Source organism: Sporosarcina sp. P19 (genome assembly GCF_002743165.1).
In the GTDB taxonomy this organism is placed as follows: domain Bacteria; phylum Bacillota; class Bacilli; order Bacillales_A; family Planococcaceae; genus Sporosarcina; species Sporosarcina ureae.
In genome coordinates, this window is record NZ_PDYR01000006.1 from 115344 (window position 1) to 173014 (window position 57671).

Here is a 57671-nt window from a genome sequence, read left to right on the forward strand (position 1 = left end):
TGTTCTGATCATTACGACGCATGAAATATGTCCCTCCCTCTTAATTAAAATTCCAGACCATTTTCGCGTGCAGCGTCAGCTAATGCTTTTACACGGCCGTGGAAAAGATATCCGCCGCGGTCGAATACAACCGCTTTAACGTCTTTTTCAACAGCTTTCTTTGCAATAAGCTCGCCGACTTTAGCTGCAGATTCAGTGTTACCTGTAGATCCAGCCTCAACATCGTTATCTCTTGTAGAAGCGCTAACGATTGTTACGCCATTCAAATCATCAATCAATTGTGCATAGATGTGTTTGTTTGAACGGTAAACGTTTAGACGTGGACGCTCTGCAGTTCCGCTGATTTTCGTACGCACACGTGCGTGACGCTTTTTACGGACAGCGTTTTTATCTTGTTTCGTGATCATCGGAGTCACTCCTTCCAAATACCTCAAGCGGTATTATTTACCTGTTTTACCTTCTTTACGACGAACGATTTCGCCTTCATAACGAATACCTTTGCCTTTATACGGCTCTGGCGGACGTACTTGACGGATGTTAGAAGCAAGAGCACCTACGTGTTCTTTGTTGTATCCGCGAACGATTATTTTCGTGTTCGCTGGAACTTCAACTTCTACACCTTCTTCTGGTGTGAACTCTACTGGGTGTGAGTAACCTACGTTCAATACAAGTTTCTTCCCTTGCATAGAAGCACGATATCCAACCCCAACCAATTCAAGTGTGCGTTCAAATCCTGTAGATACTCCCACTACCATGTTGTTAAGAACAGAGCGTGTAGTACCGTGAATTGAACGGTGAGCTTTTGATTCAGAAGGACGAGTAAATGTAATTACATTGCCTTCTTGAGTGATCGTAATTTCTTTATCTAATTGTCTCGAAAGTTCACCTTTCGGACCTTTAACAGTAGCGAAGTTTGCATCTGAAATTGTTACAGTAACACTTTCAGGAACTTCGATCTGACGATTACCAATACGGGACATTCTATTGCACCTCCATTCAATTGTAGCTAATTACCAAACGTAAGCGACGACTTCTCCGCCGACTTGTTTAGCGCGGGCTTCTTTGTCTGTTAATACACCGTTTGATGTAGAAACTAGTGCAACACCTAAGCCGTTAAGTACTTTAGGTACTTCGTTTGATTTAGCATATACACGAAGTCCTGGTTTAGAAATACGTTTTAAGCCATTGATAACGCGTTCGTTATCCTGACCGTATTTTAGGAAAATGCGGATGATGCCTTGTTTGTTATCTTCCACGTATTCCACATCACGAACGAAACCTTCTCGTTTTAAGATCTCGGCGATTTCTTTCTTTACGTTTGAAGCAGGTACCTCAAGCTTCTCGTGGCGAACCATGTTCGCATTACGGATGCGTGTAAGCATATCTGCAATCGGATCACTCATTGTCATTTGAATTAACCTCCTTCCCTAATTAGGGGTTTACCAGCTGGCTTTTTTAACGCCAGGAAGTTGTCCCTTGTATGCAAGTTCGCGGAAACAAATACGGCAAAGTTTAAATTTGCGATATACTGAATGTGGACGACCACAACGTTCGCAGCGTGTATATTCTTGTACTTTGTACTTTGGCGTACGTTTCTGTTTAGCGATCATAGATTTCTTAGCCACGTTTTCGCCTCCCTATTATTTTACTTTTGGAATGGCATGCCACACTGTGCAAGCAACTCACGTGCTTCTTCATCAGTGTTAGCTGTCGTCACGATGACGATATCCATCCCTCGTACTTTTGATACTTTATCGAAGTCAATTTCAGGGAAAATAAGTTGCTCTTTCACACCAAGAGTATAGTTACCGCGACCGTCAAACGCTTTTTTAGAAACGCCACGGAAGTCACGTACACGTGGTAATGAGATTGAAACTAATTTATCGAGAAACTCATACATGCGCTCACCGCGAAGCGTTACTTTTGCTCCGATCGGCATACCTTCACGTAAACGGAATCCTGCGATAGATTTTTTCGCTTTAGTAATGACTGGTTTTTGACCTGAAATAGTTGCAAGATCCTCTACAGCTGCATCAAGTGCTTTTGTATTTTGGACAGCATCACCAACACCCATGTTGATAACGATTTTGTCTACTTTAGGAACCTGCATAACAGATGTATATTCAAACTTGCTCATTAGAGCAGGTGTGATTTCTTTAGAAAACTTCTCTTTCAAACGACTCATCAGTCGGACCTCCCTTCATGCAATACTTACTTATCCAGTGATTCACCGGATTTTTTTGCAATACGTACTTTTTTACCGTCTTCCATTTTATAACCTACACGAGTCGGCTCGCCTGTTTTAGGATCGATTACCATCACGTTTGAGACATGAATTGTAGACTCTTGGCTTACAATTCCGCCCTGTGGATTTTCTTGGTTCGGCTTTGTGTGTTTTTTGACGATATTAATACCTTCAACAAGCACACGGTCTTTTTTCGGATAAGCAGTTAGGATCACACCTGTTTTACCTTTATCTTTCCCAGAGATCACCATTACTTTGTCGCCTTTTTTAACGTGCATTTATCGCACCTCCTTGACTGGCTCTGTCATTAGAATTAAAGAACTTCTGGAGCAAGTGAAATAATTTTCATGAAGTTACTGTCGCGTAGTTCGCGAGCAACTGGTCCGAAAATACGTGTTCCACGTGGCCCTTTATCATCACGAATAATAACGCAAGCATTCTCATCGAATGTAATGTATGAACCGTCTTTACGACGAACACCACTTTTCGTACGAACAATGACGGCTTTAACGACGTCACCCTTCTTAACAACGCCACCTGGTGTTGCCTTCTTAACCGTAACAACAACTACGTCACCGATGTTAGCTACTTTACGACCTGATCCGCCTAGTACTTTAATTGTTAGTACTTCGCGTGCACCAGAGTTGTCAGCAACTTTCATTCTACTTTCCTGTTGAATCATCGAGGTTACCTCCTTCCGAAATCTGGGTTAAAAACCTATTAGATGATGATCGCTTTTTCAACGACTTCTAGAAGACGGAAACGCTTAGTTGCCGATAATGGACGAGTTTCCATAATACGAACAACATCGCCGATTTTCGCTTCGTTTAGCTCATCATGAACTTTAAGTTTCTTAGAGTACTTTACACGCTTACCGTATAAAGAATGTTTTTTGTATGTTTCTACCATTACCGTTACGGTTTTATCCATTTTATCGGAAACCACACGGCCTGTGTATACTTTGCGCTGGTTACGCTCAGTCATGGCTGCAACCTCCTTCATCAGTTATTTGCACTGATTTCTCTTTGTCGTATTACAGTTTTCATGCGCGCAATCGATTTGCGTACTTCACGGATGCGTGCAGTGTTTTCTAATTGACCTGTCGCTAACTGGAAGCGAAGGTTGAAAAGCTCTTCTTTAAGTGATTTCACTTTTTGCTCGATCTCTGCAGTTGTTAAGTCACGAATTTCATTAGCTTTCATTAGACTCACCACCAATTTCTTGTCGTTTTACAAACTTGCTTGTTACAGGAAGTTTGTGCGATGCAAGTCTAAGTGCCTCACGAGCAACCTCTTCTGAAACACCTGCAATTTCGAACATTACTCTACCAGGTTTCACAACTGCAACCCAGCCTTCTACAGCACCTTTACCGGAACCCATCCGGACTTCTAGAGGCTTTTTAGTATATGGTTTGTGCGGGAAAATATTGATCCATACTTTACCGCCACGTTTCATGTAACGAGTCATAGCAATACGAGCAGATTCAATCTGACGGTTTGTGATCCAACTTGCTTCTAGAGCTTGAAGACCATACTCACCAAATTGAACTGTAGCGCCACCTTTTGTTTCACCACGCATTTTCCCACGGAATACACGACGATGTTTTACACGTTTAGGCATTAACATATTATTTGCCTCCTTCCCCAGAGTTCTTCTTAACTTTTACTGGAAGGACTTCACCACGATAAATCCATACCTTTACGCCAAGCTTACCATAAGTAGTATCAGCTTCAGCATGTGCATAATCTATATCTGCACGTAATGTATGAAGAGGGACAGTTCCTTCACTGTAGTGTTCTGCACGAGCGATATCAGCACCGCCGAGACGACCAGACACTTGTGTTTTAATTCCTTTTGCGCCAGAACGAATAGTACGTTGAATTGCTTGTTTCTGTGCACGACGGAATGATACACGACTTTCTAATTGACGAGCGATTGATTCTGCGACTAATCTCGCATCCAAATCAGCGCGTTTGATTTCTACGATGTTGATGTGTACACGCTTGCCTGTGATTTCGTTAAGTTGCTTACGAAGTGTTTCTACTTCGGAACCACCTTTACCGATAACCATACCTGGCTTTGCAGTGTGGATTGTAATATTAACACGCTTAGCAGCACGCTCAATTTCAACTTTTGAAACTGAAGCTTCGATAAGACGCTTTTCGATGTATTCACGAATCTTTAAGTCTTCATGTAGTAAGGACGCATAGTCTTTTTCCGCGTACCATTTTGAGTCCCAGTCACGGATGACGCCTACACGGAGTCCATTAGGATGTACTTTTTGGCCCACTAATTACCCCTCCTTCTTTTCAGATACCACTAATGTGATGTGGCTTGTACGTTTGTTAATCGCACTTGCACGACCTTGTGCGCGCGGACGGAAACGTTTCATTGTTGGTCCTTCATCTACGAATACTTCACTGACGATTAAGTTCTCAGTATCCATTTCGTAGTTATGTTCAGCGTTTGCAATTGCTGATTTCAATAATTTTTCCACGACTGGAGATGCCGCTTTAGGCGTAAGTCGTAGAATAGCCATAGCTTCACCTATATTCTTGCCGCGAATAAGATCAACGACCAAACGAACTTTGCGAGAAGCAATACGGACTGTGCGTACAGATGCTTTAGCTTGTTGCATCAGGATAACCTCCTCTCAAATTAGCGTTTTGTTTTCTTATCGTCGGCACCATGGCCTCTGTATGTGCGTGTAGGTATGAATTCACCTAGTTTGTGACCTACCATATCTTCTGTTACATAAACAGGAACGTGTTTACGCCCATCATATACTGCAATCGTTAATCCGATGAAAGTCGGGAAGATTGTTGAACGGCGTGACCATGTTTTAATAACCTGTTTCTTTTCTGAGTTTTTTTGTGCGTCAACCTTTTTTAGTAAATGGTCATCTGCAAAAGGTCCTTTTTTCAAGCTGCGGCCCATTCTGGAACCTCCTTCCGAGTATGTACTACGGTCCATCTACTGAACCGCAGTGCAATAACATTATTTTTTACGACGGCGAACGATAAGTTTATCTGATTTATTGTTCTTCGTGCGTGTCTTGAATCCAAGAGTTGGTTTACCCCAAGGAGTAACAGGACTTGGACGACCGATTGGTGTACGTCCTTCACCACCACCGTGTGGGTGATCGTTAGGGTTCATTACAGATCCACGAACAGTTGGACGTTTGCCTAACCAACGTGAACGACCTGCTTTACCAATGTTGATCAATTCGTGTTGCTCGTTACCAACTTGACCGATTGTAGCACGGCAAGTAGCAAGAATCATACGAACTTCTCCTGATTGTAGACGAATGATGACGTATTTGCCTTCGCGTCCTAGTAACTGAGCTGAAGTTCCTGCTGAACGAACTAATTGTCCGCCTTTGCCTGGCTTCATTTCAATATTGTGAATCGTAGACCCCATAGGGATGTTCTCTAATGGTAGAGCATTTCCTACACGGATGTCCGCTTCAGGTCCTGAGATGATTGTGGAACCTACTGTCAATCCTTTAGGAGCAAGGATGTATTTCTTTTCACCATCTGCATAGTTGATTAATGCGATGTTTGCTGAACGGTTTGGATCATATTCGATCGTAGCAACGCGTCCTGGAATGCCATCTTTCCGACGTTGGAAATCGATGACACGGTATTGGCGCTTATGTCCTCCACCTTGGTGACGAACTGTCATTCTACCTTGGTTGTTACGTCCGCCTTTACGCTTGACTGGTGCAAGCAATGATTTTTCTGGTTTGCTAGCTGTAATCTCAGCAAAATCAGAAGAAGTCATGTTACGACGTCCGTTGGAGGTAGCTTTGTACTTCTTAATCGCCATTTTGTGTTCCCTCCTTCATTTAGTATGAGTTAATTACACTTCAAAAAGTTCGATATCTTTGGAATCAGTAGTTAATGTAACAATTGCCTTACGGCGTTTGTTTGTATAACCAGCATGTTTCCCCATACGCTTGAACTTACCTTTGTAGTTCATAACGTTAACTTTTTCAACTTTAACACCGAAGATTTCTTCAATAGCTTGTTTCACATGCGTTTTGTTCGCGCGTGTATCAACTTCGAATGTATATTTTCTTAAGTCTTCCATTTGTTCAGAAGAACGCTCGGTAATGACCGGACGTTTCAGAATATCACGTGCTTCCATTAACCAAGCACCTCCTCGACTTTTTCTATTGCTGCTTTTGTCATAACTAGCTGGTCATGTCCGACTAGGTCAAGAACATTAATACCATTCGCTGAAATGACGCTGATTCCTGGAATATTACGGGCAGACAATGCTACCGATTCTTCTAGATCAGCTGTAACAAATAATGCTTTCTTAGTGATTGAAAGGTCTTCAAGCACTTTAACAAAGCCTTTTGTTTTTGGTGCATCAAATGCTAAGTTTTCTAGAACGATTAGTTCTTCAGCTGCTACTTTCGTAGAAAGAGCGGATAGAAGTGCTAAACGGCGAACTTTCTTAGGCATTTTATAGCTGTAACTACGCGGTGATGGACCGAATACGATACCGCCTCCACGCCATTGTGGTGATCTGATTGAACCTTGACGAGCACGACCTGTACCCTTTTGACGCCACGGTTTACGACCGCCGCCTGCTACTTCCGCGCGAGTTTTAACCTTGTGGTTACCTTGGCGTAAAGAGGCTTGTTGTTGAACAATTGCTTCGAATAATACTGCTTCATTCGGCTCGATTCCAAAAATCGCATCGTTTAGTTCGATGTCGCCGACAGCAGAACCTGTTTGACTTACTACAGATACTTTAGGCATTCCTGTTTCCTCCTTTCTGTTTTACTCAGTTTCCTTTGATAGCACTTTTCACTTGTACAAGTGATTTACGAGCTCCAGGAACGTTACCTTTTACTAATAACAAGTTGCGCTCAGCGTCAACTCGAACTATTTCAACGTTTTGGATCGTTACTGTTTTGCCACCAGTACGTCCAGGTAGTTTTTTTCCTTTGAATACGCGTTGTGCATCGACTGCTCCAAGTGAACCTGGCGCGCGATGGAAACGTGATCCGTGAGTCATTGGTCCACGTGAGTAACCGTGGCGCTTAATAACACCTTGGAATCCTTTACCTTTTGAAACTCCTGTAATGTCTACTACTTCGCCTTCTGCGAATGTATCGACTTTGACTTCCTGACCAACTTCGTATGCACTAACGTCAGCTCCGCGAACTTCGCGAATGAAGCGCTTAGGTGCAGTGTTAGCTTTTGCTACGTGGCCTTGTTCAGGCTTGTTTGAAAGCTTTTCACGTTTATCATCAAATCCTAGTTGGATTGACTCGTAGCCGTCTGTTTCTATTGTCTTCTTTTGAAGAACAACGTTTGGAGCAGCTTCAATCACTGTTACTGGGATTAGATCGCCGTTTTCAGCAAATACTTGCGTCATTCCGACTTTTCTTCCTAAGATTCCTTTGGTCATTAGTCACACCTCCTGTAATATTGTTTAATTTTATGTTTTATAGTTTAATTTCGATGTCGACGCCTGACGGTAGATCAAGCTTCATAAGTGCATCCACCGTTTGTGGCGTTGGATTCACGATATCAATTAAACGTTTGTGTGTACGCATTTCAAATTGCTCACGTGAATCTTTATATACGTGAACAGAACGCAATACCGTGTAAACTGATCTTTCAGTTGGCAACGGAATTGGACCTGAAACACTAGCTCCAGAACGTTTAGCCGTTTCAACAATCTTTTCAGCTGACTGATCGATCATTCTGTGATCGTAAGCTTTTAATCTAATACGAATCTTTTGTTTTGCCATTACTTTCCCTCCCTTTCGCCTATTTTCTAGACAATTCTCCACGAAAATTTTCCTTACACGCGCCATGGCAAAGCGGCCGGGTGTATCGGTAACCTCTCGCTTCATCGCAGTCAAAGACCAACATTCAACATTATACATAATATAAAAGGATTGTGCAACCCTTTTGAAGAAATTAGTTTAACTTTTAATCCGTTTACTATCCTACCATCTTTCCTCGCGATTTGCACGTGATTTGAAATCCACTTATAAAACTTTGTTCACAATTCCCTATAAAACGTTTTGAAACACTTTTCGATATATGTCGTTAACTTTAGTCTAACGAGAATCAAAAAATCCCGCCTCAAGGGCGGGATCCAAACAAATTATTTTGTGATTGTTGCTACAACGCCAGCTCCAACTGTACGTCCACCTTCACGGATTGAGAATTTAGTACCTTCTTCAATCGCGATAGGAGAAATAAGTTCAACTGTCATTTCAACGTTATCCCCAGGCATAACCATTTCTACGCCTTCAGGAAGTTGAATGATACCTGTTACGTCAGTTGTACGGAAGTAGAACTGAGGACGGTAGTTTGAGAAGAATGGAGTGTGACGTCCACCTTCTTCTTTTGATAGAACATAAACTTCAGATTTGAACTGAGTGTGTGGAGTGATTGTACCTGGCTTAGCAAGAACTTGTCCACGCTCAATATCTTCACGAGCTACACCACGAAGAAGAGCTCCGATGTTATCGCCAGCTTCTGCATAGTCAAGAAGCTTACGGAACATTTCTACACCTGTTACAGTTGTAGATTTTGGTTCTTCAGCAAGACCGATGATGTCAACAACATCTCCGACTTTAACTACTCCACGCTCAACACGTCCTGTTGCTACTGTACCACGGCCTGTGATTGAGAATACGTCCTCAACTGGCATCATGAATGGCTTTTCAGTGTCGCGTGTTGGAGTTGGGATATAGTCATCTACAGCTTGCATAAGTTCGATGATTTTTTCTTCCCACTCAGGCTCTCCTTCAAGAGCTTTAAGAGCTGAACCTTTGATTACTGGAATGTCATCACCAGGGAAGTCATACTCAGAAAGAAGTTCGCGAATTTCCATCTCTACTAATTCAAGTAGTTCTTCGTCATCTACCATGTCACATTTGTTCATGAAGACAACTAGGTAAGGAACACCTACTTGACGAGAAAGAAGGATGTGCTCACGTGTTTGTGGCATCGGGCCGTCAGCAGCAGATACTACTAGGATTCCGCCGTCCATTTGTGCAGCACCAGTGATCATGTTTTTAACATAGTCAGCGTGACCCGGGCAGTCAACGTGTGCGTAGTGACGCTTGTCAGTTTCGTATTCTACGTGTGAAGTACTGATTGTAATTCCACGCTCTTTTTCTTCAGGTGCGTTATCAACGTCAGCGTATGACTTTGCTTCTCCACCTTGTGCTTTAGAAAGAACTGTTGCGATTGCAGCAGTCAAAGTTGTTTTACCATGGTCAACGTGACCAATTGTTCCTACGTTTGCGTGCTCCTTGGAGCGGTCGAATTTTTCTTTAGCCATTTTAGAGGTCCTCCCTTAATTTGAACAAGTTTAGTTTTTTAGCATGGAAGCCGAAAGCGTCCCCTCGACTATCCATATCTTACAAGTATTACTTATAGGAAACAAGGATGAACTTGATTATTCACCTTTGTTTTTCTTGATTACTTCTTCAGCAATAGATTTTGGAAGCTCTTCATAGTGATCAAACACCATTGAGAATACTCCTCGTCCTTGCGTGTTTGAACGTAGAGATGTTGCATAACCGAACATTTCAGCAAGTGGAACCATGGCACGAACTACTTGTGCGTTACCACGAGCTTCCATACCTTCTACACGGCCACGGCGTGATGTAATGTCACCCATGATATCGCCCATGTACTCTTCCGGAATGATAACTTCTACTCTCATTGTCGGTTCAAGAATTACAGGATTACATTTCGATGCAGCATTTTTCAAAGCCATTGACGCAGCGATCTTAAATGCCATCTCGTTGGAGTCAACGTCATGGTAAGATCCGTCAAACAGGCGTGCTTTGACATCAATTAAAGGATATCCAGCTAAAATACCGTTATCTAATGAATCACGAACTCCTGCTTCAACTGCTGGGATGTATTCACGAGGAACAGATCCACCAACAACATTATTCACGAATTCGAAACCTTTACCTTCTTCGTTTGGACCAAATTCGATCCATACGTGACCAAACTGTCCACGTCCACCTGATTGACGAACGAATTTACCTTCGACTTCAGCTGACTGACGGAATGTTTCGCGGTAAGAAACTTGTGGTGCACCCACGTTTGCTTCCACTTTAAATTCACGACGTAGACGGTCGACGATAATATCCAAGTGAAGCTCACCCATACCTGCGATGATTACTTCTCCTGTTTCTTGATCTGTGTGCGCACGGAATGTTGGATCTTCTTCTTGTAACTTACCAAGAGCTTGACCCATTTTATCTTGGTCTGCTTTTGTTTTTGGTTCGATTGCTACAGAGATAACTGGCTCAGGGAATTCCATTGATTCAAGAATGATCAATTGTTTCTCGTCACATAATGTGTCTCCAGTAGTTGTATCTTTCAAACCAACAGCAGCAGCAATTTCACCCGCGTGAACTTCAGAAATCTCTTCACGGCTGTTTGCGTGCATTTGTAGGATACGTCCTACGCGCTCACGCTTGCCTTTTGTAGAGTTTGTTACATAAGAACCCGCTTGAAGAATTCCTGAGTAGATACGGAAGAATGTAAGCTTCCCTACGTAAGGATCAGTCATAACTTTAAATGCCAAAGCGGAGAATGGTGCTTCATCAGTTGACTCACGCACTTCATCTTGTTCAGTTTCTGGGTTAAAGCCCATCATAGGTGGTACATCAAGTGGTGATGGTAAGTAGTCTACTACCGCATCTAGTACTAGTTGTACACCTTTGTTTTTGAAAGCAGTACCACAAACAACAGGGTAGAATTCTACAGCCAACGTAGCTTTACGAATAGCTGTTGTAATTTCTTCTGTTGTAAGCTCTTCGCCGCCAAGATATTTTTCCATAAGATCTTCATCGAAATCTACAATAGCTTCAATTAGGCTCTCACGGTATTTTTTAGCTAGTTCAAGATGTTCAGCAGGAATTTCTTCCACTGTAATATCTGTTCCTAGATCGTTTGGATACATAGTTGCCTTCATTTCGATTAAGTCGATAATTCCTGAGAAGTTATCTTCCGCACCGATCGGCAATTGAATAGGGTGTGCATTCGCTTGTAGGCGTTCACGTAGTGTTCCTACTGAATAAAGGAAATCAGCACCTGTCTTATCCATTTTGTTTACGAATACGAGACGTGGTACTTTGTAGTTTGTCGCCTGGCGCCAAACTGTCTCTGTTTGCGGTTCAACCCCTGATTGTGCATCAAGTACCGCTACAGCACCATCCAATACACGAAGTGAACGTTCAACTTCAACTGTGAAGTCTACGTGTCCAGGTGTATCAATGATGTTTACGCGGTGACCTTTCCATGCTGCTGTTGTAGCAGCAGAAGTAATCGTAATTCCGCGTTCTTGCTCTTGCTCCATCCAGTCCATTTGTGATGCACCTTCGTGCGTTTCACCAATCTTGTGGATTTTACCTGTGTAAAAAAGGATCCGCTCTGTTGTCGTTGTCTTACCAGCGTCAATGTGAGCCATGATACCAATGTTACGAGTATTCTCTAGTGAGAACTCTCTAGCCATTTTGTAATCTCCTTCCGTTTCGGATTACTGCTATTGTTTATCCGACCTTACCAGCGATAGTGAGCGAATGCTCTGTTGGCTTCAGCCATTTTATGCATTTCTTCACGGCGTTTAACAGAAGCACCTGTGTTGTTTGATGCATCAAGAATTTCGTTCGCTAGACGTTCCTCCATTGTTTTCTCTCCACGTGTACGTGAATAGTTTACAAGGTAACGAAGGCCTAGAGTAGAACGACGTTCAGGGCGTACTTCAACCGGTACTTGATAGTTAGCTCCACCTACACGGCGAGCGCGCACTTCAAGAACTGGCATTACATTATTTAAAGCTGCTTCGAATACTTCAATTGGCTCTTGTCCAGAACGTTCTTTAACAATTTCGAACGCTCCATAAAGAATCTTTTGAGAAGTACCTTTCTTACCGTCTACCATCATTTTGTTGATAAGGCGGCTTACAAGCTTGGAATTATAAATCGGATCAGGTAGTACATCACGTTTTGTTACAGGACCTTTACGAGGCATAATTAGTTCCTCCTTTCAATATTGTTAGTTTTGTATTACTTCTTAACTTTAGGCTTTTTAGCTCCATACATCGAACGGCTTTGCATACGGCCAGTAACTCCAGCTGTATCAAGTGCTCCACGTACGATATGGTAACGAACACCCGGTAAGTCTTTTACGCGTCCTCCGCGGATTAGTACCACACTGTGTTCTTGCAAGTTGTGGCCTTCACCTGGAATATATGCGTTTACTTCCAATGTATTAGTTAAACGAACACGAGCATACTTACGTAGTGCCGAGTTCGGCTTCTTAGGAGTCATAGTACCAACACGTGTACAAACACCTCTTTTTTGTGGTGAGTTCACGTTTGTCATAGACTTTTTAAAGCTGTTATAGCTTTTTCCTAGAGCCGGTGACTTAGAGTTTTCCGACTTCGATTTACGAGGTTTACGGACTAATTGATTAATTGTAGGCATCAGGTTGTTCCTCCTTCCGAGTTTTTTATAATACCACACACCCAGGTGGTTCATTTTTAAGTAAAAACAAAGTTCTTGTGCGTGCACACACAAAAACGGGTGACAGTAACTCCAGAGATCTCTGCTTACTGTAATTTTATAATGATGATTGCTTATCGCCTTGCACTTATTCAAAAGAACGTTTTTTCTTTTTGAAAAGTTAACGGTCAACAACTATCAACCTTTTGTATATTATCATCTCAACAGTGACTTGTCAACAAATTTAAGAAATAAACGGGAACGATGTCCCGTTTATTTTTATTCTGCTGTAATAGTCTCTTCTACTTCATCACGTTGCATTGTAATTTGGCGGTATCTCTGCATTCCAGTACCTGCAGGGACCAATTTACCAATAATGACGTTTTCTTTCAGTCCTAGCAACTCATCTGTTTTACCTTTAATCGCTGCATCAGTAAGAACTCTAGTTGTTTCTTGGAACGATGCGGCCGACAAGAATGATTCAGTTTCAAGTGAAGCTTTCGTAATTCCGAGAATTACCGGACGTGAAGTAGCCGGGACTTTACCTGCTAACAACACTTTTGCGTTCGCTTCAGAGAATTGGTGGATATCCAGTAATGAACCTGGAAGAAGATCAGTATCTCCCGCTTCAATCACCCGGACTTTACGAAGCATTTGGCGTACCATTACTTCAACGTGCTTATCACCAATTTCTACACCTTGCATTCGATAAACTTTTTGAACTTCTTTCAACAGATACTCTTGTACAGTGGAAACGTCTTTTATTACGATTAATTGTTTAGGGTCAATAGAACCTTCTGTAATCGTTTGTCCACGCTCAACCATATCGCCTACTTCTACGCTTAAACGCGCATTGTACAACGTAGGGTATTTACGTGTTTCGACTTCACCTTCAATAGTAATCTCTTTCATGCCTTCACGGATTTCATCAATTTCAATAACAGTACCTGCAATTTCAGAAATAACCGCTACACCTTTCGGATTCCGGGATTCGAAAATCTCCTGAATACGTGGAAGACCTTGTGTAATATCATCTCCGGCTACTCCACCTGTGTGGAATGTACGCATCGTTAACTGTGTTCCTGGTTCTCCGATAGATTGTGCTGCAATGATTCCCACTGCTTCTCCAACTTCTACCGTTTCTCCAGTAGCTAAGTTGATGCCGTAACATTTTTTACATACGCCGTGTTTCGTATTACATGTAAACGCAGAGCGAATCGTCACTTCTTCGATACCGGCTTGAATTACTACGTTCGCTATGTCCGCAGTAATTAAACCGTTTTTCGCCAGAATGACTTCACCTGTTTCAGGATGCTTAATCGTCTTCTTCGTATGACGACCTTCAATCCGCTCAAACAATGTTTCGATCATTTCATTTCCTTCGGTTAATGCAGTGATGGCTAGACCGCGGTCTGTTCCGCAATCTTCTTCACGAACAATAACGTCTTGCGCTACGTCTACGAGACGACGAGTCAAGTAACCTGAGTCAGCTGTCTTCAGTGCTGTATCGGCAAGACCTTTACGCGCACCGTGTGTCGAGATAAAGTACTCGAGTACCGTCAGTCCTTCACGGAAAGAAGACTTAATTGGAAGCTCGATAATCCGTCCAGCCGGGTTGGCCATTAGTCCACGCATACCAGCAAGTTGTGTAAAGTTTGATGCGTTACCACGTGCTCCAGAGTCACTCATCATGAAGATTGGGTTTTCAATATCCAATGAATCCATTAGCTTATTCTGGATGACGTCTTTCGCATGGCTCCAATAAGAGATGACACGATCATATCGCTCTTCTTCGGTAATCAAACCGCGTCGGAACTGTTGCGTGACTTTATCAACTTTCCCTTGCGCTTCATGAAGAATCTCTTCTTTATTCGGCAAGACCACAATATCGGAAATACCGATCGTGATTCCAGCGCGAGTAGAATATTTAAATCCTAGGTTTTTCATTCTATCCAACATTCTAGAAGTTTCTGTAATGTGGAAGCGACGGAAGATTTCCGCGATAATTTCCCCAAGGATTGCTTTTTTGAATGGAGTGATTAATTCCGCTTCTTGCAAGTGTTCCTTAACATTAACTGTACCGTCTATGAAATACTTCCCAGGCGTTTCCACTTGTAAATTTTCATTCGTCGGTTCGTTAATGTACGGGAACGTTTCCGGTAAAATCTCGTTGAAAATGATTTTACCTACCGTCGTTAACAACAGCTGACTATTTTGCTTATCCGTAAACGTTGGATTGTTAATACTGCCAGCCTGAACCGCGATGCGGGAATGCAAGTGAACGTGCCCTGTTTGATAGGCGATTAACGCTTCATTCGGATCACTGAACACAGAGCCTTCTCCAGCTGCGTTTTTACGCTCGACTGTTAAGTAATAGTTTCCAAGTACCATATCCTGTGAAGGAGTAACAACCGGTTTCCCGTCTTTCGGGTTCAAAATATTTTGAGCAGCTAGCATCAATAGACGCGCTTCAGCTTGTGCTTCAGCAGATAGCGGTACGTGAACAGCCATTTGGTCACCATCGAAGTCAGCGTTATATGCTGTACATACGAGCGGGTGCAACGTAATAGCGCGTCCTTCAACCAGTATCGGTTCGAACGCCTGGATTCCCAGACGGTGAAGTGTCGGTGCCCGGTTAAGAAGTACTGGGTGTTCTTTGATGACGTCTTCTAGTACATCCCATACTTCAGAATGAAGACGTTCAATCTTACGTTTCGCACTCTTAATGTTATGTGCCAAGTTGCGTTCTACTAATTCTTTCATAACGAACGGCTTAAATAGCTCGATCGCCATTTCCTTAGGCAGACCACATTGGTACATTTTCAAGTTAGGGCCTACTACGATAACCGAACGACCAGAATAGTCTACACGTTTACCAAGTAAGTTCTGACGGAAACGCCCTTGCTTACCTTTTAGCATATGAGAAAGGGATTTCAATGGACGGTTACCCGGACCCGTTACAGGTCTTCCACGACGGCCATTGTCTACAAGTGCATCGACTGCCTCTTGAAGCATACGCTTCTCGTTCTGAACGATGATGCCAGGCGCTCCCAGATCCAATAGTCGCTTTAGGCGGTTGTTCCGGTTAATAACCCTACGATAAAGATCATTCAAATCAGATGTTGCAAAACGTCCACCATCTAGCTGTACCATTGGACGCAATTCAGGAGGAATGACAGGAAGTACTTCCAATACCATCCATTCCGGACGGTTTCCGGAGTTACGGAACGATTCCACAACTTCCAGACGTCGGATTGCGCGTGTACGACGCTGACCTTGTACTGTTTTCAACTCTTCTTTTAATGAATCTGTTTCTTTATCCAAGTCGATTGCGCGAAGTAGTTGCTCGATTGCTTCCGCTCCCATTGCAGCTTGGAATTTAGAGCCGTACTTTTCACGGTATAGGCGGTATTCTTTTTCAGAAAGCAATTGCTTGCGCTCAAGTGGCGTATCTGCCGGTTCGACAACTACGTAAGACGCGAAGTAGATAATCTCTTCCAACGCACGTGGTGTCATGTCCAGAATCAAGCCCATACGGCTAGGAATTCCTTTGAAGTACCAAATATGCGTTACAGGTGCTGCAAGCTCGATGTGACCCATTCGTTCACGACGTACTTTTTGACGCGTTACTTCTACTCCACAACGATCACAGACGACGCCCTTATAACGAACTCGCTTATATTTACCACAGTGACATTCCCAGTCTTTCGTTGGACCGAATATTCTCTCGCAGAACAATCCGTCTTTCTCCGGTTTTAGTGTACGGTAATTAATAGTTTCAGGTTTTTTCACTTCTCCATACGACCAAGAACGAATCTTGTCAGGTGAAGCAAGGCCAATTTTCATATACTCAAAATTATTAACATCTATCAAGGAGCCAACCTCCCTTTAGTCTAATCGCCATAACGGCTTATCAGTCAACTTAACTTGTAGTAGTGCATTCACGTAAGACGTTCGTCTTACTGAATAGAATAGAAGAGGGTGCTCGAAGCCCTCTTCTATTCATTTTTGTTTGTTTTTTTATATTTCAGATCAGCGCTTTTCGCTTTAGGTGACATCTAGCTACAAGCGCCAGCCTCTCGGGTCGTTTCAGGATACCTTCGAAAGGAAAGTGCCCCTTTCGCTGCTATCCTTCCAACGCCTGTCGAGGCTAAGCGGCGCTTTTCGCCTTAGGTCACATCTAGCTACAAGCGCCAGCCTCTCGGGTCGTTTCAGGATACCTTCGAAAGGAAAGTGCCCCTTTCGTTGCTATCCTTCCAACGCCTGTCTAGGCTAATCGGCGCTTTTCGCTTTTATTTTAGGCGATCGGTTGATCTTCTTTCATCAAGTTCAATGCGTCAGTTGGTTGCAAGTCTTCTTCATCGTCTAGATCACGAAGCTCAATTTCCTCAAAGTCTTCCGTCAACATTTTCACGTCTAATCCTAAACTCTGAAGTTCTTTGATTAGTACTTTGAATGATTCCGGCACCCCTGGTTGAGGTACGCTATCGCCTTTGACAATCGCTTCATATGTTTTCACACGACCTACGACGTCATCAGATTTGACTGTTAAGATTTCTTGCAATGTATAAGCGGCACCATAAGCTTCTAGTGCCCATACTTCCATTTCCCCGAAACGCTGTCCACCGAACTGTGCTTTACCGCCAAGTGGCTGCTGTGTAACGAGTGAGTATGGTCCAGTAGAACGCGCGTGCAATTTATCATCTACCATGTGGGCAAGTTTGATCAAGTACATAACTCCGACTGATACGCGGTTATCAAATGGTTCACCTGAACGGCCATCGTATAGCATAGTTTTACCGTCACGGTTCATACCAGCTTCTTCCATTGTAGCCCAAACATCTTCCTCGTTCGCACCGTCAAATACAGGAGAAGCAGTGTGAATACCTAGACTACGTGCAGCCATGCCAAGGTGCATTTCAAGGACCTGTCCGATATTCATACGTGATGGAACACCAAGTGGATTCAACATGACGTCGATCGGTGTACCGTCTGGAAGGAACGGCATTTCTGACTCAGGTAAGATACGGGAAATAACACCCTTGTTACCGTGGCGTCCTGCCATCTTATCTCCGACAGAGATTTTACGCTTCTGTACGATATATACCCGTACCAACTGGTTAACTCCTGGTGATAACTCATCGCCATCTTCACGGTTAAAGACTTTAACATCCAGAACGATTCCGCCTGCCCCGTGAGGTACACGTAATGATGTATCGCGAACTTCGCGTGCTTTTTCCCCAAAGATTGCGTGTAGAAGACGTTCTTCAGCAGTCAATTCTGTAACTCCCTTAGGCGTTACTTTACCGACCAAGATATCGCCATCGCGAACTTCTGCACCGATACGGATAATTCCTCTGTCGTCCAAGTTGCGCAATGCATCTTCTCCGACGTTTGGAATATCACGCGTGATTTCTTCTGGCCCAAGCTTTGTATCACGTGCTTCCGACTCATATTCTTCAATATGAACAGATGTGAATACATCATCTTTTACCAGACGCTCACTCATGATAATCGCATCTTCATAGTTATAGCCATCCCATGTCATGAATGCAGTTAGAACGTTACGGCCAAGCGCAAGTTCTCCCTGTTCCATCGACGGTCCGTCCGCAAGAATATCAAGCGGTTTTACACGATCGCCAACTTTGACAATCGGACGTTGGTTATAGCAAGTTCCCTGGTTCGAACGAATGAATTTGGACAAACGACAAACGACAAGGTCACCTTTGACTTCTTTTCCGCCCACTTCTTCAATACGGCGAATACGAATTTCCTTCGCTTCTACGTGTTCTACGATACCGTGGTATTTAGAAACAACAGCCGCTCCTGAATCACGTGCAGAAATATGTTCCATACCTGTACCAACAAGTGGTGCTTCAGGATTTAATAAAGGAACTGCTTGACGTTGCATGTTCGCACCCATCAACGCACGGTTAGAGTCATCATTTTCTAAGAATGGAATACATGCAGTAGCTGCTGACACAACTTGCTTAGGTGAGACGTCCATATAGTCCATTTGTTCGCGGCGGAATACAGTGTTATCCCCTTGGAAACGTCCTACCACGCCTTCATTAGTAAATGATCCGTCTTCTTCAAGCAGTGCGTTTGCTTGTGCCACTACATAGTTATCTTCAATATCTGCTGTTAGATAATCAATTTGCGAGGTAACGCGACCCGTTTCAGGATCTACTTTACGATATGGTGTTTCAATGAAACCAAATTTATTCACTTTTGCAAATGTAGACAACGAGTTAATCAGTCCAATGTTCGGCCCCTCTGGCGTTTCAATTGGACACATACGACCATAGTGAGAGTAGTGAACGTCACGAACTTCCATTCCTGCTCGTTCACGAGTCAAACCACCAGGTCCCAGTGCAGATAGACGACGCTTATGCGTCAATTCAGCCAGTGGATTTGTTTGGTCCATGAACTGAGAAAGCTGTGAACTTCCAAAAAACTCTTTAATTGATGCAATAACAGGACGGATATTGATCAATTGTTGAGGTACTATAGATTGCGTGTCATTGATGGACATTCTCTCTTTAACCACACGTTCCATACGGGAAAGACCGATACGGAATTGGTTTTGAAGTAATTCACCAACAGAACGCAAACGACGATTACCAAGATGGTCAATATCATCCGTGTTTCCTACACCATGCAAGAGGTTAAAGAAATAGCTGATAGATGCAACGATATCTGAAGGGGTAATATGCTTAATAGACTCGTCTACTTCAGCGTTGGAAATAACATTAATCACTTGTTTCTCTTCACTTTTCGGTGCGTAAATCTTTAGCGTCTGGATCACCATTGGTTCTTCCAATATAGACCCTACATGTTCGATCGACTCAGTATTGATACCTTGAGATAAAAACGGTAGTAATTTATCCAATGTACGTCGGTCGATTAGCTGATCTTTTTCCACTAAAATCTCGCCTGTTTCAGGGTCGACAAGTGTTTCAGCAGCTGTTTGATTGAACAGTCGATTTTGCAAGTGAAGCTTTTTATTCATTTTATAACGACCGACATTCGCTAGATCATAGCGCTTCGGATCGAAGAATCGTGAATACAAAAGACTTCTTGCGCTGTCTAGTGTTGGTGGCTCACCTGGACGAAGTCGCTCATAGATTTCAAGCATCGCTTTTTCTGAAGTCTCGGTATTATCTTTTTCTAATGAATTCCGTAAATATTCATTGTCACCGATTAAATCGATAATTTCTTGATCAGTAGAGAAGCCTAATGCACGTAATAAAACAGTGATTGGCAACTTACGAGTACGGTCGATACGGACATGTACTACGTCTTTTGCATCTGTTTCATACTCCAGCCACGCTCCACGGTTCGGAATAACAGTAGCGCCAAATCCACGCTTACCGTTTTTGTCCGTCTTATCATTATAGTAAACACTTGGCGAACGAACGAGCTGCGAAACGATAACACGCTCCGCTCCGTTAATAATGAACGTTCCGTTTTCAGTCATAAGCGGGAAGTCTCCCATGAAAACGTCCTGTTCCTTCACATCGCCGGTTTCTTGATTATGAAGACGTACTTTTACACGAAGTGGTGCGGCATATGTCACATCGCGCTCTTTTGATTCGTCTACTGGATATTTTGGTTCACCCAGTTTGTAATCGATAAATTCCAAAGATAAGTTACCTGTGAAATCCTGGATAGGCGAAATATCCCGGAACATTTCACGTAACCCTTCTTCTAAGAACCACTCGTAAGACGCCGTTTGAATTTCAATCAAATTCGGCAGATCGAGTACTTCTTTGATTCGCGCGAAACTTCTACGCTGACGATGTTGACCATACTGAACTAAATGACCTGTCAACTCATTCACCCCTCATTAAGACAATATTAGTTTTTTGCAAAATCAGAAATTCCGCTGTGACTTCGAAAAAACAAAAAGAAAACGAGTTCCGACAAGAGCTCATTTTCGATTTCACAATCTTTATCCAAACATCAATATGCCTTTTTCTCTAACACATCACACAAAAGGGCATACAGCTGCAATATAAATATTTATGCATTTAATAATGCTACTACACGATGTAGTTCCTGTCAATCTTTTTTAGCTACCAAAATAAAGTAGCCTTTTTTCTTGGCAACCGTATCCACATTACCAAACAACTTCTTCAAGTGACCTACCGTAGACGGAGCTCCTTGCTTCTTTTGAATGACAACCCATAATTCCCCTCCTGAAGCCAATTTCGCATAAGCGCCGTCGTAGAACGAAAACACCGTACGCTTACCTGCTCTAATAGGAGGATTTGTTATAATCGCAGCAAAATCATTTGATTGAACTTGATTGACTCCACTACTTTCATAAATTTGTACATTAGTGATCTTGTTTTGTTGGGCATTTGTTCTAGAAAGAGCCAACGCTCGCTCATTAACGTCCACCATATGGACAAGCCGTTCTGGGAAATCCGATGCAATAGACAACGCGATTGGCCCATAGCCGCAACCTATTTCCAACAAGTCTCCCCCGATGGTTGGCTCTTTAAACGTTTCGGCGAGTAATTTTGATCCTTCATCTATGCTGCCTTTACTGAATACACCAGCATCTGTTGTGAAAGAGAATACTTTATTACGAATCTCAGCTCTCCATTGCTTGGGGGCACTTGAAGCTTGAGGACTTTTTGAATAATAATGCTCTCCCATACATACACCTCCTGCGTAGAGTTACAATATCTGTATATGAAGAAAAAAGCCCGTCAAATAGACGGGCTTTTCTCAGGGAAATAGAAATTACTTAATTTCTATAGATGCGCCAACTTCTTCAAGTTTAGCCTTCATTTCTTCTGCTTCTTCTTTAGATGCTGCTTCTTTAACAGCTTTAGGAGCTTCGTCTACAAGAGCTTTAGCTTCTTTCAAGCCTAGGCCAGTGATTTCACGAACAGCTTTGATAACTTTGATCTTTTGATCTCCAGCTGATGCAAGGATTACGTCGAATTCAGTTTGCTCTTCAGCTGCTTCTGCAACTGCACCAGCTGCTGCAACTGGTGCTGCTGCTGTTACGCCGAATTCTTCTTCGATTGCTTTAACAAGGTCGTTTAGTTCAAGAATTGTCATTTCTTTAATTGCGTCTAAAATTTGTGCATTAGTCATTTTAAGTTCCTCCTGGAATGTTGTATTTAACCGGCCAATTTGTTCCGGTCACTGTCAAAATGCGAAATTAAGCACCTTGCTCTTCTTTTTGTTCTGCAACTGCTTTTGTAGCAAGTGCAAAGTTTCGTACTGGCGCTTGAAGAACGCTGAGTAGCATAGATAGTAGACCATCGCGAGATGGTAGAGTAGCCAATGCTTTCATTTCTTCAGCTGATGCAACGTTTCCTTCGATCACACCCGCTTTAATTTCAAGCTTTTCATTCTTTTTAGCAAACTCGTTTAAGATTTTAGCTGGCTCTATTACTTCTTCTGTAGAGAAAGCTATAGCGTTTGGACCTGTAAGGTTTTCGTTCAAGCCTTCTAGTCCTGCAACTACCGCCGCACGACGAACCATAGAGTTTTTATAAACTTTGAACTCGATGCCTGCTTCACGAAGTTGTTTACGCAATTCTGTAACTTGTGCAACCGTAAGACCACGGTAATCGACAACTACTACAGATGCTGCTCCTTGTAACTTCTCAGCAACTTCTGAAACTACTGCTTGTTTAGCTTCTAAAATTTTGCTCATGTTGACACCTCCTGGTAATTAGGGTCACTTATACCGATATAAAAAGCCCTCAATGTCTAAGACATGAGGGCAGAAAAGTCGTCATCTTTAAAAAAGAGCGTCTTGTCCTCGGCAGGAGCATTAAGTGGCAAGCCACACCTGCTGTCTTCGGTACAAATGGTTATCATCATAACAAGCGTAATCTTAACAGATCACTTTGTGCTTGTCAATTATTTTTTAACAGTAACGCTTGACGGATCTACTTTAACAGCAGGACCCATAGTTGTCGTAACGTTTACTGATTTCATGAATGTTCCTTTTGATGATGCTGGTTTAGCTTTTTGAATCGTATCAAAGATAGTCAAGAAGTTTTCTTCCAACTTCTCGTTGTCAAAAGATACTTTCCCGATTGGCGCGTGGATAATTCCAGCTTTGTCCGCACGGTATTCAACTTTACCTGCTTTGATTTCTTCAACAGCTTTCGTTACGTCGAATGTTACTGTGCCTGTTTTCGGGTTCGGCATAAGACCTTTTGGTCCAAGAACGCGACCAATCTTACCAACCTCACCCATCATGTCAGGTGTAGCAACGATTACGTCGAAATCGAACCAACCTTGTTGAATTTTAGCAATTAGTTCTGCGTCGCCTACGTAGTCTGCGCCTGCAGCTTCTGCTTCTTTAACTTTATCACCTTTAGCGAATACTAATACGCGTTGAGTTTTACCAGTACCGTTTGGAAGCACTACTGCTCCACGGATTTGCTGATCGTTTTTACGTGTATCAATACCAAGACGGAAAGCCACTTCAACTGTTGCATCAAAATTAGTAGTAGTTGTCTTTTTAGCAAGTTCAATTGCTTCTTGCGCAGTGTATGTAGCTGTGCGATCTACAAGCTTCGCTGCATCTACGAATTTTTTACCTCTTTTAGCCATCAGAATTTTCCTCCTCATTTGTGGTTTTAACGGATTAAACCTCCCACTTAATGAAGGCTGCGAATCTCAATCGACCGCAGCCCTCACCTTCAAACAATTGCTTTATTATGAAAAAACAAAATCAGTCTTCGATTTTGAATCCCATACTGCGAGCAGTACCTTCGACCATTGCCATCGCCGCTTCAACTGACGCCGCGTTTAAGTCTGGCATCTTTTGTTCTGCGATTTCTCTAACTTTATCACGCTTAACTGTAGCAACTTTGTTTTTATTAGGCTCACCTGAACCCTTTTGAACGTTTGCTGCAACCTTCAGCAATACTGCTGCTGGCGGAGTTTTTGTGATGAATGTAAATGAACGGTCCTCGAATACTGAGATTTCAACTGGAATAATTAGACCAGCTTGATCTGCTGTACGAGCGTTAAATTCTTTACAGAATCCCATAATGTTAACACCTGCTTGACCTAATGCCGGCCCTACCGGTGGTGCTGGATTTGCTTTACCAGCTGGAATTTGCAATTTCACTACTTTAGTAACTTTTTTAGCCACGAGACACACCTCCTTAAGTCCGTGATGTGGTCATTGGGTTGCCCCTCCCACTCAAATATGTGCCTGCCGACAATGTCGGTAGAATTGGTTAATCCGTACAGACTAAGTCTGACCTTTGAAATGATACCACCATTACACAGATTTGGCAAGTGGAAAATCCCCATTATCCATCAATCCATTTTTTCTACTTGGTCGAACGAAAGCTCCATCTTCGTTTCGCGTCCGAACATGTCGACGCTTACGACAACTTTACCTTTGTCCATTTCAGTCTCTTCCACCTTACCTTCAAAGTGAGCAAACGGCCCTTCAAGCACCGTCACACTTTCGCCTACTCCGAAATCGATATCTACGCGCTGTTCTTTTACACCCATTTGTTTTAGGATGAATTCTACTTCTTCCGGCAATAATGGAGTAGGTTTCGCTCCACCACCCGAAGAACCAATAAACCCAGTAACACCCGGCGTATTGCGCACAACGTACCAAGAGTCATCCGTCATGATCAATTCTACCAAGACATAGCCTGGAAACGTTTTACGCATAACTGTTTTCTTTTTACCGTCTTTAATATCCGTCTCTTCTTCTTCTGGAATGACGACACGGAATATTTTGTCTGACATGCCCATTGTCTCGACACGTTTTTCAAGATTAGCCTTTACTTTGTTCTCATACCCTGAGTACGTGTGCACAACGTACCAATTTTTATCCATTTCCATGACATTGAGGACTATGCGTCCGTCCCTCCCTTAAATTAAAGCTGAAAAAACCCGTTCATTCATCAAAACGGGATATTCTCACGCTATTCATACTTTATTTATTACAGATTAGTGTACCATTTCATTACTCCGGAGATACCTAGATCCACTACGAAGAAATAAACCGCCATGAAAATAACCGTCGAAATAACGACTACGGTATACTTCGTTAATTCTTTACGTTTCGGCCAGCTAACTTTCCGCATTTCCGAAACGACTTTTTTCAAAAAATCCGTAATCTTGCCCATTCTTCTCCAACCCTTCCGAATGACATAGCGTTCTGACTCAAACTCTATGTAACTGGTCAAATGGTTTGCTTATGCAATGTATGCGCATTGCAATGACTGCAAAACTTCTTTATACTCATTCTTCCCTCGCGACCGTTGTTACTAGCGGGTAAAGAATAGTTTCGCGAACCACATATCTCACAGCTTAAAGTTATTTTTTTCGTCATTTAATTCACCTAATTCAAGACAATAGTCTTGCTAAAGAGTACCATTTAACCAACGACATGTCAATTTACATTCGATTTGTTTAACGTACCAGATCCATCGCCATCGAGTGTTCCAGTTTGCGTTTGATCCGTTGTAAAGCATTATCTATTGATTTCACTTGACGATTCAGCACTTCAGAAATTTCGCGATAGGATTGACCTTCTAAGTACAATGTTAATACTTCTCTTTCCAATCCACTCAGCACTTTATTCATCTCTTTTTCCATGAATGTGAAGTTTTCTTTATGAATTATCAAATCTTCAGGGTCATCTAATGTAGAGCCCGCTATGATATCGAGCAACGTTCGCTCTTGATCTTCATCATACATTGGCTTGTCCAACGAAATAGACGTATTAAGCGGAATATGTTTTTGACGCGTGGCAGTTTTAATAGCTGTAATAATTTGTCGCGTAATACACAGCTCAGCAAAGACTTTAAAAGAGCTTAATCTATCAGGACGGAAATCACGTATCGCTTTATAGAGTCCGATCATTCCTTCTTGCATGATATCTTCACGATCTCCACCAATAATGAAATATGTTCTTGCTTTCATCCGGACAATAGGCTGAAATTTGGTAATTAAAAAATCCAATACATCCGAATTCCCCAGATGGATCAACTCCACCATTTCTTCATCAGATAGTTTAGAAAACCTATTTTTACTCTTCACTTTTTCCATGTCCCGCACCAACCTCTCCACCCCAGAGTACTAATTGGATTTATATGTCAGTATAGACGTGGTATTTTTTCACGTCAACTACTCATTTTCCACCACGTCTCATTTTTTCAAATTCCGCTGCCACTTCATCCGTCAGAGGAATCTTTGATAGAGGCCTTTGTTCTAATGATTCTTTTAACCTTTGCGCAATTACACGATCTACTTCTTTCATGGCAATTTCCAACTCTCGTGCAGAGATGCGAAGTGCACCTTGGGCAAACACTACCCATTGTTCCACAAGATCGGAAGTAGCTACATGAATTTGCGTCAAGCGATTGGATAATTCGGATACCAATTTTTCAATCCGTTCATCCGCCGTTTCGTTCTCTCTTGTAAAGACAACTTCCACACGGTATTGTTTTTTCCGCTTTTCGATACCCGGTACTAGGTGGGCATCGAATATCACGATGACACGCCATCCCCGGTTAGCCTGGAATTCCGCCATCCTCTCAATAAGTCGATCACGCGCTTGCGCAAAATCTTCTTGTTTCAGTTGCTGCAGTTCAGGCCACGCACCGATGATGTTGTATCCATCAACGAGCAGCACATCTTTCTTCATGACGTAGCCTGAGCGGATTGACGCTTTCGTAGAACTTCATACATCAACAATGCCGCCGCTACCGAAGCATTTAAAGACGTAACTTTTCCAACCATCGGTAAACTATAAAGGAAATCGCATCTCTCTCGTAAAATGCGTGACATTCCTTTTCCTTCACTGCCAATAATGACAGCTAAAGGCAACGTGGCATCCATATGGCGATAATCCGTGGAGTTGGAAGCATCTGTTCCCGCAATCCAAACCCCTTGTTTCTTGAGCTCGTCCACAGTTTGAGATAAATTATTCACTCGCACTACCGGTATATGTTCAATCGCACCTGTTGACGCTTTCGCCACCACACCTGTCAACCCAACAGCGCGTCTCTTCGGAATGATGATGCCATGAACACCCGAAGCATCCGCTGTTCGTAAGATAGAACCCAAATTATGCGGATCTTCTAGCTCATCCAGAATGATGAAGAACGGATCTTCCTGCCTCTCTTTAGCGATTACGAATAAGTCTTCAAGCTCCGCGTAATCATAAGCAGCAACCGAAGCAAGAATTCCTTGGTGACTCAGATCCGTCATACCATCTAATTTCTGCTTCGGTGCTGTCTGCACAACTACTCCTGCTTCTTTAGCAAGCTTCATTATTTCACCGATACTTTTCTTATTGACGCCTTCTGCTACCCAGATTTTATTCAGCTGTCTGCCCGAACGCAGTGCTTCCACAACAGGGTTTCTTCCACCAATCATTTCAACCTCTAGCTCCGTCATGCTTTCTCCTCCTCAGGATGCTCCACCAGTCGAATCGCCGTCTCTATTAGTTCAGCCAGACGTTCTTGCCGATCCAATAAATGTACATACCCGAGAACTGCTTCGAATGCAGAGCTATAATTATACGTAGTAACATCAGTGTTTTTAGGGACGGATCCCGCTTTCGCATTGCGACCACGACGCATCACCGCTAATTCTTCTTCCGTGAGAATTTGTCGATCTCTCATCGTTAAGATGATTCGCGCCTGTGCCTTTGCAGAGACAAAGCGCGTAGCTTCCTTATGCAAGATTTGCGGTTTCACACGTCCGTGGCGTAGCAAATGCTCTCTGATCGCCGTTTCATATACAGCATCGCCCATATAAGCAAGAGCAAGTGCATTGAGTTGTTTAACGTCTATTTCACGTAAATTCTCCACACTGTTACCCTCTTTTCCAGCGAGTGCCTTGCGCTGTATCTTCTAAAATGATTCCCTGTGCTTTTAGTTCATCACGAATTTCATCCGCCCGTGCAAAATCACGATTCTTCCGAGCATCAAGACGTTCCTGGATCAAAGCATCTACTTCGTCATCCACTAATTCATCCGCATTATCAAATGGCAATCCAAGTACACCCATTAATTGATCCAACGCATCGATGAATTGCTGAAGTACGTGACGGTCTGTATTTTTCTCGAGCAAGTATACGTTCGCATGTTTGGATAGTTCAAAAATGGCTGCAATCGCATTAGCCGTGTTGAAGTCATCGTCCATCGATTTTTCAAATGCGTTAATTTGTTCGTTAATCTTATCTAACCATGACTCGGAATTTTCTGCTAGATCCGCCGAAATCGTTACACGATGCTGCAAGTTGCTGTACGCAGTCTGAATACGTTCCAATCCATTCGACGCGCTTTCTACAAGATCCTGTGCAAAGTTGACTGGATGACGATAGTGTACAGAAAGCATGAAGAAACGCAGTACCTTTGGGTCTATTTGCTTACGAATATCATGTACCAAAATAAAATTCCCTAAGGATTTCGACATTTTTTCGTTATCAATATTGATATAACCGTTATGCATCCAGTAGTTGGCGAAAGTTTTGCCGGTAGCCGCTTCAGACTGCGCGATTTCATTCTCATGATGCGGGAATGTTAAGTCTTGCCCACCTGCATGAATATCGATCGTGTCCCCAAGAAGCTGTTTGGCCATTACCGAACATTCGATATGCCAGCCAGGACGACCTTTGCCCCAAGGACTATCCCACGAGACTTCCCCCTCTTTCGCTGATTTCCAAAGCGCAAAGTCAAGAGGATCTGTTTTGATTGCATTTTCTTCCACCCGCGCACCCACTTTTAACTCATCGATGGATTGATGTGAAAGTTTTCCGTAGCCTTCGAATTTACGTGTACGGAAATAGACATCCCCACGAGATTCGTAAGCAAATCCTTTGGCAATGAGAACCTGAATAAATTCCACAATGTCATCAATGTGCTCAGTTACTCTAGGATGCGCTGTCGCTACTTCACAGCCGAGAGCACTGACATCTTCGTGATAGGCCGCAATGAAACGTTCGGTTAAATCTCCGACCTCTTCGTTTAATTCATTTGCTGCTTTAATGATTTTATCGTCTACGTCCGTAAAGTTTGAGACGTAATTGACTTCATAGCCACGATATTCCAAGTAGCGACGAATCGTATCAAATGCAATCACAGGACGGGCATTTCCGATATGAATATAGTTATAAACGGTTGGTCCACAGACATACATTTTGACCTTTCCTTCTTCTATTGGAACAAACTTTTCTTTCTTACGTGTCAATGTATTATAAAGTTGAATGCTCATGTAAATCTCCCTTTTTTTCATTCACGGTTTCCAACTGCTCAGTACGCAGCTTCAACTCCTGAATTTGCTTTTCTAATCGTTTGATTTCATCCGCAATCGGATCTTGCGTGGAATGATCTAGTTTATTCTTTACACGTATACCATTTGAAATAACGATTTTCCCTGGTATACCAACTACTGTAGAGTTCGGCGGCACTTCTTTTAAGATGACCGAACCCGCACCTACTTTACTGTTCTCCCCAATCGTAATGGAACCAAGTACTTTGGCACCTGACGCAACCAATACATTATCACAGAGCGTCGGATGTCGCTTACCGCCTTCTTTTCCTGTTCCACCCAATGTAACTCCTTGATACAGTGTTACGTCATCGCCAATTTCACATGTTTCTCCTATGACTACACCCATCCCATGATCAATGAAAAGACGTCTGCCTATTACAGCTCCAGGATGAATTTCAATACCCGTGAAAAACCTGCTAACTTGCGACACTACACGAGCCAAAAACCGAAGATTACGCTTATAAAACACATGCGCAATACGGTGCATCCAAATTGCATGCAACCCCGAATACGTTAAAATTACTTCAACCGTACTGCGGGCTGCCGGGTCTTGATCGAAAATACATCGAATATCCTCTTTCATACGTTTGAACAATGAACTTCCCCCTTTTTCTTCTTTCACATGACGGCGATTTCCACTATAGAAAAATTTCTCAAGATAAAAAAAGCGCCCCTGTCACTCATGATGACAGAGACGCAATTAATGCGTGGTTCCACTCCGCTTGAGAACGTAATTGTCCCCCGCTTAATGTCTTTAACGCAGACTATACGTATGGCCTACTAATAATTTCGGCTCATCGCTCAAAGGTGCATTTCGATAGTGAAAGACTCAGGTCATTTCCAGCCTAGATGACCCTCTCTATAGAGCATCCACTACGTACTTTCCTTTTCGACGCTTTTCATATGACAAATGTATATTAGGTTCATTTTACAGAAATTCACCGAAATGTCAATATTGTTTATTTTGCAAATCTTTCAACACGTTGAATAATCTTTTCTTTACCAATTAGCGCAATAGCATCCGGTAGTTCAGGACCTGATGTCTGACCAGTTGCCACGACACGCACAGGCATGAATAAGTTCTTACCTTTATGTCCTGTTTCTTTTTGTACTGCCTTAATTGCCGCTTTAATAGACGGTGCATCGAATGTTTCCAATTCTTCTAGTTGCTTCTTAAGTGACGTCATCACTTCAGGCACTTGTTCACTCGCCAAAATTTCAGATGCTGTTTCATCATATTCCAATGTGTCATGGAAGAACTGGGCGGATAACTCGACGATTTCAGCACCAAAGCTCAATTGACCGTGGTACAGCGCGATCAAATCGTGAACCCATGATTTTTCTTTAGCAGACATATTTTCTGAAACCAATCCTGCTGCTTGTAGATGTGGCAATGTTAATTCAATTACTTCTTCTAAAGACAGCTTTTTTATATATTGGTTATTCATCCACGTTAGCTTATCCGTATCGAACATGGAAGGTGACTTCGACAAACGAGACTCATCAAATTGTTCTACGAGTTCGTCATGAGAGAAAATCTCTTCTTCTCCGACAGGCGACCAACCAAGCAAAGAGAAGAAATTAAACATTGCTTCCGGCAAATAGCCTAAATCTTTGTATTGAGCAATGAACTGAATGATTGATTCATCACGTTTTGAAAGCTTTTTGCGTTCTTCATTGACAATCAGCGTCATATGACCAAATCGTGGGTGGTCCCAACCGAATACGTCAAATACCATTAGTTGCTTTGGTGTATTCGTCAAATGCTCTTCTCCACGGAAAACATGGGAGATTTTCATCAAATGATCGTCGACTACTACAGCAAAGTTATAAGTTGGAATACCATTCGTCTTAATCATAACCCAGTCACCGATGTCTTTTGATTCGAATGTTACTTCACCGCGCACAAGGTCATCGATCGCATACGTAGTATTTTCAGGAACGCGCATACGAATATTGTATGACTTCCCTGCAGCTTCATTTTCCGCTACTTGTTCTGCTGTTAAATGACGACAAGTACCATCATACATAGGTGCTGCGATTCCCGCTTCTTTCTGAGCGTCACGCTTTGCTTCTAGCTCTTCAGGTGTACAGAAACATTTGTAGGCATGCCCATTTTCAAGCATTTCGTCTGCATACTTTTTATACAAGTCCAGACGTTCCATTTGACGGTATGGGCCGTATTCTCCGCCAATATCAATGGATTCGTCATGATGGATACCGAGCCACGTCAGGTTTTCAAGTTGTGAAAGTTCGCCACTCTCAATATTTCGCGCTGTATCCGTATCTTCAATACGAACAATAAATTTCCCGTCATAGTGACGAGCAAACAAATAGTTGAATAACGCGGTCCGCGCGCCCCCAATATGTAGTTGGCCTGTTGGACTCGGTGCATAACGCACACGTACTTCTTGTGTCATAATAGTTACCTCTCCGTTTCGAATTGATTACGTTCTTATATAATTTCCTATCTATTTTAGCACTCTAAAGGACGTTTTGAAAGTTACTGGTTTTTCATCAGTAAAATCGTTGCCATTGCTGCGATTCCTTCTTCACGCCCAGGGAAGCCTAGACGTTCCGTAGTCGTAGCTTTCACATTCACTTGCGACAGATCTGCTTCGAGCAATTCCGCCACGCGTTCACGGATGTCTCCAATATACGGTGCCATTTTTGGACGTTGCGCAATAATCGTACAATCAATATTACCTAAACGGTAGCCTTCTTCTTTTACCATCGCCCATACATTCTCCAATAAAATAGCAGAATCAGCGTCTTTAAACGCGTCGTCCGTATCAGGGAAATGTGTACCAATATCCACTTTTCCAATCGCACCTAGTGCAGCATCTGTTACTGTGTGTAGTAGCACATCCGCATCGGAGTGACCAATCAACCCTTTTGAGTGCGGAATGGTGATACCACCAATAATGAGTGGTCTACCTTCTTCAAATGCATGTACATCAAAACCTTGTCCAATTCGAAACATGTAATTATTCCTCCTACTTTCTTCTAGCCAGTAAGATTTCACCTATAGCAAGATCTTCCTGAGTCGTCATTTTTACATTATCATATGAACTTTCCACCACTTGGACTTCGTGGCCAAGTCGTTCCACTAACATGGATTCATCCGTGCCAAGGAAACCTTCTGCAATAGCCGAGTCCGATGCTTCTTTCAACAATTCATATTGAAATGCCTGAGGCGTTTGTACGAGCCACAGCTTTTCACGAGCCAAAGTTTCTTTGACAGTACCATCTTCCGCGTACTTGATTGTATCCTTCGCCTTAACTGCTGCTATAGCTGCACCCTTTTCATTAGCAGTACGCACCAGTTCCGTAATAATTGACGAATTCAAGAAAGGTCTAGCCGCGTCATGGACGAGAACAATACCTTTCCCTTTGTAAGCAGAGATACAAGCTGCAACACTGTTTTGACGCTCACCACCACCCTTTACAAATGTAATAGGTTTCACGTGTTGATCCTGTTTGAGAATCTCTTCAATTACAACTTGCTCTTCCGGCTTCACAGCCATAATGACTTCTTCACAATTAGGGTCTTCTTGAAACACACTGACTGTATGATACAAAATTGAATGCTCTCCAATTTTCAGGAAAAGCTTATTTTGTCCAGCACCCATTCGTTTGCCGCTTCCCGCGGCAGGAATCATCACTGTATATTTCACGTTTGTCACTCTGCTTTCTATGCTGGTTATCGACCTTTGGGTTTCGCAAAAATCATTCGTCCTGCAGAAGTTTGCAATACACTGGTTACTACAACGTCAATGGCATCTCCGATATGAGACCGACCATCTTCAATGACAATCATTGTGCCATCATCCAAGTATGCAACACCTTGATTATGCTCTTTACCGTCTTTGATTACGACTACATGCATTTCTTCACCTGGAATGACTACCGGTTTTACTGCATTAGCGAGATCATTTATATTCAACACTGCCACACCATGCAAATCCGAGACTTTATTTAAGTTAAAATCATTTGTTACAACTAATCCATCCATTTTCTTCGCCAGTTTAACTAACTTTAAATCCACTTCGGCTACATTCGGAATATCTTCGTCGGTAATGAGCACTTGAGGACCGTCATCATTTTGTAAACGCTTTAGAATATCGAGACCACGTCTACCTTTTGTCCGCTTCAACGTATCAGATGAATCGGCTATATGCTGTAGTTCGGTCAGTACAAACTGAGGTACAACTAAAATTCCCTGTAAAAATCCTGTCGCCACTATATCCGCAATGCGTCCATCGATAATGACGCTTGTATCTAGTAACTTATATACATCTTTTTGTGGTGGAGTGACAATGGGTTCTGTCGATTCTTTCTTTTTTGCAGTTGTCATGCGTAAATTAGAGAATGCATTAATAAACTCTTCCCACTTTTTAAAACCTACTTGGAAACCTAAATAGCCGAGAAGAATAGACAATAAGACAGGCACAACAGAAGACACTACCGGAAAACCAATTGCACTTAGTCCGAAACTGAATAAAAAAGCTACGATTAACCCTACCACTAATCCGATTGTACCGAATAATAAATCCATGATCGGTGCTTTCAGAAGTCTTTCTTCAATCCATTTAATGAAATTTACAATCGGTTCAGTTAAAAATAAGCTTAATAAAAATAGAATGATTGCTCCTATAATTGCCTCCACATAAGGGTTTTCTATGATCGGGCGTGATGTAAACTCAAACATAGCGAATAAGTACGGTAAAAATAAAACACCGAGAGTTCCTCCGATTAATAAGAATGAAACTTGGACTACTCTTTTCAACATATTCTTCCACCTCCTTTTCCTTCCTAATAGTATACAACGAATCATGGTTAGCTGCTTAGGTTAAGTGAGGAATTTCTCAAAATTCCTCACTCCTCCTACTAGGACTATCTCAATAGCAGGAAAGTTTCTTGCTATTCTACTCATCCCGTCATATAAAATAGATGTTATCTGAATGCCATTCCTAACGCTTCCGTAATAGTTTCAACGCCTACTACTTCAATTCCATTCGGAATATCCCAACCGCCCAAATTAGATGACGGAATGATAATGCGATCAAAACCAAGTTTCGCCGCTTCTGTGACGCGTTGTTCTATTCTAGATACCCTTCTAACCTCACCTGTTAATCCTACTTCACCAACAAAACAATCGCGCGCCCCTACAGCCGTGTCGCGATAGCTAGAAACAATACTCAGCAAGACGGCTAAATCAATGGCCGGCTCATCCAACTTAACACCGCCCGCAACCTTAATATACGCATCTTGTGTCTGTAATAGCATCCCTGCACGTTTTTCCAATACCGCCATTAATAGCTGCACACGGTTTTGATCCAATCCAGTCGCCATGCGCTTCGGATAATTGAAACTTGATGCCGTCATCAGTGCCTGAATTTCAACAAGTATTGGCCGTGTGCCTTCCATAGAAGCGACAATGGTAGAGCCCGCTCCACCTTGCGATCGCTCACGCAAAAACATTTCAGAAGGATTTAAGACTTCCTTTAATCCAGCCTGCAACATTTCAAAAATGGCAATTTCATTAGTAGAACCAAAACGATTTTTAACACTTCGTAAAATACGGTATGTGTGGTGACGTTCACCTTCAAAATACAGCACCGTATCCACCATATGCTCAAGCAATCGTGGTCCAGCAATTTGTCCTTCTTTTGTTACGTGACCTACGAGGAATATGGCAATGTTTTGCGTCTTTGCTATACGCATTAGTTCTGCGGTACATTCACGCACTTGCGATACACTTCCTGGTGCCGATGATACTTCAGGATGATGAACAGTCTGAATCGAGTCCACAACCACAAACTTCGGCTTCACTTCATCCACCGTTTCATTGATCATTGCGAGATCGGTTTCGGCATAAATATATAACTCATCTGACTTCACGCCTAATCGTTCTGCACGTAACTTAGTTTGCTTGATCGATTCTTCTCCTGAAATATACAGTACACGCTGTTGTTGATTCGCAAGTAACGATGAGACTTGTAGCAACAATGTAGACTTCCCGATTCCTGGATCCCCGCCAATTAATATGAGCGAGCCCGGTACAATCCCACCACCAAGTACGCGGTTTAATTCTTCTAATTCCGTTTTAACACGTGGCTCTTCAGCCATTTCCACCTGACTGATAGGCAAAGCTTTGTGCTTCACTCTTTCACCATGCTGAAATGCAGCACGCGGGCCCTTTTGAACAATCTCCACTTCTTCATCCATCGTGTTCCATTCTCCACAACCAGGACAACGCCCCATCCACTTAGCGGACTCATATCCACAAGAACGGCACATGAACTTCGACTTACGCTTAGCCATACACTCTCTCCTTATTTGAAAAAATACGAAAAGGACAGCTCGCTGCGCTTTTAAAAACTAAGCGAGCGAGCTATCCTGTTGATCATATTATTATTTTTCTACTGCTACTGTGTGTTTCTCCGTACGTACGATAAACTGATTATCCTCTACATCAATAATTACTTTTTCACCCATCAGAACTTTACCTTCAAGTAACTCTTCAGATAAACGATCTTCTACATGTTTCTGTAATGCACGACGTAATGGACGAGCCCCGTATTCCGGATCATATCCCTCTTCCGTGATTTTATCTTTAGCTGAATCCGTCAACACCAATTCGATGTCCTGTTCAGCCAAGCGCTTAGAAAGTTCATCACTCATCAAGCTGACAATTTCACGCAAGTGTTCTTTCTCCAATGAATGGAAGACAATCATGTCATCCACACGGTTCAAGAACTCCGGTCGGAATGTTTTCTTCAATTCTGCAAGCATTTTTTCCTTCATGTCATCGTAGTCGGATTCGCCGTCTTGAATATTAAAGCCAACGTAGCGGTTTTTCTTCAATTCAGTTGCTCCAACGTTTGAAGTCATGATAATTACTGTGTTGCGGAAATCAACTGTACGTCCTTTAGAATCCGTTAAACGTCCGTCTTCTAATACTTGCAATAAGATATTGAAAACATCTGGATGTGCTTTTTCAATCTCATCAAGTAGTACAACTGAGTACGGCTTACGGCGAACTTTCTCCGTTAACTGGCCACCTTCATCATATCCTACATAGCCTGGAGGTGATCCGACTAGACGAGATGTAGAATGTTTCTCCATATATTCGGACATATCGATACGAATCATCGCATCTTCATCGCCGAACATCACTTCCGCCAACGCACGGCCTAGTTCAGTTTTACCTACACCAGTCGGGCCCAAGAAAATGAATGAACCAATAGGACGTTTCGGATCTTTCAATCCTGCACGTGCTCGACGGATGGCTTTCGAAATAGATAACACTGCTTCTTTTTGACCAATAACACGTTGATGCAAAATTTCTTCCATGTTCAGCAATTTAGCCGACTCTGTCTCCGCAATCTTGTCAACAGGAATTCCTGTCCACATCGCCACAACTGACGCGATATCATTCACTGTCACTTCGGACTCAGTCTGCCCTTGTTTCTCTTTCCAAGCTGCTTTCGTCGTTTCCAACTCTTCCTTCATCTTCTGCTCTTTATCACGATAAGAAGCAGCTTTCTCAAATTCTTGGCTTTGCACAGCTGCGTTCTTCTCAGAACGAATTGCTTCAAGCTTCACCTCGAGCTCCTTCAAGTTAGGAGGAGTTGTATATGAACGCAAGCGCACTTTCGATCCAGCTTCGTCAATTAAGTCAATCGCTTTATCCGGTAAGAAACGGTCCGAGATATAACGATCAGACATCTTCGCTGCCGCTTCAACCGCTTCATCCGTAATCTTCACACGGTGATGCGCTTCGTAACGGTCGCGCAAGCCTTTAATAATCTGAATCGTTTCCTCTACAGATGGCTCATCAACCTGGATCGGTTGGAAACGTCGTTCAAGCGCTGCGTCTTTTTCAATATATTTACGGTATTCGTCAAGTGTAGTAGCACCGATACACTGTAGTTCACCACGTGCAAGAGACGGCTTCAAAATATTGGATGCATCGATAGCACCTTCCGCTCCACCTGCCCCGATCAACGTGTGCAATTCATCGATGAATAAGATAATGTTACCCGCTTGACGAATTTCTTCCATTACCTTCTTCATTCTATCTTCGAACTCACCGCGGTATTTTGTACCCGCGACGACTGTCCCCATATCTAATGTCATAACGCGTTTATCACGCAATATTTCAGGCACTTCGTTACTTACGACTTGCTGTGCCAAACCTTCTGCAATCGCTGTTTTACCTACACCTGGTTCCCCAATCAATACTGGGTTGTTTTTCGTACGACGTGCCAATACTTCAATAACACGTGTAATTTCTTTGCTTCGTCCAATTACTGGATCCAGCGTGCCCTCACGTGCGATTTCAGTTAAATCACGTGCTAAGCCATCCAATGTTGGTGTTGCTGCCGATGCAGAATTCGCTGGGTTGCCAACAGAACTTTCATCATTGCCAAGTAACTGAAGTACTTGCTGGCGAGCTTTGTTCAAGCTAACACCTGCATTATTCAGAACGCGTGCAGCCACGCCTTCTCCTTCTCGAATCAAAGCCAATAAAATGTGCTCTGTGCCGATATAAGAATGTCCTAATTTACGAGACTCATCAACGGATAATTCAATAACTCGTTTGGCGCGAGGAGTATAATGAACGATCGGACCCACATCTTTAGAGCCTACACCTACTAGAATTTCTACTTCTCGTTCAATAGTATCCGCATTCACACTAATTGCTTCAAGAGCTTTTGCTGCGATGCCGCCACCTTCTCGAATCAATCCAAGCAGGATATGCTCAGTACCAATAGATTCATGTTTTAAACGAATAGCCTCTTCTTGAGCCAGTTGTAAAACTTTTTGTGCACGTTGTGTAAATCGATTAAACATCATATTCATTCCCCTCTTCCTTCATCAGTGGACTATATTCTATGTTATGCAAAATAACACATCAATGCTTTGTTTCCTATAACTATATATATTCATGTCAATTCGCGATACAACCTAATTCGCATATTGACTTTGACTATCTTTGATTAATTATAAATGCTATAAGACTTTCTTGCAAAAACTTTGCTCACAACGAATCACTGTCTTTTTCTTGTGCAACAGATCGCTCTACTCCTAGCCGATCACGGAATAATTGTGCACGAAGGATATCTCGTTCATCAGATGTTAATTCTGCCTTCGCGTATTGCTGCAGAAAACCGGGCTGCATGAAAATCATCAATTCATTCAAAATTGTCATATCAATATTTTCAATGATACCTAAATCTATACCCAAACGGACGTCAGACAAACATTTTGCCGCTTCTGCTGACGGCAAGATTCGCGAATGAGTCAGTGTCCCGAGCGCCCTGAATAATCTATTTTCCAAGTGAACTTCTGACTTAGCCAATAATAATTCACGTGATTTCTTTTCATGTGCAATCAAGCGTTTTGAAATACTCTCTAAGTCTTTCAAGATTTCCTCTTCTGATTTGCCGAGTGTGATTTGATTGGAAACCTGATAAATGTTACCGAGTGCTTCACTGCCCTCTCCATAACTTCCACGTACGACCATTCCAAGCCTTGATATCGCGGGTATAATTCGCTCGATTTGCTTAGTGATGGTTAATGCAGGTAAATGCATCATGACTGAGGCGCGCATTCCCGTACCGGTGTTAGATGGACAACTTGTCAAATAGCCGAATGTTTCATCGAAAGCATAGTTCAAATTCACTTCAAGTTCGCTATCTACTCGATCAGCGTGTTCATATGCCTGATCTATTTGAAAACCCGGATAAATACATTGAATGCGAATATGATCTTCTTCATTCACCATAATACTAATTGTTTCGTCTTCGGACAGTAAAACGGATCCATGTTTTTTAGGATTGATCAACTGTGGACTGACTAAATGTTTCTCGACTAAAATCTGGCGTTCAAGCGGAGACAAATCTTCCATTGTGATGCCTGTAAAATGATGGTTCTGCATCGTCTCGACTGCCTGATCCAATGCTTCGCTAACGTCGTTCGCATCTTCCTGCGAGGCACTTATCGGAAATGGATAATCTTGTAAATTACGAGCTAGCCTGATTCTTGTGGACAAGACGATGTCAGCATGCTCACCTTCCGCCACCATCCAACCTGTCAGTTCCTGTTTGATGAATTTTTTAAATGACATGTTGATCATCACCTCCATCGGACAGTTGCTGTTTCACTTGGTTCGCCTCATCACGCAAAGTTGCCGCTTCTTCAAAATGTTCGTTTTCTACAGCTTCCCGCATTTTCATACGGATGTCTTCAAGCTTCTTCTTTAAAGCAAAACGTTCATTAAGTGATACGGGAATCTTTCCACGGTGTTGGGTATGCCCATTATGCAGTTTGGCAAACACTCTTGGCAGTTGCCCCCTGAATGTTTCATAACATACAGCGCAACCAAACTTCCCGATATCGAGGAAACGATGGAAGGTCAAATCGCAATTCGGACATTTCGGACCATCCGGTAATCTTTCATCGGCTTTTTGTTCCGGAAATAACTCTGAACCACCTAACCAATGTGCTAGAAATTGTTGAATTGATAACGGTTCCTGATCCGGACTGAAAGAAAATGTTTGTGAGTAAAATGCACATTTATCACATAAATGACGCTCTATTACATCATTTGATGTTTCCTGTTTAAACACTACAGTAGCTGGTCTTTCTTTACAGTTTTCACAAAGCATTGAAATTCACCTCATTCTATCTCTTCATAAATTAATGTAACTAACATAGCGCGAAGAATACGTGAACGTAACGCATCCCGCTCAGGCAACATATAACGCAGAGTAGCACGGCCTACTGCAGCAAGCATCAGTTTAGCTTCACGTTCTGTAATGACTTCTTCTTCAATTAAACGGATAATGACATCTTCCGCCATAGTAGATGACGCTTCACTCTCTAAAATCTCTAACGCTTGTTCAAGTAAGTCCTTGCGGGAGTTGGTACGTACCCTGTAAATCCGGATGTAGCCTCCGCCTCCTCGCTTAGACTCAACAGCGTAGCCTCTCTCGACGGTAAACCGGGTTTTGATCACGTAATTAATCTGTGATGGTACACATTGGAATTTCTCAGCAATCTCATTTCGTTTGATTTCAATAGAAGCGCTATCTTCCTCTTCTATAATCGACTTCAAATATCCTTCTATAATGTCAGAAATATTACGCATCTCGTCACCTCTTTTCGCTCGTTCATCTAGTTGACTTTGACTATCTTTGACTTGATTGTATCGCAGAAATCAGGCAGGATGCAATTCATTTGTTTGTATGTATACATGATTACGTTAAAAGGAAACCTGTTGCTAGGTTGTCACAACAGGCTATTAATTATTCAATTAGTCACCGAACAAAAACAAGACGAATACTTTTCACTTACGGCCAACTACTGCAATCCTCCTAAATAGAATTCTGAATGAATAGAAAAAACTGAAGAACAGATCCACATAGCGGATTGTCTTCAGCACAAGGTATACGTATATTTACTCATTCTCTATTTATATAGTGATAGGTTCTTTGCGCAACGGTTCGAGATCGACTACGAAGCCCATGTCTTCAAGCATTTTTTGATCTTGATCATTTTCTTGACCGGCTGTTGTGAGATAGTCACCGATGAAGATAGAGTTTGCAGCGTAGAGGCCTAGTGGCTGCAGGCTTCGCAAGTTGACTTCACGTCCACCCGAAATACGAATTTCTTTGCTAGGGTTGATATAGCGGAATAGGCACAGGACTTTTATGCAGTAGCGTGGATCCAGTTCTGATGTCCCTTCTAATGGTGTTCCATCAACTGCATGCAGGAAGTTCACAGGTATTGAGTCTGCGTCCAGTTCGCGTAGGCTACGCGCCATGGAGATGATATCTTGCTTTGTTTCCCGCATGCCAACGATGACGCCTGAACATGGAGATATGCCCGCTTCTTTGGCCAACCCTACAGTGTTTACACGATCATCGTATGTATGCGATGTAGTTATACTTTCGTGATGCTCTGCGGATGTGTTCAAGTTGTGGTTGTAGCGATCTACGCCCGCCTCTTTCAAACGGGTTGCTTGGCCTGGCTTCAAAATACCTAGGCAAGCACATACCGTCATTCCTTTGTGTTTTTCTTTTATCTGCTTAACAGAATCAATGACTATGTCCAGTTCACTGTCACGCGGTCCCCGTCCACTTGCTACGATGCAATAGGTGCCCGCTTTATTAGCGGCAGCACGTTCTGCACCTTCTAGTATCTCTTCCGATTTCATCATCGCATACTTTTCGACAGGTGCTTTTGAAATGATGGATTGTGCGCAATAACCACAGTTCTCCGGACATAATCCTGATTTCGTATTGATGATCATATTCAGCTTTACCTTATTTCCGAAGTAATGTGATCGAATCGAGTACGTCGCGTGCAGTAATAATAGCAAATCTTCATCTGGGCTATTCAATATTGCGAGTGATTCCTCATCAGTTACTTCATGCCCTTCCAGTACTTGAGTAGCCAGCCTTTGGTAGTTCATTATAGCGTACGCCTCACTTTCAAGTGTTTTGAGATTCTAAACGCGAATATGCCTGACAGTACAGCCAGAATTAGATCTTTTGGCAACGGAGGCATCATCCATAGCCATGCGATCTTGTAGGTAAACACGTCTGGTGCAGCAGCCCACATCTTGTACGCAAAATACATCCAGCTTGTGCCTACTATATAGTTGATTGCCGTAGCGACCAGTGCCGCGGTTATATAAGCAGGCATGGTCTGACTTCGCTCGACAATCTTCCCGGCTACATAAGCTATTAAAATGAACGTAAGAATAAAGCCAAACGTCGGACTCAAGATCTGACCGAAGCCGCCTGAAAATTTAGCGAAGACCGGTGCACCTGCTAATCCTATTAACATATATACCGTCATAGATAACGCACCTAGACGACTGCCAAGTAATAGTCCTGATAAGATTGCGAAAAACGTTTGCAATGTAATAGGTACTCCACCAACTACTAAAAACGGCACAAAGGATGTAATATTTGCTCCAATCATCATTAATGACGCGAACATCCCACTGTATACAATGGTTAATGCACTAAACCTACTTACCGGTTGCCTCTCCGTTGCTGTCGCCATCATGTCACCTCTTTTATATTAGTTATCATAAAAACAATAATAGTTAACACACAATATGTCAACACCTTTTATTTTATAGTTAACCCATAAAAACAAATAAAAAAAGACTGCAGCAAAATGCTGACAGCCTACTTCTTCTCATCAATCTGTTCTTCTTTTTCTTTACGAAACAAAACGCTTGAGATCAAACCACTGAATATAGCAGCCGCAATTGTAATGTACACTCGCATATCATAAGCAACTTCTTCGTAATTGCTACCTATCATAATCCAAGCAATTGTACCTACAAGAACAGCGATTGGAAATGAGTATTTAAAGAATCGCATAATTCCTCACCTTTTCGAGTTGTTTCATTGATTTTAGCATATATATCGCAATTTCTCTATGCTCTAACTCCGCACTTCGAACTTCACCAAACATTCACTTGACGATATCCAACAAAGCCGCTATGATGTGGTTAGAATAATCTAAATAATTGAATAAGAAACATATCTTATCAAGAGAAGCTGAGGGACTGGCCCTTCGACGCTTCAGCAACCAGCCATATAGGCAAGGTGCTACTTCCAGCAGTCTGTCAAATTGACACTCTGAAAAGATGAGAGGGAACTAGTCATTGAGATTACAAAGCCTTCTAATATACTTGAAGGCTTTTTTTGATTAGAAAAAGCAAAGGGGAGATGGAATTATGTCATTGCTAGATAAACTACAAACAAACGTCTTAACGGCAGATGGTGCAATGGGGACGATTTTATATTCTTACGGAATTGATTACTGTTATGAAGAACTAAACGTAGAAAAGCCTGAAATTATAGAGCAGATTCACCAAGACTACATCGCAGCCGGCGCAGATATTATACAGACGAACACTTACAGTGCAAATGCGAACAAATTAGCTCGCTACGGATTAGAAAGTCGTGTAACGGAATTCAATAAAGCGGCCATTCAAATTGCAAAACGCGCAGCAGCACCTGGGGGACAATTTGTACTCGGTACAATTGGCGGCCTGCGTGGCATACGTAAAAGCGATGCTACATTGGATGAAATAGAAAAAGTCGTACTAGAACAAGCCAATGCATTATTGGCAGGTGATCCGGATGGTCTTCTATTGGAAACATATTACGACTTTGAAGAGTTATCATCTGTTGTGACAACGTTAAAGAAAATCACGGATGTTCCATTGATCGCACAAGTTTCTATGCATGATCCCGGCGTATTACAGAATGGGCTTTCATTAAATGATGCACTTCATCAACTTGAATCTCTTGGAGCAGATATCGTAGGTGTCAACTGTCGCTTAGGCCCTTACCACACGATTCAAGCATTCGATAATGTTACATTACCGGAAAAAGCATTTTTATCCGCATATCCAAACGCCAGTCTATTAGATGTGGAAGATGGGCGTATTGTCTATGAATCAGAAGCAGAATACTTCGGACGCGCTGCTGTATTACTTCGTGATCAAGGCGTTCGGTTGATCGGTGGATGTTGCGGGACAACACCTAAGCATATTAAAGCAGCGAAAACACAGTTAGCGCGACTTGCACCTATCACAGAAAAGGTCGTACATCCGGAAAAGCCTATCGTGATTCATGAAGCGGGACCTACAAAACATCAACCTCTTCATGAAAAAGCGAAAACAGAGCGTACGGTAATTGTAGAACTAGATACACCGCGCCACTTGGAAACAGAAGATTATATCAAGGGTGCAAATGTGTTATATGACGCAGGAGTTGATGCTATAACAATGGCAGATAATTCCCTTGCTTCCCCTCGCATCAGCAACATGGCGATGGGCTCAATCGTTAAGATGAAACATAATATCCGCCCGCTTGTACATTTAACGTGCCGTGATCACAATCTTATCGGCTTACAATCACATTTGATGGGACTCGATGCATTAGGCATTCACGATATCCTAGCTGTAACAGGCGATCCGACAAAAGTTGGCGACTTCCCCGGTGCAACAAGCGTCTACGATGTATCCAGCATGGAGTTATTGCAGTTAATTAAGAAATTGAATGAAGGGATTTCGTTCTCCGGTAAGCCATTGCGCAAGAAAGCAAACTTCTCTATTTCAGCAGCTTTCAATCCGAACGTACGCGTAATTGATCGAGCTGTACAACGACTCGAGAAGAAAATTGAAGCGGGTGCAGACTATTTCATCACGCAGCCGGTATACACGAAAGAAAAGATTATCGATGTATACGAAGCCACAAAACACTTGGATACACCGATCTTCATTGGCATCATGCCATTGACAAATATACGAAATGCAGAGTTCCTGCATCACGAAGTACCAGGTATCAAGCTTTCAGAAGATGTGTTGGAAAGAATGCGTGAATGTGGAGATGACCGTGAAAAATCAACTGAAACGGGTCTTGAAATCGCAAAAGAATTGATTGATACAGCAGCGCAGTATTTTAATGGGCTGTATATCATCACACCATTCCTCCGTTACGATATGACATTAGAGTTGTATGAGTATATTAAGGAAATAGATCAGAAGAAGAAGGAGAGGGAATTAACACATGCAGAGACATCCTATTGAAGAGCAACTAGACAAACGAATCCTGATCATTGATGGTGCGATGGGGACGATGCTGCAAGCGGAAGATTTCTCAACGGAAGACTTCGGCGGAGAAGAATATGATGGATGTAACGAATACCTAAGTGTGTTACGCCCCGATGTTTTAGAGAAAATTCACGATGAATATTTAGAAGCTGGTGCTGATATCATTTGTACAAATACATTTGGTGGTACCCCCCTTGTCTTAAATGAATTTTCACTCGGTCATCGTGCAGATGAAATTAATGCAAAATCTGTGGAAATCGCGAAAAAGAGTGCAGCGAAGTTTTCTACACCAGAATGGCCACGTTTTGTCGCAGGTGCGATCGGACCTACAACAAAGACGCTTTCGGTTACAGGCGGCATTACGTTCGATGAACTATCCAATGATTTCTATGTGCAGGCAAAAGCTCTTGTAGAAGCTGGCAGTGACTTGATACTGATGGAAACGAGTCAGGATATGCTAAACGTGAAAGCCGGAACGATTGGTATTAAAAAAGCGTTCGAAGAGCTTGGACGTGAAATTCCTATCATGATATCAGGGACGATTGAGCCGATGGGTACAACACTTGCTGGACAAAGTATTGAAGCGTTCTATATTTCCATTGAACATGTCCACCCACTTTCGGTCGGCTTAAACTGTGCGACAGGTCCTGAATTCATGACGGACCATTTGCGTTCATTATCTGACTTAGCGACAAGCTATGTAACTTGTTATCCAAATGCGGGATTGCCAGATGAAGAAGGACATTATCATGAGTCTCCTGAATCTCTATCGAAAAAGCTGGAAGGCTTCGCTGAAAAAGGCTGGTTGAACATGGTTGGCGGTTGCTGCGGTACAACGCCTGATCACATTCGCGCAATTCGTGAGGCAGTAAAAGATAAGTCTCCACGCAAGATGCCGGAAAATCCTCTTGGTCATGCCATTTCAGGGATTGAACCTTTGCTTTACGACGATACATTGCGTCCGTTATTAATCGGTGAACGTACAAACGTTATCGGTTCACGTAAATTCAAACAATTAATTGTAGAAGAAAAGTTTGAAGAAGCTGCTGAAATCGCACGTGCACAAGTAAAACGTGGTGCTCACGTATTGGATATTTGTCTTGCGAACCCTGACCGTGATGAATTGTACGATATGACTCGCTTCATGAAAGAAGTCGTGAAAAAAGTCAAAGTTCCTCTCGTCATTGACTCTACAGATGAAAATGTCATTGCAGAAGCATTGAAATTCTCGCAAGGTAAAGCAATTATCAACTCTATTAACTTAGAAGATGGTGAAGAACGCTTTGACGCTGTACTTCCTTTAGTAAAAAAATATGGAGCAGCTGTCGTTGTCGGAACGATTGATGAAATTGGAATGGCGGTCACGAGGGAACGTAAGCTGGAAGTTGCGTTGCGTTCTTATGATTTACTCGTCAACAAATGGGAGATTCCGCCCGAAGATATCATTTTTGACCCACTCGTCTTCCCTGTTGGTACAGGTGATGCGCAATACATCGGATCAGCTGTAGAAACAATTGAAGGAATTCGATTAATTAAAGAAAAACTTCCACGCACCTTAACGACTCTCGGTGTCAGCAACGTATCCTTCGGGTTACCGCCTGTTGGCCGTGAAGTGTTGAATGCTGTGTACTTGTATCACTGTACACAAGCAGGTCTCGATTATGCGATTGTCAATACAGAAAAACTTGAGCGCTTTGCTTCGATTCCAGAAGCTGAAATCAAGTTGGCGAACGACTTGCTGTTTACTACAACAGACGAAACACTAGCTGATTTCACGGATTTCTATCGTGGTAAGAAAAAAGAGAAGTCCGAAGATGATATTCCGAAAACTGTGCCTGATCGTCTCGCGTACTATGTAGTAGAAGGTACGAAAGAAGGTTTAATTCCTGACCTGGAAACTGCTTTGAAAACATACGATGCACCACTTGATATCATCAATGGGCCTTTAATGAAAGGAATGGCTGAAGTTGGACATTTATTCAATGACAACCAGCTGATCGTAGCGGAAGTTCTTCAAAGTGCTGAAGTCATGAAAGCTTCTGTTTCCTACCTAGAGCAGTTCATGGATAAGAATGAAGACGATAGCGGAAAAGGTAAGATTATCCTGGCGACAGTAAAAGGTGACGTACACGATATCGGGAAAAACCTCGTAGAAATTATCTTAAGTAATAACGGATTTAAAGTGATAGACATCGGAATCAAAGTTACTCCAGCTTCATTAATTGAAGTGATCCGTAAAGAAAAACCAGACATTGTTGGCCTATCAGGTCTTCTCGTAAAGTCTGCACAGCAGATGGTGTTGACGGCACAGGACTTTAAAGCAGCAGGAATCGATACGCCAGTAATGGTTGGCGGTGCCGCTTTAACGAGACGCTTTACTGAAACGAAAATCGCACCCGAGTATGATGGCCCGGTTATTTTTGCAAAAGACGCGATGCAAGGTCTTGATTTAGCAAACCGTCTTCAAAGTACTGACAAAGGAGCGTTACTCGAAGAATTAGCGAATAGTATTGAGAAACGCGAAACGAATGATGCGATTAAAGCAAGTCGGGGTTCTACAGCAGTCGCAGTAAAGCCACGTCCTGTGAAAACGGTACGCACCGATGTGCCTGTATTTACTCCAACTGACTTACGTAGACGGGTCGTGAAAGATTACTCGGTTGCCCACCTACATCCTTATGTAAATATGCGTACTCTAATCGGTCACCACTTAGGTCTACGAGGAAATGTTGATAAAATGCTTGAAAGAAATGAAGAACGTGCAGTACAACTTCACGAGATGGTAACTGGGTTCTTGAAGTCCGATAAAATGACAGCTTCCGGTATTTATCAATTCTTCCCTGCTCAGGCAGACGGCGACGACGTAATCATTTATGATCCCGAAGATTCAACAACTGAAATTGAACGATTTACGTTCCCTCGTCAAGAAAAAGAACCGTTCCTATGCTTGGCTGATTACTTGAAAACAGTGCAAAGTGGTGAAATGGACTACGTTGCATTCATGCAAGTGACCGCTGGTAAAGGCGTTCGTGATTATGCTAATAAACTAAAGGCAGAAGGGAAATTCCTTGAAAGCCACGCATTCCAAGCAACTGCTTTGGAATTAGCAGAAGGCTTTGCTGAACGGATTCACCAAGAAATCCGTGACCAATGGGGATTCCCTGATCCAACAGACTTTACAATGCTCGAACGTTTCGCCGCCAAATATCAAGGTCAGCGATTCTCATTCGGCTACCCAGCTTGTCCAAATCTAGAAGACCAAGCTAAACTCTTCCGACTCATCAAACCGGAAGACCACGGCGTCGTCCTAACCGAAGAATTCATGATGGAACCAGAAGCATCCGTATCAGCCATCGTCTTCGCGCATCCTGACGCACGATACTTTAATGCATGATTCAAATGCTGAAAGCGCCGTGTAGACTCGACAGGCGTTGGAGAAATAAACAAAATCCGCTATCTCTAGTATTTCAGAGATAGCGGATTTTTCATAATGAAAACGGATTAACGGCATCTTCTGCGGCGGTGACAGCCTCCTCCACCCCACATGCCTCCCTGGCCTGGTCCAAATCCTGGTCCCATTCCCGGTCCTCTTCCTGGCATAATAGTAGAGCCCATAACGTTTTCAGTAGTTTCTGTATAGTAGTGCTGTGGCACACCGACTACGTGGTGTCGATTCACATTCACGATCGGATGAATAAATGGCATTTCCTGTTTAGTGAAGCAATCGTTAAAGCGGTACTGTGGCGGGCAAAACACGGGTTGGAAACCTTGCTGCTGTCCGCCTGGCATACCTTGCTGACCATGCATTCCATGATGATGATGATGTTGTTGTTGTTGGTGTCCCCACCCTTGCTGATGATGTCCGCCTGACATTCCACAATGTCCTTGATTCATTTCTCCACCTCCTTATACCCTATTACATGCGAGCTAACCAATTTGTTACGGGCTACCGCCATAGGATAGTAAAAAATAAAAAGCAATGTTCCATATCCACTTAGATAAAGAACATTGCTGTATTTAGGATAGTCTAGTTAGAATTCACAACGTCTAGGTATAGAAGGCTTCTCATACCCTAGACTATTTTCAATCGATTCCAGCTTCCTTACAATACTTTCACGCTCAGTTGATGCGTTGCGGATCAGAGAACCTTTGCCTACCATATTCTCAGAGCGTAAAAAGTCAGAGTCACAACGCAACTCAGCTCAGCTGGATGAATGTATTGACGTTCCATCCTTTTTCACCCTTTTTTCTTAATATAATACACAAGACTGAACCACCTAATCACCTTCTATTTTATGCGAATTACTGAATCAATTAAATTCTTCTGTTTATTGAGGATGAGTGAAGTTAACGCTATGTGGGTATAGTACGATATCACCTATTTTCGAAGGAGAGAATAAATATGGAACGAAATAGAATTATACTATTTGATGGCGAATGTAATTTCTGTGACGCAAGCGTGCAATTTATTATTAAACGTGACCCGTACAAACACTTTTCATTCGCTTCCTTACAAGATGATGTGGGTAGAAAATTTCGTAAAGACTATCAAATTCCCGATAACGTAGATAGCTTAGTATTGATAGAAAATGAAAAAGCCTATACAAAGTCAGGCGCAGCTTTACGTATCGCAAAAAAACTGGATGGTTTATGGCACTTGGCATTTCTATTCGTAATCATCCCACCAGCAATCCGCGATATCGCCTACGACTATATTGCAAAGAACCGATATAAATGGTTTGGCAAAAAGGAGTTATCCTGCATGTTACCTTCACCTGAAGAACGTAAACGTTTTATCTCGTAAAGATTTTAACTATATATCCAAGTATGATAAAAAGACTGAAAACAAGCTCCCATGTTTCTGGAGCTGCTTTCAGTCCCAGCCTCCCTATTTACGGAAGGCTTTTTTCATGAAGTTAATTCCTTATATTCTTCGTCAGTGAAAGCACGGGATCTGGTTAAGAAACGTTTCCCTTCTACTCCTTCGAGCGAAAACATTCCACCACGTCCATCTACCACGTCAATGATTAACTGCGTGTGCTTCCAATACTCAAACTGACTTTTCATCATATAGAACGGCATGCCGCCGATATGCCCAAGCAATACATCTTGATTGCCAATAATTAGATCTCCATCTTCGTAACACATCGGAGAAGATCCATCACAGCAACCGCCGGACTGATGAAACATCAAAAGACCGTGCTTATCTTTTAACAACTCTATAAGGGCCAACGCTTCTTCTGTTGCGACTACTCGATCTGGCATAGGAATTCCCCCATTCACTTTGGATCCTCCAGACAGATTCGATCAAAAGAATCCTTGTTTGCTTTCGTCATAGCTAACTAGCATGTTCTTTGTCTGCTGATAATGTGCCAGCATTTGCAAGTGGTTTTCACGTCCGATACCCGAAGCTTTGTAGCCACCGAAAGCAGAATGTGCAGGATATGCATGATAGCAGTTCGTCCATACACGCCCTGCCTGAATTCCGCGACCGAAGCGGTACGCCGTATTCATATCACGCGTCCATACACCTGAACCCAACCCATATAATGTGTCGTTTGCAATTTCTAGCGCTTCTTCTTTGTCTTTAAATGTCGTAACTGCTACTACAGGACCAAAGATCTCTTCTTGGAAGATCCTCATTTTATTATGTCCTTTAAATACAGTTGGCTTCACATAATAACCCTCTGCAAGATCACCTTCAAGTTTGTTCTGCTCTCCACCCGTCAGACACTCTGCGCCTTCTTGTTTTCCGATATCCAAGTAGGAAAGAATTTTCTCTAGTTGCTCAGTAGATGCCTGAGCACCCATCATGACCGTTGGATCCAATGGATTTCCTGTCTTAATCGCTTTAACACGCTCCAGTGCGCGTTCCATGAACTTATCGTAAATGGATTCCTGAATTAATGCACGGGACGGACATGTACAGACCTCTCCTTGGTTTAATGCGAACATAACAAAACCTTCAACTGCTTTATCAAGGAATGCATCATCTTCCGCCATTACATCTTCAAAGAAAATGTTCGGGGATTTCCCGCCCAGTTCCAATGTAACCGGAATCAAGTTTTGAGAAGCATACTGCATGATCAGACGACCTGTTGTCGTCTCCCCCGTGAAGGCAATCTTATTAATGCGCGGATTGGATGCTAGTGGTTTTCCTGCTTCCAGTCCGAAACCGTTGACTACGTTCAGAACACCTGCTGGCAGTAAGTCTTCGATTAATTCAACCAATACCAAAATAGATGCAGGTGTTTGCTCAGCTGGTTTTAACACGATACAGTTACCTGCAGCCAATGCCGGAGCAAGTTTCCATACTGCCATCAGTATCGGGAAATTCCAAGGAATAATCTGACCTACAACCCCTAATGGTTCATGGAAGTGGTAGGCTACTGTGTCGTTATCGATTTGGCTAACTCCACCTTCTTGCGCACGAATTGCAGAAGCAAAGTATCTGAAATGATCTACTGCAAGCGGAAGATCGGCGTTCAATGTTTCACGGACAGCTTTACCATTATCCCATGTTTCAGCTACAGCTAGCATTTCTAAATTCTCTTCAATACGATCGGCAATCTTCAGCAAAATATTTGAACGTTCAGTGACTGATGTTTTTCCCCATGCATCTTTTGCTGCATGAGCTGCATCCAGAGCCAATTCTATGTCTTCTTCCGTAGATCTCGCCACCTGGGTAAATACCTTACCTGTAACTGGCGTTGAATTATCGAAATACTGGCCTTTTACGGGTGCCGTCCACTTGCCACCGATGAAGTTATCATAGCGTTCTTTGAACTGAACCTTGGAACCTTCTGTATTTGGATTTGCGTAAACTAGATTTTCTGAAGCTTGTACCATACTGCGTCACACTCCCTGTTCTCATTATTTTGCTTGTATCTCAGCGCAATCATTATGCACGCAAAGCTATTATACGAAACGTAGTTTCACTTTATTCCTGATTTGTACGCTTTCATAAGCTACCTTTTATTCTAAACTATTTAGTAAGCGCTTTCAACCAAATGCTATTATAAATCAATCGATTCATAGAGTCCAATATTACCGTTCTACTTTAATTCATGATAAAGATTATTAAACTGCACATTTTAGGTAATGCTAAGAGAAAGTACTTTAGTGGAAAGGGGTTTTTATGAATCAAAAGAGCTCTATCAGCGTCCCGCAAGTCATACTTTTATCCATGACGGTTATTGGACTGAAAAATCATGTAACAATTATCTCTTCACTGCTGGAGGGTGCTCAAAGAGATGGTTGGATATCAGTCAATAATTGCGTTTCTTGCTTTATTCCCCTTTATCTTTCTCTTTATCTATCTACAAAAAGTCCGAACGGAAACATTTGATAGAAAAGGGTTTTCAAGAAACGATCAAATAGAATGGCATAGTTAAATGAACGGCCGCAATCTACTATGGATTGCGGCCGTTCATTGTTAATTACACGTCATATAACGCCAATAATTATCTCCGAGCACACCCGACAAATACGCCAACCCTTCACTTTCAGTACGATGCACGGAGCGCCAATCCTCGTCATCAAGTGCTAAATAAATTTCATGGTGAGGCGCATCATTATGATAGCCAACCAGGTCTAGATTCCCTTGCTGATCCAAATGGGCTTTCACTTCATAATGAATAGGCGGTGAAGCGGTTAGTGGATTGCCCACGTCATGGTTGATTGCAAAATGTACTTCGGTCGAGCTTCCTTCCAACCTCTCGATTTCTATACCGTCTACAGAAGCATGGTCATGACGTTTATACCGTTTCATATAATTCAATCCAATTGAGGGTCCAGTTGCTTTCGTAAATTGCAGTGCGCTGTCTCCTCCAATAAACTTTCCTTCTATATCGACACGGGTGCGGAAGCTTTTTCCTTCTGGATTGAAGTCCCGATCATCCCCTGTAAAGTATGGGATCGGTGAAAAGAGATTCGGATTTTTTATGATATCTTCCTTTAAAAATGTTGTATAGCGGAACTTCCATTGCTTCACTTCATTTATTTTTTCCCTGTCAGCCACCGGTTTTAGTAATCGATCCCGTTGCTTAACACGGACGGAAAAAGTATAAACTTCTTCTGTTGGTTTATTGTCAGGATCTGGGGGCATAATCACTTCATACACTTTAGATGCAATCGATTTACTGACATTCATTTTCTGATTGCTGTCAATCAACGGGCGCGTTGCCGAAACACTGTATACCACCGGCTCCGAAGAATCCGTCTGCCGATCAATAAAACGATTATCAGTAATTGTCTCGAGGTATTGACCGTTACGGTAAATATCGAACTTCTCCACATCCTTAATCCACTCCCATGACAATGCAATTTGCGATGAAGCAGCAATCGTTGTAATTACTAAGCGTTGTAAAGGATGTTCATCTTTCTGTACTTCTGTCAGGGCTGATGTTTGGATAACAATTACATTTTGAACTCGTCCTTCTTCCACTCGTTCCACTGTATATTGGAAGGGATGTGACGGATCCAGCTCCCCGTCCGTAAACTTCGGGGCTGTCCCTTCGTATACTTGCCGATCATCTTTATAGACACGGTAATAACCACCTATATCACTCCATGTAAACGTTATATCACCCAACGAATGATCCATCTGTTGAATTTCGAATAATTTCTCCATTTGCGATCTGCTCCCTTTTATCTATTTCATCTGAAACAGTTATACGCCTTCAGATAATTATGTAACATTCAGCATATAGTTATACCTGTTCTTCTATGCGCAATCTCTCATTTTCACTTACTTCCACCTCGTTATACCAGTATTATTTCAACCTTTTTCATGTATATGATATAATGAGCTCGTCTGATACATTCCACCACTAGGGGTGCCTTCTTTTTGGCTGAGATGCAATTATGCAAACCCTTTGAACCTGATCTAGTACATACTAGCGGAGGAAAGTGGGTAGTTTTTATACCCAACCGCCCATCTATGCATGGGCTTTTTGTATATATACCTTTAATGGGAGGAAGAGAAACATGCAACTTATTCAACAACTTCGTCAAAGGCAACCGCTCGTTCATTGCATCACAAATTTTGTAGTCGCGAATTTCCAAGCAAATGGCTTACTTGCACTAGGTGCTTCTCCCGTTATGGCGGATGCAGTAGAAGAAGCAGAAGATATCGCAAGAATTGCAGATTGTAGTATTTTAAATATCGGTACGTTAAAACAACAGACAGTGGATGCAATGATTTTAGCGGGAAACAGTGCCCGCGCAGCAGGAAAACCTGTCGTACTAGACCCTGTTGGTGCAGGTGCCACACCTTTTCGTAAAGCTAGCGTCCTAAAAGTACTGGACGAAGTAGATATCACACTGATTCGCTGTAATACAGGCGAACTAGCTGCGATTGCAGATATACCCTGGGCCGCGAAGGGTGTCGATGCAGGAGAAGGTTCAGCAGACATCGAGGATATAGCAAAAAAGACTGCACGCAAGTACAACTGTCTGGTAGCAGTTTCAGGTGAAGTCGATATTGTTACGGACGGACATTCTAAACTATCTATTACAGGCGGTCACCCCATGATGACTACCATTACAGGTATGGGATGTTTACTCAGCTCTGTTACAGGTGCTTTTCTTGCCGTAGGAATGGAACGTCCGCTAGAAGCTGTGGCAGACGCACTTTCATTTTATAAACGAGCTGGTGAACAAACAGCAAAAACTTCAAGTGGCCCCGGAGACTTTGCTGTGAACTTCTTAAATACATTACATACATTGGATCGCGAATCAAAAACATTTTCAGCATAATAGACAGGAGGTTTTTTAATTGACAGTACAAGTAGCATTGACCATTGCTGGTTCGGATAGCGGAGGAGGTGCAGGAATTCAGGCTGACTTAAAGACGTTTCAGGAGCTAGGCGTATTTGGAACTTCTGCACTAACTGCAGTGACTGCTCAGAACACGCACGGTGTTCACGGTGTTTATCCAATACAGACCGACGGGGTCATAACACAAATACGGGCTGTGCTTGATGATTTTGATGTAAAAGCATGTAAAACCGGAATGCTGTTTTCGGCTGATATTATTACTGAAGTAGCTGCGCTATTAAAAGAATACCCCCCAATTCCTTTAGTCATTGACCCTGTCATGATTGCAAAGGGTGGACAATCTTTATTGCAACAGCAGGCGATTCAAGCACTGAAGGAACACTTACTACCGCTGGCGACGATTGTGACACCAAATATTCCTGAAGCGGAAGTGCTGACCGGAATGAAAATACAGACAGACGAAGACATTCAGCAAGCTGCAACTGCTTTTATTAAGATGGGAGCGAAAGCTGTCGTGATGAAAGGCGGTCACCGTAGCGATGTACTGGATGCAAAGGATTATTATGCCGATGCAGAAGGTCAGTCATTCACCGTGACAACACCTTGGATCCAAACTAAAGACACACATGGAACTGGATGCACATTTGCGGCTGCACTGACCAGTTTCCTGGCAAAAGGCTATTCCATTCCGGATGCAGTTGCCGAAGCGAAGCAATTCATACAGGCTGCGATTGAAAACGGCTTGAAGATCGGTTCAGGACACGGACCGACAAATCACTGGGCATATGGTCAGCTGAAAAAGGAGATGCATTGATGCGAAATATGGAAGTAAAGAAAGCATTACGCTTATATTTTGTAATGGGCACGCCAAACTCAGGAAGTCAGGATCCATTAGCAATAGTAGAGGCAGCTCTTCGCGGTGGTATCACATGTTTTCAATTGCGTGAGAAAGGATCGAACGCACTTGAAGGCGACGCTTTGCTCGGATTCGCCAAAAAGTGTCAGGCGCTCTGCAGACTGTATCGCGTTCCTTTCATCATCAATGACGATGTGGATCTGGCATTAGCAATTAATGCAGACGGAGTTCATGTAGGACAAGATGACGAACAGGCAGACAGCGTGCGGCAGCGAATTGGTCCGGATAAATGGCTCGGAGTTTCGACTCACAACGCACAAGAAGTACAACTCGCACAATCCATTGGGGCGGATTATGTAGGACTAGGGCCTATCTATCCGACTTCAACCAAACTGGATGCTTCAGCCGTTGTAGGTACCACTCTGGTAAAAGAAATTCACACTGCATTCCCTGATATGCCAATAGTTGCTATAGGTGGTATTACACTGGCTACTACTGGCTCCATTATCCAAGCGGGAGCAGACGGTGTAGCCGTTGTTTCCGCTATCGCATCGGCTAAAGATCCACAGTATGCGGCAAGTGATTTATCAAAAACCATTCACTCCTTGTTGTAATGAAAGAGGTCCGTATGAATACACGTAAAATGATGTTCATGACAATGTTTGTCGCAATTGCAGTTGCCGGCTCTGCATTCGTTTCATTTCCTGCTGGTATCGCCAGAGCATACCCCATACAGCATGCTGTGAATGTCATAGTAGCGATTGTAATGGGTCCGGGCGCCGCCGTCATAGTAGCGTTTATGACAGGACTCGTACGTGTACTAACAGGAACCGGCTCACTGCTCGCATTTCCAGGCGGGATGATCGGTGCATTTTTTGCCGGCGTATTCTATCAGCGTTTCAAAAGAAATTGGTGTGCAGGCATTGGGGAGATAATCGGTACTGGTTTGATAGCGCCTTTGTTTGCAGTGCCTTATGCAAAAATTTTGATGGGCACGACCGTAACCGCTTTCTTCTTCCTCCCCCCTTTTCTTGTATCGACAGTGAGTGGAACAATTATCGGCCTATTGTTGGCTCCAAGACTTTTGAAATTGAAGATTTTTAAAGATTTACAGTAAGACCATGATGTAAAACGATGTGGTGGGCATCAGTATTAAGGTCAGATTTGCACTCTGGAACGTCAATCAATGATGTCTTCCCACTTCCAGATCATACGCTCTAAATTGTAAAATCCGCAGAGATTATTCTCTACGGATCTTTTGTCGATTTCCCGGGAAATAGTGGGTATTATTTCCTCATATGATTATAATAGCCCTTCATTTCGTCTTCAGGCACCATATTTCCACCCGTTCCCCATACGAGATGCGTCGCGTCTTTAAAGTCAGCAAACGGCAATTTAGACTTAATCCCATGGACAGGCCCTATCATACCAGCAAGTGCTGAAGGTTCCAGCCAGATGTCCTCACTGTCGGCCAGCTCTTTCAATAGCGTGAATAATGTCTGATCTTCTACCGTATAGCATCCTGTCAGGAAAGGTTCCATCGTTTTTCCGACAAATGCAGAAGCTGTACCGACTGCTAAACCATCAGCCGCAGTTTTATTATCCAGGCCAAAGTCTGCAACCGAGACTTGGTCATGCATTCCTGTCATCATTCCAATCATCATGCACGGTGAGTGTGTCGGCTCAGCGAAGAAGCAATGTACATGATCGCCTAATGCCAGTTTTAATCCGAATGCCACGCCGCCTGGTCCGCCGCCTACGCCGCAAGGTAAATAGACGAATAATGGATGCGCTTCATCGACAGTAATATTCTGCTCTTTCAATTGCGCTGCAACACGTTCCCCTGCCACTGCATACCCCATGAATAAATCCGTAGAGTTTTCATCGTCCACAAAATGACAAGACGGATCAGCCTCTGCCTGACGCCGGCCTTCTTCTACTGCCTTACTGTAATCATCGATATACTCCACTACATGTACGCCTTTTGAGCGCAGTAAATCCTTTTTCCATTGTTTGGCGTCAGCTGACATATGCACCGTTACATCGAAGCCAAGTTTCGCACTCATAATGCCAATACTCAATCCCAGATTCCCCGTCGAGCCTACTGCGATTTTGTGCTTCGCAAACAACTCACGGAATGCCGGTGTATCGAATTGGCTGTAGTCTTTTGCGTAATCTAGCAACTGGCTATTTATCGCAAGTGTCTCTGCATGCTTCAACACTTCATAAATACCTCCGCGCGCTTTGATTGAACCGGAGATTGGCAACGCATTATCCTGTTTTAATAAAAGCCTGCCTGGAATATTGACAGCATACACTGTTT

63 protein-coding genes, 2 riboswitches and 2 other annotated features (2 of these 67 cut by a window edge) are annotated in these 57671 nt (G+C 42.7%); of the genes, 7 read left to right on the top strand and 56 right to left on the bottom strand.

What is annotated here, in order from left to right; translation table 11 throughout:
* The 51 genes from rpsE to CSV74_RS08940 all read right to left on the bottom strand — a co-directional run.
* Positions 1 to 22 carry the beginning of a 30S ribosomal protein S5 gene (gene rpsE / locus CSV74_RS08690; RefSeq protein WP_029053262.1) on the bottom strand. The gene continues 479 nt to the left of window position 1, outside the view, so only the first 22 of its 501 coding nucleotides appear in the window; its start codon is at positions 20 to 22; its stop codon lies off the left edge, out of view.
* A 22-nt stretch (positions 23 to 44) separates the two neighbouring features.
* A complete protein-coding gene (rplR, locus tag CSV74_RS08695) occupies positions 45 to 407 on the bottom strand; it encodes a 50S ribosomal protein L18 (protein ID WP_029053263.1) in 363 nt (120 codons plus the stop codon).
* A 33-nt stretch (positions 408 to 440) separates the two neighbouring features.
* Positions 441 to 980: a 50S ribosomal protein L6 gene (gene rplF, locus CSV74_RS08700; RefSeq protein WP_029053264.1), complete on the bottom strand. Its 540-nt coding sequence runs from the start codon at positions 978 to 980 to the stop codon at positions 441 to 443.
* Positions 981 to 1010: 30 nt separating this feature from the next.
* Positions 1011 to 1409 (bottom strand): 30S ribosomal protein S8, encoded by a 399-nt coding sequence (gene rpsH, locus CSV74_RS08705; protein WP_029053265.1) that lies wholly within the window; start codon positions 1407 to 1409, stop codon positions 1011 to 1013.
* Between the two features lie 30 nt (positions 1410 to 1439).
* On the bottom strand, positions 1440 to 1625 hold the full coding sequence (locus CSV74_RS08710; protein WP_008298870.1) for a type Z 30S ribosomal protein S14: 186 nt from the start codon (positions 1623 to 1625) through the stop codon (positions 1440 to 1442).
* Positions 1626 to 1645: 20 nt separating this feature from the next.
* Entirely contained in the window at positions 1646 to 2185 is a 540-nt protein-coding gene (gene rplE / locus CSV74_RS08715; protein WP_029053266.1) for a 50S ribosomal protein L5, read from the bottom strand.
* Between the two features lie 26 nt (positions 2186 to 2211).
* A complete protein-coding gene (gene rplX / locus CSV74_RS08720; RefSeq protein ID WP_029053267.1) occupies positions 2212 to 2523 on the bottom strand; it encodes a 50S ribosomal protein L24 in 312 nt (103 codons plus the stop codon).
* Between the two features lie 35 nt (positions 2524 to 2558).
* Positions 2559 to 2927 (bottom strand): 50S ribosomal protein L14, encoded by a 369-nt coding sequence (gene rplN / locus CSV74_RS08725; RefSeq protein ID WP_029053268.1) that lies wholly within the window; start codon positions 2925 to 2927, stop codon positions 2559 to 2561.
* A 38-nt stretch (positions 2928 to 2965) separates the two neighbouring features.
* On the bottom strand, positions 2966 to 3229 hold the full coding sequence (gene rpsQ / locus CSV74_RS08730) for a 30S ribosomal protein S17 (protein WP_029053269.1): 264 nt from the start codon (positions 3227 to 3229) through the stop codon (positions 2966 to 2968).
* A gap of 17 nt (positions 3230 to 3246) precedes the next feature.
* Positions 3247 to 3447 (bottom strand): 50S ribosomal protein L29, encoded by a 201-nt coding sequence (gene rpmC, locus CSV74_RS08735; RefSeq protein WP_025783856.1) that lies wholly within the window; start codon positions 3445 to 3447, stop codon positions 3247 to 3249.
* Positions 3437 to 3871 (bottom strand): 50S ribosomal protein L16, encoded by a 435-nt coding sequence (rplP, locus tag CSV74_RS08740; RefSeq protein WP_029053270.1) that lies wholly within the window; start codon positions 3869 to 3871, stop codon positions 3437 to 3439. Before rplP ends, rpmC begins: the two co-directional genes overlap by 11 nt.
* Before the next feature lies 1 nt (position 3872).
* A complete protein-coding gene (rpsC, locus tag CSV74_RS08745; protein WP_029053271.1) occupies positions 3873 to 4535 on the bottom strand; it encodes a 30S ribosomal protein S3 in 663 nt (220 codons plus the stop codon).
* Between the two features lie 3 nt (positions 4536 to 4538).
* Positions 4539 to 4883, bottom strand: coding sequence for a 50S ribosomal protein L22 (gene rplV, locus CSV74_RS08750; RefSeq protein WP_037561627.1), 345 nt, complete (start codon positions 4881 to 4883; stop codon positions 4539 to 4541).
* 20 nt (positions 4884 to 4903) lie between these two features.
* Positions 4904 to 5182: a 30S ribosomal protein S19 gene (gene rpsS / locus CSV74_RS08755; RefSeq protein WP_099691360.1), complete on the bottom strand. Its 279-nt coding sequence runs from the start codon at positions 5180 to 5182 to the stop codon at positions 4904 to 4906.
* 60 nt (positions 5183 to 5242) lie between these two features.
* The gene (gene rplB, locus CSV74_RS08760; RefSeq protein ID WP_029053274.1) at positions 5243 to 6073 is read right to left on the bottom strand and encodes a 50S ribosomal protein L2; all 831 of its coding nucleotides are present in this window, start codon (positions 6071 to 6073) and stop codon (positions 5243 to 5245) included.
* Positions 6074 to 6106: 33 nt separating this feature from the next.
* Positions 6107 to 6394, bottom strand: coding sequence for a 50S ribosomal protein L23 (gene rplW / locus CSV74_RS08765; protein ID WP_099691361.1), 288 nt, complete (start codon positions 6392 to 6394; stop codon positions 6107 to 6109).
* On the bottom strand, positions 6394 to 7017 hold the full coding sequence (gene rplD, locus CSV74_RS08770; RefSeq protein WP_029053276.1) for a 50S ribosomal protein L4: 624 nt from the start codon (positions 7015 to 7017) through the stop codon (positions 6394 to 6396). Before rplD ends, rplW begins: the two co-directional genes overlap by 1 nt.
* A 25-nt stretch (positions 7018 to 7042) precedes the next feature.
* Positions 7043 to 7672, bottom strand: coding sequence for a 50S ribosomal protein L3 (rplC, locus tag CSV74_RS08775; protein WP_029053277.1), 630 nt, complete (start codon positions 7670 to 7672; stop codon positions 7043 to 7045).
* A gap of 37 nt (positions 7673 to 7709) precedes the next feature.
* The gene (rpsJ, locus tag CSV74_RS08780) at positions 7710 to 8018 is read right to left on the bottom strand and encodes a 30S ribosomal protein S10 (RefSeq protein ID WP_029053278.1); all 309 of its coding nucleotides are present in this window, start codon (positions 8016 to 8018) and stop codon (positions 7710 to 7712) included.
* Between the two features lie 362 nt (positions 8019 to 8380).
* Positions 8381 to 9568 carry an elongation factor Tu gene (gene tuf, locus CSV74_RS08785; protein ID WP_029053279.1) on the bottom strand — a complete coding sequence of 396 codons (1188 nt, stop codon included), beginning with the start codon at positions 9566 to 9568 and terminating at the stop codon, positions 8381 to 8383.
* Between the two features lie 117 nt (positions 9569 to 9685).
* A complete protein-coding gene (gene fusA / locus CSV74_RS08790; RefSeq protein ID WP_099691362.1) occupies positions 9686 to 11764 on the bottom strand; it encodes an elongation factor G in 2079 nt (692 codons plus the stop codon).
* Positions 11765 to 11811: 47 nt separating this feature from the next.
* Positions 11812 to 12282, bottom strand: coding sequence for a 30S ribosomal protein S7 (gene rpsG / locus CSV74_RS08795; RefSeq protein ID WP_029053281.1), 471 nt, complete (start codon positions 12280 to 12282; stop codon positions 11812 to 11814).
* A gap of 35 nt (positions 12283 to 12317) precedes the next feature.
* Positions 12318 to 12737, bottom strand: a complete 420-nt coding sequence (rpsL, locus tag CSV74_RS08800; RefSeq protein ID WP_029053282.1) for a 30S ribosomal protein S12 — start codon at positions 12735 to 12737, stop codon at positions 12318 to 12320.
* Positions 12738 to 13034: 297 nt separating this feature from the next.
* Positions 13035 to 16628: a DNA-directed RNA polymerase subunit beta' gene (gene rpoC / locus CSV74_RS08805; RefSeq protein WP_099691363.1), complete on the bottom strand. Its 3594-nt coding sequence runs from the start codon at positions 16626 to 16628 to the stop codon at positions 13035 to 13037.
* A gap of 424 nt (positions 16629 to 17052) precedes the next feature.
* Positions 17053 to 20598, bottom strand: a complete 3546-nt coding sequence (rpoB, locus tag CSV74_RS08810) for a DNA-directed RNA polymerase subunit beta (RefSeq protein WP_198040307.1) — start codon at positions 20596 to 20598, stop codon at positions 17053 to 17055.
* A 221-nt stretch (positions 20599 to 20819) separates the two neighbouring features.
* Positions 20820 to 21422 carry a class I SAM-dependent methyltransferase gene (locus CSV74_RS08815; protein WP_099691364.1) on the bottom strand — a complete coding sequence of 201 codons (603 nt, stop codon included), beginning with the start codon at positions 21420 to 21422 and terminating at the stop codon, positions 20820 to 20822.
* 87 nt (positions 21423 to 21509) lie between these two features.
* Positions 21510 to 21869 (bottom strand): 50S ribosomal protein L7/L12, encoded by a 360-nt coding sequence (gene rplL / locus CSV74_RS08820; RefSeq protein ID WP_029053286.1) that lies wholly within the window; start codon positions 21867 to 21869, stop codon positions 21510 to 21512.
* Positions 21870 to 21936: 67 nt separating this feature from the next.
* Entirely contained in the window at positions 21937 to 22437 is a 501-nt protein-coding gene (rplJ, locus tag CSV74_RS08825; RefSeq protein ID WP_029053287.1) for a 50S ribosomal protein L10, read from the bottom strand.
* 30 nt (positions 22438 to 22467) lie between these two features.
* Positions 22468 to 22606 (bottom strand) — a sequence feature (ribosomal protein L10 leader region).
* Positions 22607 to 22646: 40 nt separating this feature from the next.
* Positions 22647 to 23348, bottom strand: coding sequence for a 50S ribosomal protein L1 (gene rplA, locus CSV74_RS08830; RefSeq protein WP_029053288.1), 702 nt, complete (start codon positions 23346 to 23348; stop codon positions 22647 to 22649).
* Between the two features lie 121 nt (positions 23349 to 23469).
* Positions 23470 to 23895 (bottom strand): 50S ribosomal protein L11, encoded by a 426-nt coding sequence (gene rplK / locus CSV74_RS08835; protein WP_029053289.1) that lies wholly within the window; start codon positions 23893 to 23895, stop codon positions 23470 to 23472.
* Between the two features lie 170 nt (positions 23896 to 24065).
* Positions 24066 to 24602, bottom strand: a complete 537-nt coding sequence (gene nusG, locus CSV74_RS08840; RefSeq protein ID WP_099691387.1) for a transcription termination/antitermination protein NusG — start codon at positions 24600 to 24602, stop codon at positions 24066 to 24068.
* 107 nt (positions 24603 to 24709) lie between these two features.
* Positions 24710 to 24895 (bottom strand): preprotein translocase subunit SecE, encoded by a 186-nt coding sequence (gene secE / locus CSV74_RS08845; RefSeq protein ID WP_029053291.1) that lies wholly within the window; start codon positions 24893 to 24895, stop codon positions 24710 to 24712.
* Positions 24896 to 24951: 56 nt separating this feature from the next.
* Positions 24952 to 25101, bottom strand: coding sequence for a 50S ribosomal protein L33 (rpmG, locus tag CSV74_RS08850; RefSeq protein WP_081657859.1), 150 nt, complete (start codon positions 25099 to 25101; stop codon positions 24952 to 24954).
* An 80-nt stretch (positions 25102 to 25181) separates the two neighbouring features.
* Positions 25182 to 25820, bottom strand: coding sequence for an RNA polymerase sporulation sigma factor SigH (gene sigH, locus CSV74_RS08855; RefSeq protein WP_037561629.1), 639 nt, complete (start codon positions 25818 to 25820; stop codon positions 25182 to 25184).
* 82 nt (positions 25821 to 25902) lie between these two features.
* Positions 25903 to 26418, bottom strand: a complete 516-nt coding sequence (locus CSV74_RS08860; protein WP_099691365.1) for an NYN domain-containing protein — start codon at positions 26416 to 26418, stop codon at positions 25903 to 25905.
* Complete coding sequence (rlmB, locus tag CSV74_RS08865) at positions 26415 to 27173, bottom strand: 23S rRNA (guanosine(2251)-2'-O)-methyltransferase RlmB (protein ID WP_099691366.1); 759 nt, start codon at positions 27171 to 27173, stop codon at positions 26415 to 26417. The genes CSV74_RS08860 and rlmB overlap by 4 nt, the downstream gene beginning before the upstream one ends.
* Entirely contained in the window at positions 27170 to 27589 is a 420-nt protein-coding gene (locus CSV74_RS08870; protein ID WP_029053295.1) for a Mini-ribonuclease 3, read from the bottom strand. Before CSV74_RS08870 ends, rlmB begins: the two co-directional genes overlap by 4 nt.
* A 4-nt stretch (positions 27590 to 27593) precedes the next feature.
* Positions 27594 to 28994 (bottom strand): cysteine--tRNA ligase, encoded by a 1401-nt coding sequence (gene cysS, locus CSV74_RS08875; RefSeq protein WP_099691367.1) that lies wholly within the window; start codon positions 28992 to 28994, stop codon positions 27594 to 27596.
* Positions 28975 to 29649 carry a serine O-acetyltransferase gene (cysE, locus tag CSV74_RS08880; RefSeq protein ID WP_099669940.1) on the bottom strand — a complete coding sequence of 225 codons (675 nt, stop codon included), beginning with the start codon at positions 29647 to 29649 and terminating at the stop codon, positions 28975 to 28977. The genes cysS and cysE overlap by 20 nt, the downstream gene beginning before the upstream one ends.
* Before the next feature lie 92 nt (positions 29650 to 29741).
* Positions 29742 to 29956 (bottom strand) — a binding site (T-box leader).
* Between the two features lie 57 nt (positions 29957 to 30013).
* On the bottom strand, positions 30014 to 31474 hold the full coding sequence (gltX, locus tag CSV74_RS08885; protein ID WP_099691368.1) for a glutamate--tRNA ligase: 1461 nt from the start codon (positions 31472 to 31474) through the stop codon (positions 30014 to 30016).
* An 83-nt stretch (positions 31475 to 31557) separates the two neighbouring features.
* Complete coding sequence (gene ispF, locus CSV74_RS08890; RefSeq protein WP_029053299.1) at positions 31558 to 32037, bottom strand: 2-C-methyl-D-erythritol 2,4-cyclodiphosphate synthase; 480 nt, start codon at positions 32035 to 32037, stop codon at positions 31558 to 31560.
* Between the two features lie 13 nt (positions 32038 to 32050).
* Positions 32051 to 32731 carry a 2-C-methyl-D-erythritol 4-phosphate cytidylyltransferase gene (ispD, locus tag CSV74_RS08895; protein WP_029053300.1) on the bottom strand — a complete coding sequence of 227 codons (681 nt, stop codon included), beginning with the start codon at positions 32729 to 32731 and terminating at the stop codon, positions 32051 to 32053.
* A gap of 26 nt (positions 32732 to 32757) precedes the next feature.
* The gene (locus CSV74_RS08900) at positions 32758 to 33846 is read right to left on the bottom strand and encodes a PIN/TRAM domain-containing protein (RefSeq protein ID WP_029053301.1); all 1089 of its coding nucleotides are present in this window, start codon (positions 33844 to 33846) and stop codon (positions 32758 to 32760) included.
* 164 nt (positions 33847 to 34010) lie between these two features.
* Positions 34011 to 35381: a DNA repair protein RadA gene (gene radA / locus CSV74_RS08905; protein ID WP_029053302.1), complete on the bottom strand. Its 1371-nt coding sequence runs from the start codon at positions 35379 to 35381 to the stop codon at positions 34011 to 34013.
* A gap of 90 nt (positions 35382 to 35471) precedes the next feature.
* Positions 35472 to 37919 (bottom strand): ATP-dependent Clp protease ATP-binding subunit, encoded by a 2448-nt coding sequence (locus CSV74_RS08910; protein WP_099669997.1) that lies wholly within the window; start codon positions 37917 to 37919, stop codon positions 35472 to 35474.
* A 184-nt stretch (positions 37920 to 38103) separates the two neighbouring features.
* Complete coding sequence (gene mcsB / locus CSV74_RS08915; protein ID WP_029053304.1) at positions 38104 to 39192, bottom strand: protein-arginine kinase McsB; 1089 nt, start codon at positions 39190 to 39192, stop codon at positions 38104 to 38106.
* Entirely contained in the window at positions 39182 to 39733 is a 552-nt protein-coding gene (locus CSV74_RS08920; protein WP_099669945.1) for a UvrB/UvrC motif-containing protein, read from the bottom strand. Before CSV74_RS08920 ends, mcsB begins: the two co-directional genes overlap by 11 nt.
* Positions 39734 to 39744: 11 nt before the next feature.
* Entirely contained in the window at positions 39745 to 40215 is a 471-nt protein-coding gene (locus CSV74_RS08925) for a CtsR family transcriptional regulator (RefSeq protein WP_029053306.1), read from the bottom strand.
* Between the two features lie 324 nt (positions 40216 to 40539).
* Positions 40540 to 41541, bottom strand: coding sequence for a biotin synthase BioB (bioB, locus tag CSV74_RS08930; protein WP_099691369.1), 1002 nt, complete (start codon positions 41539 to 41541; stop codon positions 40540 to 40542).
* Positions 41541 to 42140, bottom strand: coding sequence for a biotin transporter BioY (locus CSV74_RS08935; protein WP_029053308.1), 600 nt, complete (start codon positions 42138 to 42140; stop codon positions 41541 to 41543). The genes bioB and CSV74_RS08935 overlap by 1 nt, the downstream gene beginning before the upstream one ends.
* A gap of 128 nt (positions 42141 to 42268) precedes the next feature.
* Entirely contained in the window at positions 42269 to 42466 is a 198-nt protein-coding gene (locus tag CSV74_RS08940) for a hypothetical protein (protein ID WP_029053309.1), read from the bottom strand.
* Between the two features lie 164 nt (positions 42467 to 42630).
* A riboswitch (SAM riboswitch) is annotated at positions 42631 to 42742 on the top strand.
* Positions 42743 to 42825: 83 nt separating this feature from the next.
* Between CSV74_RS08940 and CSV74_RS08945 the strand changes: the two genes are divergently transcribed.
* Positions 42826 to 44688, top strand: a complete 1863-nt coding sequence (locus CSV74_RS08945) for a bifunctional homocysteine S-methyltransferase/methylenetetrahydrofolate reductase (protein ID WP_099691370.1) — start codon at positions 42826 to 42828, stop codon at positions 44686 to 44688.
* On the top strand, positions 44669 to 48106 hold the full coding sequence (metH, locus tag CSV74_RS08950) for a methionine synthase (RefSeq protein WP_099691371.1): 3438 nt from the start codon (positions 44669 to 44671) through the stop codon (positions 48104 to 48106). Before CSV74_RS08945 ends, metH begins: the two co-directional genes overlap by 20 nt.
* 107 nt (positions 48107 to 48213) lie before the next feature.
* Here metH and CSV74_RS08955 read toward each other — a convergent pair whose 3' ends face one another.
* On the bottom strand, positions 48214 to 48606 hold the full coding sequence (locus CSV74_RS08955) for a hypothetical protein (protein ID WP_099691372.1): 393 nt from the start codon (positions 48604 to 48606) through the stop codon (positions 48214 to 48216).
* Positions 48607 to 49114: 508 nt separating this feature from the next.
* On the opposite strand from CSV74_RS08955, the gene CSV74_RS08960 reads away from it, so the two are divergent.
* A complete protein-coding gene (locus CSV74_RS08960) occupies positions 49115 to 49516 on the top strand; it encodes a thiol-disulfide oxidoreductase DCC family protein (protein ID WP_029053314.1) in 402 nt (133 codons plus the stop codon).
* 104 nt (positions 49517 to 49620) lie between these two features.
* On the opposite strand, the gene CSV74_RS08965 is transcribed toward CSV74_RS08960, so the two are convergent.
* The 3 genes from CSV74_RS08965 to CSV74_RS08975 form a co-directional block, all read right to left on the bottom strand.
* On the bottom strand, positions 49621 to 49977 hold the full coding sequence (locus CSV74_RS08965) for a DUF779 domain-containing protein (RefSeq protein ID WP_029053315.1): 357 nt from the start codon (positions 49975 to 49977) through the stop codon (positions 49621 to 49623).
* A 42-nt stretch (positions 49978 to 50019) separates the two neighbouring features.
* Positions 50020 to 51561 carry an aldehyde dehydrogenase gene (gene adh / locus CSV74_RS08970; protein WP_099691373.1) on the bottom strand — a complete coding sequence of 514 codons (1542 nt, stop codon included), beginning with the start codon at positions 51559 to 51561 and terminating at the stop codon, positions 50020 to 50022.
* A gap of 586 nt (positions 51562 to 52147) precedes the next feature.
* On the bottom strand, positions 52148 to 53344 hold the full coding sequence (locus tag CSV74_RS08975) for a DUF3238 domain-containing protein (protein WP_099691374.1): 1197 nt from the start codon (positions 53342 to 53344) through the stop codon (positions 52148 to 52150).
* 191 nt (positions 53345 to 53535) lie between these two features.
* Positions 53536 to 53638: riboswitch (TPP riboswitch) on the top strand.
* 62 nt (positions 53639 to 53700) lie between these two features.
* Between CSV74_RS08975 and thiM the strand changes: the two genes are divergently transcribed.
* The 4 genes from thiM to thiW are packed head-to-tail and all read left to right on the top strand — an operon-like array spanning position 53701 to position 56465.
* Entirely contained in the window at positions 53701 to 54471 is a 771-nt protein-coding gene (gene thiM, locus CSV74_RS08980; protein ID WP_099691375.1) for a hydroxyethylthiazole kinase, read from the top strand.
* Positions 54472 to 54490: 19 nt separating this feature from the next.
* Positions 54491 to 55306, top strand: coding sequence for a bifunctional hydroxymethylpyrimidine kinase/phosphomethylpyrimidine kinase (gene thiD / locus CSV74_RS08985; protein ID WP_099691376.1), 816 nt, complete (start codon positions 54491 to 54493; stop codon positions 55304 to 55306).
* A complete protein-coding gene (gene thiE / locus CSV74_RS08990; RefSeq protein WP_099691377.1) occupies positions 55306 to 55962 on the top strand; it encodes a thiamine phosphate synthase in 657 nt (218 codons plus the stop codon). The genes thiD and thiE overlap by 1 nt, the downstream gene beginning before the upstream one ends.
* 14 nt (positions 55963 to 55976) lie before the next feature.
* The gene (gene thiW, locus CSV74_RS08995; RefSeq protein ID WP_099691378.1) at positions 55977 to 56465 is read left to right on the top strand and encodes an energy coupling factor transporter S component ThiW; all 489 of its coding nucleotides are present in this window, start codon (positions 55977 to 55979) and stop codon (positions 56463 to 56465) included.
* 169 nt (positions 56466 to 56634) lie between these two features.
* Here the strand turns inward: thiW and CSV74_RS09000 are convergent, their stop codons facing one another.
* Positions 56635 to 57671, bottom strand: the 3' portion of a protein-coding gene (locus CSV74_RS09000) for a D-serine ammonia-lyase (RefSeq protein WP_099691379.1). Its footprint extends 268 nt past the window's final position; the window shows 1037 of its 1305 coding nt (coding positions 269–1305); the start codon falls outside the window, past its right edge; it ends in the stop codon at positions 56635 to 56637.

Coding starts and splice junctions, on each gene's coding strand:
- rplR (WP_029053263.1), bottom strand. CDS start 407: ATGATCACGAAACAAGATAAAAACGCTGTCCGTAAAAAGCGTCACGCA.
- rplF (WP_029053264.1), bottom strand. CDS start 980: ATGTCCCGTATTGGTAATCGTCAGATCGAAGTTCCTGAAAGTGTTACT.
- rpsH (WP_029053265.1), bottom strand. CDS start 1,409: ATGACAATGAGTGATCCGATTGCAGATATGCTTACACGCATCCGTAAT.
- rplE (WP_029053266.1), bottom strand. CDS start 2,185: ATGAGTCGTTTGAAAGAGAAGTTTTCTAAAGAAATCACACCTGCTCTA.
- rplX (WP_029053267.1), bottom strand. CDS start 2,523: ATGCACGTTAAAAAAGGCGACAAAGTAATGGTGATCTCTGGGAAAGAT.
- rplN (WP_029053268.1), bottom strand. CDS start 2,927: ATGATTCAACAGGAAAGTAGAATGAAAGTTGCTGACAACTCTGGTGCA.
- rpsQ (WP_029053269.1), bottom strand. CDS start 3,229: ATGACTGAGCGTAACCAGCGCAAAGTATACACAGGCCGTGTGGTTTCC.
- rpmC (WP_025783856.1), bottom strand. CDS start 3,447: ATGAAAGCTAATGAAATTCGTGACTTAACAACTGCAGAGATCGAGCAA.
- rplP (WP_029053270.1), bottom strand. CDS start 3,871: ATGTTAATGCCTAAACGTGTAAAACATCGTCGTGTATTCCGTGGGAAA.
- rplV (WP_037561627.1), bottom strand. CDS start 4,883: ATGCAACAAGCTAAAGCATCTGTACGCACAGTCCGTATTGCTTCTCGC.
- rpsS (WP_099691360.1), bottom strand. CDS start 5,182: ATGGGCCGCAGCTTGAAAAAAGGACCTTTTGCAGATGACCATTTACTA.
- rplB (WP_029053274.1), bottom strand. CDS start 6,073: ATGGCGATTAAGAAGTACAAAGCTACCTCCAACGGACGTCGTAACATG.
- rplW (WP_099691361.1), bottom strand. CDS start 6,394: ATGGAAGCACGTGATATTCTGAAACGTCCGGTCATTACCGAGCGTTCT.
- rplD (WP_029053276.1), bottom strand. CDS start 7,017: ATGCCTAAAGTATCTGTAGTAAGTCAAACAGGTTCTGCTGTCGGCGAC.
- rplC (WP_029053277.1), bottom strand. CDS start 7,672: ATGACCAAAGGAATCTTAGGAAGAAAAGTCGGAATGACGCAAGTATTT.
- rpsJ (WP_029053278.1), bottom strand. CDS start 8,018: ATGGCAAAACAAAAGATTCGTATTAGATTAAAAGCTTACGATCACAGA.
- tuf (WP_029053279.1), bottom strand. CDS start 9,568: ATGGCTAAAGAAAAATTCGACCGCTCCAAGGAGCACGCAAACGTAGGA.
- fusA (WP_099691362.1), bottom strand. CDS start 11,764: ATGGCTAGAGAGTTCTCACTAGAGAATACTCGTAACATTGGTATCATG.
- rpsG (WP_029053281.1), bottom strand. CDS start 12,282: ATGCCTCGTAAAGGTCCTGTAACAAAACGTGATGTACTACCTGATCCG.
- rpsL (WP_029053282.1), bottom strand. CDS start 12,737: ATGCCTACAATTAATCAATTAGTCCGTAAACCTCGTAAATCGAAGTCG.
- CSV74_RS08815 (WP_099691364.1), bottom strand. CDS start 21,422: ATGGGAGAGCATTATTATTCAAAAAGTCCTCAAGCTTCAAGTGCCCCC.
- rplL (WP_029053286.1), bottom strand. CDS start 21,869: ATGACTAATGCACAAATTTTAGACGCAATTAAAGAAATGACAATTCTT.
- rplJ (WP_029053287.1), bottom strand. CDS start 22,437: ATGAGCAAAATTTTAGAAGCTAAACAAGCAGTAGTTTCAGAAGTTGCT.
- rplA (WP_029053288.1), bottom strand. CDS start 23,348: ATGGCTAAAAGAGGTAAAAAATTCGTAGATGCAGCGAAGCTTGTAGAT.
- nusG (WP_099691387.1), bottom strand. CDS start 24,602: ATGGATAAAAATTGGTACGTTGTGCACACGTACTCAGGGTATGAGAAC.
- secE (WP_029053291.1), bottom strand. CDS start 24,895: ATGGGCAAGATTACGGATTTTTTGAAAAAAGTCGTTTCGGAAATGCGG.
- rpmG (WP_081657859.1), bottom strand. CDS start 25,101: ATGACGAAAAAAATAACTTTAAGCTGTGAGATATGTGGTTCGCGAAAC.
- sigH (WP_037561629.1), bottom strand. CDS start 25,820: ATGGAAAAAGTGAAGAGTAAAAATAGGTTTTCTAAACTATCTGATGAA.
- CSV74_RS08860 (WP_099691365.1), bottom strand. CDS start 26,418: ATGAAGAAAGATGTGCTGCTCGTTGATGGATACAACATCATCGGTGCG.
- rlmB (WP_099691366.1), bottom strand. CDS start 27,173: ATGACGGAGCTAGAGGTTGAAATGATTGGTGGAAGAAACCCTGTTGTG.
- cysS (WP_099691367.1), bottom strand. CDS start 28,994: ATGAGCATTCAACTTTATAATACATTGACACGTAAGAAAGAAAAGTTT.
- gltX (WP_099691368.1), bottom strand. CDS start 31,474: ATGACACAAGAAGTACGTGTGCGTTATGCACCGAGTCCAACAGGCCAA.
- ispF (WP_029053299.1), bottom strand. CDS start 32,037: ATGTTTCGAATTGGACAAGGTTTTGATGTACATGCATTTGAAGAAGGT.
- CSV74_RS08900 (WP_029053301.1), bottom strand. CDS start 33,846: ATGTTGAAAAGAGTAGTCCAAGTTTCATTCTTATTAATCGGAGGAACT.
- radA (WP_029053302.1), bottom strand. CDS start 35,381: ATGGCTAAGCGTAAGTCGAAGTTCATGTGCCGTTCTTGTGGATATGAG.
- CSV74_RS08910 (WP_099669997.1), bottom strand. CDS start 37,919: ATGATGTTTAATCGATTTACACAACGTGCACAAAAAGTTTTACAACTG.
- mcsB (WP_029053304.1), bottom strand. CDS start 39,192: ATGTCATTTAAAAAATTCATCAAACAGGAACTGACAGGTTGGATGGTG.
- CSV74_RS08920 (WP_099669945.1), bottom strand. CDS start 39,733: ATGCTTTGTGAAAACTGTAAAGAAAGACCAGCTACTGTAGTGTTTAAA.
- CSV74_RS08925 (WP_029053306.1), bottom strand. CDS start 40,215: ATGCGTAATATTTCTGACATTATAGAAGGATATTTGAAGTCGATTATA.
- bioB (WP_099691369.1), bottom strand. CDS start 41,541: ATGAACTACCAAAGGCTGGCTACTCAAGTACTGGAAGGGCATGAAGTA.
- CSV74_RS08935 (WP_029053308.1), bottom strand. CDS start 42,140: ATGGCGACAGCAACGGAGAGGCAACCGGTAAGTAGGTTTAGTGCATTA.
- CSV74_RS08940 (WP_029053309.1), bottom strand. CDS start 42,466: ATGCGATTCTTTAAATACTCATTTCCAATCGCTGTTCTTGTAGGTACA.
- CSV74_RS08945 (WP_099691370.1), top strand. CDS start 42,826: ATGTCATTGCTAGATAAACTACAAACAAACGTCTTAACGGCAGATGGT.
- metH (WP_099691371.1), top strand. CDS start 44,669: ATGCAGAGACATCCTATTGAAGAGCAACTAGACAAACGAATCCTGATC.
- CSV74_RS08955 (WP_099691372.1), bottom strand. CDS start 48,606: ATGAATCAAGGACATTGTGGAATGTCAGGCGGACATCATCAGCAAGGG.
- CSV74_RS08960 (WP_029053314.1), top strand. CDS start 49,115: ATGGAACGAAATAGAATTATACTATTTGATGGCGAATGTAATTTCTGT.
- CSV74_RS08965 (WP_029053315.1), bottom strand. CDS start 49,977: ATGCCAGATCGAGTAGTCGCAACAGAAGAAGCGTTGGCCCTTATAGAG.
- adh (WP_099691373.1), bottom strand. CDS start 51,561: ATGGTACAAGCTTCAGAAAATCTAGTTTACGCAAATCCAAATACAGAA.
- CSV74_RS08975 (WP_099691374.1), bottom strand. CDS start 53,344: ATGGAGAAATTATTCGAAATTCAACAGATGGATCATTCGTTGGGTGAT.
- thiM (WP_099691375.1), top strand. CDS start 53,701: ATGCAACTTATTCAACAACTTCGTCAAAGGCAACCGCTCGTTCATTGC.
- thiE (WP_099691377.1), top strand. CDS start 55,306: ATGCGAAATATGGAAGTAAAGAAAGCATTACGCTTATATTTTGTAATG.
- thiW (WP_099691378.1), top strand. CDS start 55,977: ATGAATACACGTAAAATGATGTTCATGACAATGTTTGTCGCAATTGCA.